The organism is Bradyrhizobium sp. FW305-F6 (assembly GCF_058782905.1).
The window spans coordinates 111,908-168,016 of record NZ_JBYSYD010000004.1; the positions used below are offsets into that span (position 1 = coordinate 111,908).

The 56,109-nt window shown below is 64.6% G+C and carries 56 protein-coding genes (1 of these 56 running past the window's edge); 38 read left to right on the forward strand and 18 right to left on the reverse strand.

Annotation, left to right across the window (positions count from 1 at the left end; translation table 11 throughout):
• The first annotated feature begins 8 nt into the window (after positions 1–8).
• Positions 9–749 carry a di-trans,poly-cis-decaprenylcistransferase gene (locus tag AC3WLX_RS25060; RefSeq protein WP_492338002.1) on the forward strand — a complete coding sequence of 247 codons (741 nt, stop codon included), beginning with the start codon at positions 9–11 and terminating at the stop codon, positions 747–749.
• A gap of 98 nt (positions 750–847) precedes the next feature.
• Entirely contained in the window at positions 848–1,333 is a 486-nt protein-coding gene (locus AC3WLX_RS25065) for a Crp/Fnr family transcriptional regulator (protein ID WP_291618715.1), read from the forward strand.
• Here AC3WLX_RS25065 and AC3WLX_RS25070 read toward each other — a convergent pair.
• Complete coding sequence (locus AC3WLX_RS25070; RefSeq protein ID WP_492338003.1) at positions 1,272–2,099, reverse strand: metallophosphoesterase family protein; 828 nt, start codon at positions 2,097–2,099, stop codon at positions 1,272–1,274. The two genes, AC3WLX_RS25065 and AC3WLX_RS25070, sit on opposite strands and share 62 nt — an antisense overlap.
• A gap of 282 nt (positions 2,100–2,381) precedes the next feature.
• On the opposite strand from AC3WLX_RS25070, the gene AC3WLX_RS25075 reads away from it, so the two are divergent.
• From AC3WLX_RS25075 to AC3WLX_RS25085, 3 genes are all read left to right on the forward strand, one after another.
• Complete coding sequence (locus tag AC3WLX_RS25075; RefSeq protein ID WP_492338004.1) at positions 2,382–3,068, forward strand: DNA-3-methyladenine glycosylase I; 687 nt, start codon at positions 2,382–2,384, stop codon at positions 3,066–3,068.
• Between the two features lie 24 nt (positions 3,069–3,092).
• The gene (locus AC3WLX_RS25080) at positions 3,093–3,386 is read left to right on the forward strand and encodes a DUF1330 domain-containing protein (RefSeq protein WP_291618721.1); all 294 of its coding nucleotides are present in this window, start codon (positions 3,093–3,095) and stop codon (positions 3,384–3,386) included.
• A gap of 194 nt (positions 3,387–3,580) precedes the next feature.
• Positions 3,581–3,874, forward strand: a complete 294-nt coding sequence (locus AC3WLX_RS25085) for a hypothetical protein (protein ID WP_492338005.1) — start codon at positions 3,581–3,583, stop codon at positions 3,872–3,874.
• Between the two features lie 101 nt (positions 3,875–3,975).
• Here the strand turns inward: AC3WLX_RS25085 and dinB are convergent, their stop codons facing one another.
• Positions 3,976–5,076: a DNA polymerase IV gene (gene dinB / locus AC3WLX_RS25090; RefSeq protein WP_492338006.1), complete on the reverse strand. Its 1,101-nt coding sequence runs from the start codon at positions 5,074–5,076 to the stop codon at positions 3,976–3,978.
• Between the two features lie 42 nt (positions 5,077–5,118).
• Here dinB and AC3WLX_RS25095 point away from each other — a divergent pair, with 42 nt between their 5' ends.
• Together AC3WLX_RS25095 and AC3WLX_RS25100 are read left to right on the forward strand one after the other, a co-directional pair.
• Positions 5,119–5,562 carry a TspO/MBR family protein gene (locus tag AC3WLX_RS25095; RefSeq protein ID WP_492338407.1) on the forward strand — a complete coding sequence of 148 codons (444 nt, stop codon included), beginning with the start codon at positions 5,119–5,121 and terminating at the stop codon, positions 5,560–5,562.
• A gap of 94 nt (positions 5,563–5,656) precedes the next feature.
• The gene (locus tag AC3WLX_RS25100; RefSeq protein WP_291618727.1) at positions 5,657–5,866 is read left to right on the forward strand and encodes a hypothetical protein; all 210 of its coding nucleotides are present in this window, start codon (positions 5,657–5,659) and stop codon (positions 5,864–5,866) included.
• A 199-nt stretch (positions 5,867–6,065) separates the two neighbouring features.
• Here AC3WLX_RS25100 and AC3WLX_RS25105 read toward each other — a convergent pair whose 3' ends face one another.
• The 3 genes from AC3WLX_RS25105 to AC3WLX_RS25115 are packed head-to-tail and all read right to left on the reverse strand — an operon-like array spanning position 6,066 to position 7,908.
• Complete coding sequence (locus AC3WLX_RS25105) at positions 6,066–6,713, reverse strand: hydrolase (protein ID WP_291618729.1); 648 nt, start codon at positions 6,711–6,713, stop codon at positions 6,066–6,068.
• An 11-nt stretch (positions 6,714–6,724) separates the two neighbouring features.
• Positions 6,725–7,534 (reverse strand): nuclear transport factor 2 family protein, encoded by an 810-nt coding sequence (locus AC3WLX_RS25110; RefSeq protein ID WP_366863939.1) that lies wholly within the window; start codon positions 7,532–7,534, stop codon positions 6,725–6,727.
• Positions 7,534–7,908 carry a MoaF-related domain-containing protein gene (locus AC3WLX_RS25115; RefSeq protein ID WP_291618732.1) on the reverse strand — a complete coding sequence of 125 codons (375 nt, stop codon included), beginning with the start codon at positions 7,906–7,908 and terminating at the stop codon, positions 7,534–7,536. The genes AC3WLX_RS25110 and AC3WLX_RS25115 overlap by 1 nt, the downstream gene beginning before the upstream one ends.
• Before the next feature lie 388 nt (positions 7,909–8,296).
• Between AC3WLX_RS25115 and AC3WLX_RS25120 the strand changes: the two genes are divergently transcribed.
• Both AC3WLX_RS25120 and AC3WLX_RS25125 read left to right on the forward strand, forming a co-directional pair.
• Positions 8,297–9,238, forward strand: coding sequence for a helix-turn-helix domain-containing protein (locus tag AC3WLX_RS25120; protein WP_492338007.1), 942 nt, complete (start codon positions 8,297–8,299; stop codon positions 9,236–9,238).
• On the forward strand, positions 9,235–10,146 hold the full coding sequence (locus tag AC3WLX_RS25125; protein WP_492338008.1) for a helix-turn-helix domain-containing protein: 912 nt from the start codon (positions 9,235–9,237) through the stop codon (positions 10,144–10,146). The genes AC3WLX_RS25120 and AC3WLX_RS25125 overlap by 4 nt, the downstream gene beginning before the upstream one ends.
• Before the next feature lie 26 nt (positions 10,147–10,172).
• On the opposite strand, the gene AC3WLX_RS25130 is transcribed toward AC3WLX_RS25125, so the two are convergent.
• Together AC3WLX_RS25130 and AC3WLX_RS25135 are read right to left on the reverse strand one after the other, a co-directional pair.
• Positions 10,173–11,177 (reverse strand): zinc-dependent alcohol dehydrogenase family protein, encoded by a 1,005-nt coding sequence (locus tag AC3WLX_RS25130; RefSeq protein ID WP_492338009.1) that lies wholly within the window; start codon positions 11,175–11,177, stop codon positions 10,173–10,175.
• A 31-nt stretch (positions 11,178–11,208) separates the two neighbouring features.
• Positions 11,209–12,039, reverse strand: coding sequence for an alpha/beta fold hydrolase (locus tag AC3WLX_RS25135; protein ID WP_492338010.1), 831 nt, complete (start codon positions 12,037–12,039; stop codon positions 11,209–11,211).
• A 674-nt stretch (positions 12,040–12,713) separates the two neighbouring features.
• On the opposite strand from AC3WLX_RS25135, the gene AC3WLX_RS25140 reads away from it, so the two are divergent.
• The 3 genes from AC3WLX_RS25140 to AC3WLX_RS25150 all read left to right on the forward strand — a co-directional run bounded on the left by AC3WLX_RS25140 (position 12,714) and on the right by AC3WLX_RS25150 (position 16,827).
• Positions 12,714–13,649, forward strand: a complete 936-nt coding sequence (locus AC3WLX_RS25140; RefSeq protein WP_492338408.1) for a pirin family protein — start codon at positions 12,714–12,716, stop codon at positions 13,647–13,649.
• Between the two features lie 90 nt (positions 13,650–13,739).
• Complete coding sequence (locus tag AC3WLX_RS25145) at positions 13,740–14,999, forward strand: DUF5996 family protein (RefSeq protein ID WP_492338011.1); 1,260 nt, start codon at positions 13,740–13,742, stop codon at positions 14,997–14,999.
• 466 nt (positions 15,000–15,465) lie between these two features.
• Positions 15,466–16,827 (forward strand): tyrosine-type recombinase/integrase, encoded by a 1,362-nt coding sequence (locus tag AC3WLX_RS25150; protein WP_006023603.1) that lies wholly within the window; start codon positions 15,466–15,468, stop codon positions 16,825–16,827.
• A 306-nt stretch (positions 16,828–17,133) separates the two neighbouring features.
• Here AC3WLX_RS25150 and AC3WLX_RS25155 read toward each other — a convergent pair whose 3' ends face one another.
• The 11 genes from AC3WLX_RS25155 to AC3WLX_RS25205 all read right to left on the reverse strand — a co-directional run bounded on the left by AC3WLX_RS25155 (position 17,134) and on the right by AC3WLX_RS25205 (position 30,619).
• On the reverse strand, positions 17,134–20,238 hold the full coding sequence (locus AC3WLX_RS25155) for a DEAD/DEAH box helicase (protein ID WP_006023604.1): 3,105 nt from the start codon (positions 20,236–20,238) through the stop codon (positions 17,134–17,136).
• Between the two features lie 11 nt (positions 20,239–20,249).
• Positions 20,250–20,486 (reverse strand): DUF2158 domain-containing protein, encoded by a 237-nt coding sequence (locus AC3WLX_RS25160; protein ID WP_006023605.1) that lies wholly within the window; start codon positions 20,484–20,486, stop codon positions 20,250–20,252.
• A gap of 277 nt (positions 20,487–20,763) precedes the next feature.
• Positions 20,764–21,204: a ubiquitination-like system serine protease family protein gene (locus AC3WLX_RS25165; RefSeq protein ID WP_006023606.1), complete on the reverse strand. Its 441-nt coding sequence runs from the start codon at positions 21,202–21,204 to the stop codon at positions 20,764–20,766.
• Positions 21,201–22,373 (reverse strand): ThiF family adenylyltransferase, encoded by a 1,173-nt coding sequence (locus tag AC3WLX_RS25170; RefSeq protein ID WP_006023607.1) that lies wholly within the window; start codon positions 22,371–22,373, stop codon positions 21,201–21,203. Before AC3WLX_RS25170 ends, AC3WLX_RS25165 begins: the two co-directional genes overlap by 4 nt.
• Positions 22,348–23,094, reverse strand: coding sequence for a multiubiquitin domain-containing protein (locus AC3WLX_RS25175; RefSeq protein ID WP_006023608.1), 747 nt, complete (start codon positions 23,092–23,094; stop codon positions 22,348–22,350). The genes AC3WLX_RS25170 and AC3WLX_RS25175 overlap by 26 nt, the downstream gene beginning before the upstream one ends.
• 81 nt (positions 23,095–23,175) lie before the next feature.
• Positions 23,176–26,577 carry a UvrD-helicase domain-containing protein gene (locus AC3WLX_RS25180; RefSeq protein ID WP_006023609.1) on the reverse strand — a complete coding sequence of 1,134 codons (3,402 nt, stop codon included), beginning with the start codon at positions 26,575–26,577 and terminating at the stop codon, positions 23,176–23,178.
• Position 26,578: 1 nt separating this feature from the next.
• Positions 26,579–27,157 carry a hypothetical protein gene (locus tag AC3WLX_RS25185; protein WP_006023610.1) on the reverse strand — a complete coding sequence of 193 codons (579 nt, stop codon included), beginning with the start codon at positions 27,155–27,157 and terminating at the stop codon, positions 26,579–26,581.
• Positions 27,154–28,011, reverse strand: a complete 858-nt coding sequence (locus AC3WLX_RS25190) for a response regulator transcription factor (protein ID WP_006023611.1) — start codon at positions 28,009–28,011, stop codon at positions 27,154–27,156. The genes AC3WLX_RS25185 and AC3WLX_RS25190 overlap by 4 nt, the downstream gene beginning before the upstream one ends.
• Positions 28,008–29,087 (reverse strand): nucleotidyl transferase AbiEii/AbiGii toxin family protein, encoded by a 1,080-nt coding sequence (locus tag AC3WLX_RS25195; protein ID WP_006023612.1) that lies wholly within the window; start codon positions 29,085–29,087, stop codon positions 28,008–28,010. The genes AC3WLX_RS25190 and AC3WLX_RS25195 overlap by 4 nt, the downstream gene beginning before the upstream one ends.
• Positions 29,084–29,914: a DUF6088 family protein gene (locus AC3WLX_RS25200; RefSeq protein WP_006023613.1), complete on the reverse strand. Its 831-nt coding sequence runs from the start codon at positions 29,912–29,914 to the stop codon at positions 29,084–29,086. The genes AC3WLX_RS25195 and AC3WLX_RS25200 overlap by 4 nt, the downstream gene beginning before the upstream one ends.
• Positions 29,915–29,989: 75 nt before the next feature.
• Entirely contained in the window at positions 29,990–30,619 is a 630-nt protein-coding gene (locus tag AC3WLX_RS25205; protein WP_006023614.1) for a DUF6088 family protein, read from the reverse strand.
• A gap of 256 nt (positions 30,620–30,875) precedes the next feature.
• Here AC3WLX_RS25205 and AC3WLX_RS25210 point away from each other — a divergent pair, with 256 nt between their 5' ends.
• The 26 genes from AC3WLX_RS25210 to AC3WLX_RS25335 form a co-directional block, all read left to right on the forward strand.
• Positions 30,876–32,069, forward strand: a complete 1,194-nt coding sequence (locus AC3WLX_RS25210; RefSeq protein ID WP_024338475.1) for a hypothetical protein — start codon at positions 30,876–30,878, stop codon at positions 32,067–32,069.
• 151 nt (positions 32,070–32,220) lie between these two features.
• Entirely contained in the window at positions 32,221–33,339 is a 1,119-nt protein-coding gene (locus tag AC3WLX_RS25215) for a DUF3800 domain-containing protein (protein ID WP_006022621.1), read from the forward strand.
• Between the two features lie 187 nt (positions 33,340–33,526).
• A complete protein-coding gene (locus AC3WLX_RS25220) occupies positions 33,527–35,665 on the forward strand; it encodes a ParB/RepB/Spo0J family partition protein (protein WP_006022620.1) in 2,139 nt (712 codons plus the stop codon).
• A gap of 166 nt (positions 35,666–35,831) precedes the next feature.
• Entirely contained in the window at positions 35,832–36,245 is a 414-nt protein-coding gene (locus tag AC3WLX_RS25225) for a hypothetical protein (RefSeq protein WP_006022619.1), read from the forward strand.
• Between the two features lie 149 nt (positions 36,246–36,394).
• Positions 36,395–40,708 carry a strawberry notch family protein gene (locus AC3WLX_RS25230; protein WP_006022618.1) on the forward strand — a complete coding sequence of 1,438 codons (4,314 nt, stop codon included), beginning with the start codon at positions 36,395–36,397 and terminating at the stop codon, positions 40,706–40,708.
• Positions 40,708–41,745, forward strand: a complete 1,038-nt coding sequence (locus AC3WLX_RS25235; protein WP_006022617.1) for a DUF7146 domain-containing protein — start codon at positions 40,708–40,710, stop codon at positions 41,743–41,745. The genes AC3WLX_RS25230 and AC3WLX_RS25235 overlap by 1 nt, the downstream gene beginning before the upstream one ends.
• A gap of 308 nt (positions 41,746–42,053) precedes the next feature.
• Positions 42,054–42,977 carry a DUF2493 domain-containing protein gene (locus tag AC3WLX_RS25240; protein WP_492338409.1) on the forward strand — a complete coding sequence of 308 codons (924 nt, stop codon included), beginning with the start codon at positions 42,054–42,056 and terminating at the stop codon, positions 42,975–42,977.
• Positions 42,978–43,110: 133 nt separating this feature from the next.
• On the forward strand, positions 43,111–43,515 hold the full coding sequence (locus tag AC3WLX_RS25245) for a hypothetical protein (protein ID WP_137903083.1): 405 nt from the start codon (positions 43,111–43,113) through the stop codon (positions 43,513–43,515).
• 178 nt (positions 43,516–43,693) lie between these two features.
• Positions 43,694–43,861 carry a hypothetical protein gene (locus tag AC3WLX_RS25250; protein ID WP_006022614.1) on the forward strand — a complete coding sequence of 56 codons (168 nt, stop codon included), beginning with the start codon at positions 43,694–43,696 and terminating at the stop codon, positions 43,859–43,861.
• 142 nt (positions 43,862–44,003) lie between these two features.
• Entirely contained in the window at positions 44,004–44,444 is a 441-nt protein-coding gene (locus tag AC3WLX_RS25255; RefSeq protein WP_006022613.1) for a hypothetical protein, read from the forward strand.
• A gap of 581 nt (positions 44,445–45,025) precedes the next feature.
• The gene (locus AC3WLX_RS25260) at positions 45,026–45,349 is read left to right on the forward strand and encodes a DUF736 domain-containing protein (RefSeq protein ID WP_006022612.1); all 324 of its coding nucleotides are present in this window, start codon (positions 45,026–45,028) and stop codon (positions 45,347–45,349) included.
• Positions 45,350–45,533: 184 nt separating this feature from the next.
• Positions 45,534–45,788 carry a helix-turn-helix domain-containing protein gene (locus tag AC3WLX_RS25265; RefSeq protein ID WP_006022611.1) on the forward strand — a complete coding sequence of 85 codons (255 nt, stop codon included), beginning with the start codon at positions 45,534–45,536 and terminating at the stop codon, positions 45,786–45,788.
• 101 nt (positions 45,789–45,889) lie between these two features.
• Positions 45,890–46,156, forward strand: a complete 267-nt coding sequence (locus AC3WLX_RS25270; RefSeq protein WP_024343455.1) for a DNA -binding domain-containing protein — start codon at positions 45,890–45,892, stop codon at positions 46,154–46,156.
• Between the two features lie 111 nt (positions 46,157–46,267).
• Positions 46,268–46,576 (forward strand): transcriptional regulator domain-containing protein, encoded by a 309-nt coding sequence (locus AC3WLX_RS25275; RefSeq protein WP_006022609.1) that lies wholly within the window; start codon positions 46,268–46,270, stop codon positions 46,574–46,576.
• The gene (locus tag AC3WLX_RS25280; protein ID WP_024584489.1) at positions 46,476–47,042 is read left to right on the forward strand and encodes a DUF2285 domain-containing protein; all 567 of its coding nucleotides are present in this window, start codon (positions 46,476–46,478) and stop codon (positions 47,040–47,042) included. The genes AC3WLX_RS25275 and AC3WLX_RS25280 overlap by 101 nt, the downstream gene beginning before the upstream one ends.
• A 139-nt stretch (positions 47,043–47,181) precedes the next feature.
• Positions 47,182–47,463, forward strand: a complete 282-nt coding sequence (locus tag AC3WLX_RS25285) for a helix-turn-helix transcriptional regulator (RefSeq protein WP_006022608.1) — start codon at positions 47,182–47,184, stop codon at positions 47,461–47,463.
• Between the two features lie 18 nt (positions 47,464–47,481).
• A complete protein-coding gene (locus AC3WLX_RS25290; RefSeq protein WP_006022607.1) occupies positions 47,482–48,642 on the forward strand; it encodes a replication initiator protein A in 1,161 nt (386 codons plus the stop codon).
• Positions 48,639–49,277, forward strand: coding sequence for a ParA family partition ATPase (parA, locus tag AC3WLX_RS25295; RefSeq protein WP_006022606.1), 639 nt, complete (start codon positions 48,639–48,641; stop codon positions 49,275–49,277). Before AC3WLX_RS25290 ends, parA begins: the two co-directional genes overlap by 4 nt.
• Positions 49,274–49,528 (forward strand): hypothetical protein, encoded by a 255-nt coding sequence (locus AC3WLX_RS25300; RefSeq protein WP_006022605.1) that lies wholly within the window; start codon positions 49,274–49,276, stop codon positions 49,526–49,528. Before parA ends, AC3WLX_RS25300 begins: the two co-directional genes overlap by 4 nt.
• Entirely contained in the window at positions 49,525–50,046 is a 522-nt protein-coding gene (locus AC3WLX_RS25305) for a DUF2840 domain-containing protein (RefSeq protein ID WP_006022604.1), read from the forward strand. The genes AC3WLX_RS25300 and AC3WLX_RS25305 overlap by 4 nt, the downstream gene beginning before the upstream one ends.
• Complete coding sequence (locus tag AC3WLX_RS25310; RefSeq protein WP_006022603.1) at positions 50,043–50,588, forward strand: S26 family signal peptidase; 546 nt, start codon at positions 50,043–50,045, stop codon at positions 50,586–50,588. Before AC3WLX_RS25305 ends, AC3WLX_RS25310 begins: the two co-directional genes overlap by 4 nt.
• A 70-nt stretch (positions 50,589–50,658) precedes the next feature.
• Positions 50,659–51,006: a DUF736 domain-containing protein gene (locus AC3WLX_RS25315; protein WP_006022602.1), complete on the forward strand. Its 348-nt coding sequence runs from the start codon at positions 50,659–50,661 to the stop codon at positions 51,004–51,006.
• Positions 51,007–51,009: 3 nt separating this feature from the next.
• Positions 51,010–51,783: a lytic transglycosylase domain-containing protein gene (locus AC3WLX_RS25320; protein ID WP_006022601.1), complete on the forward strand. Its 774-nt coding sequence runs from the start codon at positions 51,010–51,012 to the stop codon at positions 51,781–51,783.
• A gap of 244 nt (positions 51,784–52,027) precedes the next feature.
• Complete coding sequence (locus tag AC3WLX_RS25325; RefSeq protein ID WP_033965849.1) at positions 52,028–53,767, forward strand: relaxase/mobilization nuclease domain-containing protein; 1,740 nt, start codon at positions 52,028–52,030, stop codon at positions 53,765–53,767.
• Positions 53,768–53,791: 24 nt separating this feature from the next.
• Positions 53,792–55,780: a conjugal transfer protein TraG gene (locus tag AC3WLX_RS25330; protein WP_006022599.1), complete on the forward strand. Its 1,989-nt coding sequence runs from the start codon at positions 53,792–53,794 to the stop codon at positions 55,778–55,780.
• Positions 55,781–55,787: 7 nt separating this feature from the next.
• Positions 55,788–56,109, forward strand: the 5' portion of a protein-coding gene (locus AC3WLX_RS25335) for a hypothetical protein (protein WP_006022598.1). 107 nt of this gene lie beyond the right edge of the window; only the first 322 of its 429 coding nucleotides appear in the window; it begins with the start codon at positions 55,788–55,790; its stop codon lies off the right edge, out of view.

The window sequence follows — 56,109 nt, forward strand, 5'->3', positions numbered from 1 at the left end:
ACTTTGTCATGCAAAGTAAGCTCGTGTCCCGCGACGACAAGCTTCACGTCGGCATCATCATGGACGGCAACGGCAGGTGGGCGACGCGGCGAGGCCTGTCGCGCATGCGCGGCCACGAGGCTGGGGTCGAGGCCATCCGCCGCATCGTCGAGGCCGCGCCCAAGCAGGGCATCGGCACGCTGACGCTCTATGCCTTTTCCACCGACAATTGGCGCAGGCCGAAGGCGGAGGTTGCCGCGCTGATGACGCTGCTGCGCTTCTACCTGTCCAACGAAGTGCAGAGCCTGGTCGAGAACGGCGTGCGCCTGACCGTGATCGGCCGCCGCGACCGCCTGCCCGACGGCATTGCCAATGCGATCGCGCGCGCCGAAAAAGCTACTGCCGATGGCGGCACGCTGCACCTGCGTATCGCCGTCGACTATTCCGCGCGCGATACCATCCTCAACGCCGCGGCGAAGGCGGCCGCGCTGACCAGCCTCACCCGCGAAGCCTTTTCGCAGCTCGTCACCGGCGAGGCAGGCCTGCGCGACGTCGATCTCATCATCCGCACCTCCGGCGAAAAGCGGCTGTCGGACTTTCTGCTCTGGGAGGGCGCCTATGCCGAGCTACATTTCACCGAGCGGATGTGGCCCGAATTCGAGGCGAGTGATCTCGCCGAGGCGCTGGCCGTCTTCCACGGCCGCGAGCGCCGCTTCGGCGGACTTCGGCCGATCGCGGCTGAGGAGGTGCCTTCGCTGTCCCGCGTGTGATCTTTCGACCGAAGCGACCGCGTTGATTTGCCGCCTGGCACGGATCGTGCTCTAGTCTCCCGCGATGGAGTGTCCGCAGCGATGGGAGCTTTCGCAAGATGCGCGCGGTCCTGGACTATTGCACCGGCGGAACGGAGCGGCAGTTCGCAGCCGGCACGACGATCGTCACGGAGGGGGGCACCACCGGCCATCTCTACGTGCTGATGCAAGGCAAGCTTGAGGTGCTCAAGGGCGAGATGGTCGTCGCCACCGTCACCGAGCCAGGCGCCGTGCTGGGCGAAATGTCCGTGCTGCTGGGCCAGCCGCATACCGCAACCGTGCGCGCCTGCTCCGATTCGGTCGTCACCGAATTCGAGGATGCCGCCGCGTTTCTCGCGAAGGAGCCCAACGTCGCGCTGCTGATTGCAAAGATGCTGGCGCAGCGGCTCAATGTCGCCAACACCTATCTCGCCGATCTGAAGCGGCAATATGCCGGTCACGGCACGCATCTGGCGATGGTCGGCGAGGTGCTTCAGAGCATGATCAACCTGCCGCCGCTTGAGGTCTCGCCAGGCTCGGATCGGCAATCCGATCCAAGAATGTGAGCCAGTCGGGCGGCGCCTCAACCGGGGCGGCGGGCCGTTGCAGCGGCGCATTCAGGTCGATCCACTGCGCTTCGCCGGCCGCCAGCCAGAACGCCTTGTCGGCACCGAGGTCCAGCACGATGTAGGTCGGCGGACGGCCGGGTTGCAGGCCGGTGTTGAAGGCCCAGGTCTGGCCTAGCCGGTCGAACCACGATCCATTGCTGATGAAGGGCGATTGATGCACGTGACCCGAGATCACCATGGACGGCTGGTATTGCGTGATCCACTGCACCAGCTCGACATCGCCGAAAAAGCGCTTGCCGCCCCAGCTCGTCGGTGAATCCGCCGGCGGTGCGTGATGCGCCCAGATCCAGCGCTGCGGCCTGACGGCCGCGGCATCGCGCAACTGCTCGATGAGGCGCTGCTTGACCTGCGGTCCGTCCCACCACGGGCACACCGTGAACATCGTGTCGCCGACCGTGAGGCTGTCGCCGTCGCAGGCGATGCCGAGCTCGCGCACCTCCGAGATCCAGCGCGAAATCTTCTCCCCTTCGGCGTTGCGCTCGTCGAGGTCGTGATTGCCGGAGCAGAGAATCACGCGAGTCGTCGCGGCCAGCAGCCCGAGGTACTTTTTCACCACCACGATCTGGGCGCGGAAATCCACCATCGAGCCGATATCGAGCGCATCGCCCGCGAAGATCACGAGGTCGAATTGCGGTGCCGCGCTGACCAGCCAGTCGAGCTGCGGCAGCGAATAGTGCAGGTCGGCCACGACGAGGCAGCGCATGGGAGGACCGTCGGCGAGAGGTCAAAATGTCTGGGAATTCCAAAACGTCATAAAGCAAGAAGCAGACCAGCCCGGCCGCCCCATCGGATCAATCCGACGAGCGACAGCATGCTGCGGCGCGTCGCAGAGCGCAAGGGCTCCGCAACGCCAAGGCTGGTCGGCCAAGAGCTGGAAGGACAAGAGCTGGAAGGACAAGAGCTGGAAGGACAAGCGCTGGAACGTCAAGGCTGGACCGCATCGCCGAATTCTGCTGTCGTGGCCTCTCTGCAAACGTGGGCCCCCATGACCTCCTTCAAGACCATTCGCGCCCGCGCCGAGAAGCGCAAGGGCGGGCCCAAGGCGCTGGAGAAGCTGATGCCGGCCAAGCCGGACCTCAAGCGGCTGGCGAAGCTCGGCGACGACCGCATCCTCGCCGAGATGACCAAGCGGGTGTTCTGCGCCGGCTTTGCCTGGAGCGTGATAGATTCGAAATGGGACGGCTTCGAGGAGGCCTTCCTGCAATTCCAGCCCGCCAAGCTCAGCTTCCAGCCCGAAGATTATTGGGAAGGTCTGCTGCGCGATGCGCGTATCGTACGCAACGGCGCCAAGATCATGTCGGTGCGCGACAACGCCGGCTTCGTGCAGGAGATCGCGAAGGAGCACGGCAGCTTCGGCAAGTTTCTGGCGAAGTGGCCGCCTTCCGACGAGATCGGCCTGCTCGATCTCCTCAACAAGCGCGGCAGCCGGCTGGGCGGCAACACCGGCCAGATGCTGCTGCGCTTCGTCGGCTGGGACGGCTTCGTCACATCCAAGGACGTGGTGGCCTGCCTGCGCGATGCCGGTCTCGACATCGCCGAGGAGGTGAGGTCGAAGGGCGACCTCGCCAAGGTGCAGGCGCAGTTCAACGCCTGGGCCGAGGAGACCGGCCTGCCCTACACCTATCTGTCGCGCATTTGCGCGCTCTCGGTCGGCGACAACAGCAGCGAATAGCCCTCACAACAACTGGAGAGAACAATGGCGAAAGCCTATTGGGTTGCGACCTATCGTGCGATCAAGAATCCCGATGCGATGGCCGCCTATGCCAACGTATCGCGCCAGGCGATCGAAGCGGCAGGGGGCCGCGTGATCGCGCGCGGGATGCCTGCGGCCGTCTTCGAGCTCGGCCAGATGGAGCGCGTCGTTCTGATCGAGTTCGACAGCGTCGCGAGCGCCAAGGCGGCGTATGAGAGCCCGGCCTACAAGGCCGCGCACGACCTGCTCGGTGATGGCGCGGATCGCGATATCCGCATCGTCGAGGCTGTCGATTAGCGCGCGATCTTGCCGGATCGTGTGCACCGTGTGGCGAACTTGTGCCGTGAGCGCGGCAGATGCGGCCACGCGATCACGAAATGCATTTTGCAGGAACATTTGTCCGCAGCCCCTGTTCGGGACCTTGAGCCGGGCGGGCAACGCACGCCGCCCGCTTGGACCCAGTGAAACCGGATACAGACACGGAGCAGCTCATGAAGCTCACATCCGAACAGGTGAAGCAGACCGTCAACCAACTCGGCGCTCAGGTGCTGCCCGACGAACATCCCGCGATGCCGCAGCTCAACAGTATGTTTGGCGAGCACACCTTCTTCGTCGACGAGATGGGCCTCAAGGTAGTCGAGCCGACGGCATCGCAGGGCGCCGACCGCCCGAGCGGCGAGGTCGTCAGCCTGGCCGATTGGGGCGATTCCGACCTGACGCGCCTGATGGCACACGAGCCCGAGCCGACCGGCGTGATCGTGGTGTTCGAGCATATGAAGCATTGAGCTGCCCCGAGCGCAATCGACCTCCCAGCGGTGGCGGAGCATCCGCTACCGTTGGCGAGTCAAGGCGGCTTCTGTCGCCGCAGAGCGCGCAAGAGCCTCGTTCAGATACCCAGCGTCAGCTGCGGCTCGGGATCGCCGGCGGCTTGGAGCGACGACAGCGAGACGCCCAGCAGCCTGACGCGCTTGGGGAGCGGCATCTCGGCTTCGAGCAGGCCGCAGGCCAGCCGCTCCAGATCGTCGCGTCCGGCAACGCCCGCCGCGACGGATCTGCTGCGCGTGATGATCTCGAAATCGGCGAACTTGATTTTCAGGGTCACGGTGCGGCCGCGATTGCCGGTGGCTTCGCAATGTCGCCAGACCTTGTCGACGAGCGGCCTGACCTCGGCGGCCAGCGCGTCGAATGCGTCGAGGTCGATCGAGAACGTGTTCTCCGCGCCGATCGACTTGCGGATCCGGTTGGCCCGGACCGGTCGCTCGTCGACGCCGCGTGAGATCCAGTAATAATAGGCCCCCGACTTGCCGAAATTCGCATTCATGAACTCCAGCGACTGGTTGCGGATGTCGAGGCCGGTGAACAGGCCGAGCGCGTTCATCTTCGCAGCCGTTGCCGGGCCTATCCCGTGGAACTTGCCGACCGGCAGCGTCTCGACGAAGGCTGGCCCCATCTCCGGCGAGATCACGAACTGGCCGTTGGGCTTGCGATGGTCGGAGGCGAGCTTGGCCAGGAACTTGTTGTAGGAGATGCCCGCCGATGCGTTGAGGCCGGTTTCGGCCTTGATCTTCGCGCGGATCTTCAACGCGATGTCCCGCGCCAGCGGAATGCCTTGCAGGTTCTCCGTCACGTCGAGATAGGCTTCGTCGAGCGACAACGGCTCGATGACCGGCGTATGCTCGGCAAAGATGTCGCGGATCTGCCGGCTGATCGCCTTGTAGACCTCGAAGCGGGGTTTTACGAAGATCAGATCGGGACATTGCCGCTTCGCGGTCACCGACGGCATGGCGGAGCGAACGCCGAACCTGCGCGCCTCGTAGCTGGCGGCCGCGACGACGCCGCGCTCCGCGGAGCCCCCGACCGCGACCGGCTGGCCGCGCAGCTGCGGATCGTCGCGCTGTTCCACCGAGGCGTAGAAGGCATCCATGTCAATATGAATGATCTTGCGCACCGGCGACGCGTGGCCGGCAACCGTGTCGGAATCGCTCATGGAAAGATGATACAATTTCGCGAAAAGAAGTTCGAGGTGATGATGTTTCAGTTGTTGCTGTTCGTGGTGGGTGTGGTCGGACTTGGCTGGCTGATCGGTACGACGAATCCGCCCGGCGAGTGGTATGCCGGCCTCGCCAAGCCGGGCTTCGTGCCGCCGAACTGGGCGTTCCCGCTGGCGTGGACGATTCTCTACACGCTGATCGCCATCGCGGGATGGCGGACCTTTCGCCGCGAACCCCGGGGCAAAGCGATGCTCGCCTGGGCCGCGCAGATGGTCCTGAACTTTGCATGGTCTCCGGTCATGTTCACGATGCACCAGATCGGCGCCGCGCTCGTCATCCTCATCGCGTTGTTCGCCGCGATCGTGACCTATATCGGCCTCGAGCTGTCACGCGACAGGCTCGCCGCCGCCTTGTTCGTGCCCTACGCGGCGTGGGTCGCATTTGCCGGCGTGCTCAATGCGGCGATCTGGCGGTTGAATTGAGACGATCGGTTTCGACCGATTCAAAAGACAATCTCAGGCATGTGAGTGGCAAGCATGGGCACGCGACCCAATATGAGCCGCGGGAGGACAGCCCATGCAATACAGCTCCGAGCTCATTCATACCATGCGTCAAGCGCTGGAGACCGTGATGGCAAGCGTGCCGGCCCATCAATCGGTGTTTGGCCTCAAAGCGGCGGTGGCCGAGTTCATCCTGCACGCCGCAGCACACGGCCAGACGTCGTACGACGGTTTGGTGACGGCCGCATCCGACCAGCTCCAGGCGATCATTGCGATGCTGACGTGAGGGGGGCGCCCGAATGCCGGCGCCCCCCTCATCATCGCCCCTCTCAGGAAGCGGGCACTTTTAGTTCGAAGCCTCGGTGGTGCTCTCTTGCCAACCAAGACCTCGAGCTCGATCTGACGGGGTTGTCGGCAGGCACAACTCCGATGTCGCAGGGCGAACCTCGACGCCTCGCTGGTCCAGCGACTTCAGTTCGATAACGTCAACCGCCCGCGCGTGGACGGCCAGCCAGCAACTGCATCTCCCAAGCGAACGCGACGCCGGTGGCGCCGGCATGTTCAAGCTGCACCTTCGCAAGCTCGGCAATGGTCTCCTGCCGCGCCCAATCACGCTGCCATTCGGCGGCGACGGCAAGCCAGGTGATGGGGACGGCGCCTGCCGCCGTCATGCGCCGCACCGCCATGTCGTGCGCCTCGACGGACACGCCGCCGGAGGCGTCGGTTACGATGAAGACGTCGTAGCCCTCCGCCAGAGCGTGCAGAGTCGGCATCGCAAGACAGATCTCTGTCCACAGGGCGGCCAGAATGAGCTGCTTGCGGCTGCTCTTCCTCACCTCGTCGACGACGCGCGCGTCCTGCCATGTATTGATGAAAGTGCGGTCGATCGGCTTCTGATCCGGATAGACATCCTGCAATCCCTTGATCAGATAGCCCCCGCGCTCTTCGAGCACCGTCGTCAGGATCGTCGGCACGCCGAAGACCTTCGCCGTCTTGGCGAGGCCGATGACGTTGTTTGCGATCATCGTCGGCTCATGGCTGTGCAAGTTGGCGAACTGGAAAGGCTGGTGGTCGATCAGCACGACAATGCTGTCTTGCGGACGCAGTAGGGCGTCGAGGCCGGTCTTGGGCATTGGAAACTCCTTCAAAATAGTTCGATTGAGGGGGTTGGGGGATCGAGAAATACGTGAAGCGAAACGATGCGTCCGCCCGCGAACCGGGCGACGTCCGTTCCGGTGACGGCATCGGGGTCCGAGTGCGCCGTGGAGCGCCAATTGAGACGCGCGACGCCATTGTGGCCGATGGCCGGACCGTCGGCGGCGAAAATGAGGTCACCTGGAAGATTCGCGAGCAGCCGGCCGACCGCGTCGGAGATCGCAGCATGACCGCGGACAGAAGCGTGCGGTTCGTGCAGCTCCGCGTCTTCGGCATAGAGCTCGCGGATCGCCAGACGGCGCCGTTCCTCGTTACGCTCGCTGAAGACCGTGAACAGGTTAGCCTTCATCAAGCGGTCATAGTCCACAGTTTCGGTCGTTGCTTCCGACTCGCGCGATTTTTGGCGCTCACCCTCGTCCGGCGAGAACATGGCCAAGCCCGATCTGGACGTCTCCGTCGACGCCTCGTCCTGCAAAACGTCCCAGTGCTCGGCGAGACGCCCGTTCTCGATACGGAAGATGTCAACGACGATCTGCGTCGCGGGCGCCCAGCCGCGAATGCGGCCATGAATGGCGACGAAGTCGCCCTCGGCGATCATCAGCCCCGGCTCGTAGAACACCGCGGGGGGAAGCTGCGCCACCAGCTGGGCCAGCGCATCTCGTCCCTGCGGGATGGCAGGGTTGTGCTGAATGTAGCCCGGCGCATAGAGCCGCTCGACGGCGAGCGGATCGTGACTCCTGAACAACGCGGTCATGGCCTCCAGAACCAGCGCCTTGTTGCGCTCTACGGCAGTCGTCATCAGCCTTCTCCCTCCGAGATGAGATGGATCGGTCCCTGCATTCGGAGGAATGAGCCGTCGGGCAGGGTGGCGTACGAGTGGACAACGCCGCGCTCGAAATCCTCGACATGCACGACAGTGGCGCCGCTCGCTTCGACCCAGCTCACGGCGAAAACGCCGGCGCGAATCGGGTCGACGGCGATCGTGACGGTCTCCGTATGGGCATAGGGGCCGTCGGCGATGTGGAAGCGGATGTGGTTGTCCGGCAGCGTCGTCAGTCGAGCGGTGAACGCGTCGAATCTGACATCGAATACGATCCCGACTGGATAGGCGTACGCCAGCTTCAGGGAGTCTGATCGTGATTCGGACATGGTAGACTTCAGCGAAGTGATCATGGGTCAGGTGCTTGGCTGATCAAAAAGGCACAGCAAACCGATGCGGTGCCGATAAACGAGCGTGAGGCGACTGAATCCTAGCGAACGTTCGCGCTAGGAGCGGCGCAGAAGCTGCTGCGCGGTGCAAATATTGCGGTAGAGTGTCGGAGCGGCCGTCACGCGAGCGCTGACCCGCGATTGGTGCTGTCGCTGGACCCCACGCGGCGGAACGCCACAGGTCGTTCCGATGTCGCGAAGTTGCGCACCCGTCTGGTTGCCGTCATATGTTTCGCGGTCTACCACGGGGCCAGATCAGCTGACGCGCTCAGATGGCGGCCCGTCGGGCCGCGCGCGGATCGCGGCGACGATGGCCACTTCAAGATTGTCCACTTCAATAGGAGACACAGCAATGAGCGTGCCTGCCTATTCGTCTTTCACCAAATGGTACTGCGAGGGCCAGCAAGCCCCGTATGTGCGCACAGGGAAATCGCCGGGCAGAATCCTGGATCTGCTCGAAATGGCGCGACCCGCCGGTGACATGCACCGCCCGGCCATGCCGGATCTTGTCCTTTACCAGGACCTGCTCGGTGGTAGTCGCGTTCGAGGCAACGCGGGAGGTGGGTATGTGGAAATAACGGGAGAGAAAGGTGCGCTTCATCTCGCTGCGCCCGACTTCGCCCTCACGTCGATCGTCGACAGCAGACATCAGATTCGCGCCTTGTCCTTTCCCGTGGCGCAGTGGCAGAGAGTGCTCGATGAAGCCACCGACAGCCAATTCTCGTTCGAATGCCTGCGACTCTACAAAGGGCTATTTCACTCGCTGACCATCCGATCGGCGCTTCGTAACCTGTGGGCCCTGTGTGACGAGGAGGGCGCGCCCTCGCGTCTGCTGGCGCGAGCGGCCGGCTGCGAGATCATGGCCGAACTGTGCCGGTTGAGCGGGGCACCATTCGCGTTGGCAAGGGGCGGCCTTGCCCCGTGGGCTGAACGGCGCTGTCTGGAATTGATGCGGGCGCGGCTCTCGCAGGACATCAGCCTCGACGAGCTGGCAGCCGAGGTGCAGCTTTCGACCTTTCATTTTGCACGCATGTTCAAGCAGAGCGTCGGCGTGCCGCCGCGCATCTACCTCACGCGACTGAGGGTGGAGAAAGCCTGCGAACTCCTCGAACAGACGGACCTTCCGATCACGGCGATCGCGCTAAAGGTCGGGTACTCATCAAGCCAGGTCCTCGCCCGGGTTTTCATCCAGCACATGCGCTTAAGCCCGTCGGACTATCGTCGGACTGTTCGCAATCCGGTTTGCCCATCGATCCCGCCTCGCGCGCATTCGGCTCTGGAGGGACTGCAATGAACGTCCATGCCCATTCGTCATTCGCCCAGTGGCACAGCAAAGGCCGACATGCGTCCTACTTGCGCACGATGAAATCCCCGGGCGGAATTCTAGACCTTCTCGAGGTCCAGCGACCAGCCGGGGACATGTCCCGCCCGGCCGTGTCGGACATCGTGCTGATGGAGGACATCCTTGGCTGCAGTCGTGTCAGGGGAGACCTGGGAGGAGGTCGCTTTGATATGGCGACCGCGAAAGGCAGCCTCGCCGTCGCTGCGCCGAACTTCGCGACCACGGTGATCAATGACGAAAGCCATCGGCTTCGCAGCCTGGCGTTTCCCTTGGCCCGGTGGCAGAGCGTGCTCGACGAGGCGGCCGACGGTCGCTTCTCGTTCGACACCGCCTGCATCTACGGCCGAGTGTTCGAATCGTCGGCAATCCGATCGGCGGTCCGCAACCTGTGGACTCTCTGTGAGGACGAGGGGGCGCCGTCGCAGCTGTTGGCGCGGGCGGCGGGCTGCGAGCTCCTCGCCGAGCTTTGCCGCTTGGGTGGAACGCCGTTTGCGCCGCCCAAGGGCGGCCTCGCGCTTTGGGCGGAACGGCGTTGCCTGGAACTGATGCGAGCGCGGCTTTCGGAAGATGTCAGCCTCGACGATCTGGCAGCCGAGGCACGGCTTTCACCGTTTCATTTCGCTCGCATGTTCAAGCAGAGCCTCGGCGTGCCGCCGCGGGTCTACCTCACGCGACTGAGGATGGAGAAAGCCTGCGAACTCCTCGAACATACGGACCTTCCGGTCACCCAGATCGCCCTGGAAGTCGGGTACTCGTCGAACCAGGTCCTCGCCCGTGTCTTTCTCAAGCATCACCGTATGAGTCCGACCGATTATCGTCGGGCGGTTCGCGATCCCGTCCGCCGGATCGCAATGCAGTAACTTGTGCCGTCGCCCTGCCAGTGCATCTATTGCGGCGAGGGAAGCGCCACAGTCTGCCCCACGACATCGATCGCCACCTTGCCGCGAAGTCCGCGCGATCCGCCGTTTTCGAGCAGTTCATGCGCTTCGCCGACCCGGGCCAGAGGTAGCACCGCGCCGATCACCGGCTTGATCAGGCCGCGTTCGACAAGGTTCGTCACCGCGTCGAGCTTGCCGCGGTTCTGCCGGGTGAACACGAAATGGTAGGCGGCATTCTTGCCCCACGCCTCGATCAGGTTTTGCGGCTGTGCGATGTCGACGATGCTGACCACCCGTCCAGCATCCGCGAGGGCGAGCGGGCTCCTCGTCAGGGTGTCGCCGCCGATGGTATCGAACACGACGTTCACCCCTTGCCCATGCGTCAGGTCTGCCACGGCTGAAACATAGTCGTCGGAGGTGTAGTCGATCACATCGTCCGCTCCGAGCGAACGTACGAATTCGTGGTTGCTGGAGCGCGTCGTCGTGATGACCCGCGCACCCATCGCCTTGGCAAGCTGGATCGCCACCGTGCCCACACCGCCGGCGCCACCGTGGATCAAGATCGTTTCATGAACGGCAAGCTGGGCGCGGGTCACCAAAGCTTCCCAGACCGTGCCTCCCACCAGCGTCAGGCTGGCGGCCTCCAGGTGAGTGATGTTGCGCGGCTTGCGACCGACCAGGTCGACATCGGCAATATGCTGCTCCGCATAGGAGCCGGGGCCGCCGAAGATTTTGGGCGTGTAGTAAACCTCGTCGCCGATCCCGAACTCGCTCACGTCCACTCCCTTCTCTTCCACGACGCCGGAAACGTCGTGACCGATGATGGCGGGAAGCGGCACGTAGTCGACATAGTCGCCACGGCGGATCTGATAGTCCAGGGGATTGATGGCGGTGGCGTGGACACGCACCCGGACCTGTCGCGGTCCGAGAGTCGGCACCGAAACGTCGCGCAGCTTGAACGCGTCGTAGCCGCCGAATTTTTCGAGCACGACGGCCTTCATGGTATCGGTCATGATCTTCCCTCCTCTCCAGGGGCTTAGCCGGTCAGGCGCGGGCGAAGGCCAGCAGGTCAGGGTTGATCACGTCAGGATGCGTCGCGAACAGGCCGTGCGAAAGACCCGGATAGGTCTTCAGCGTTCCGTCGCGCACCAGCCTGACTGCCTTATGCGCCGAGTTTTCGATCGGTACGATCTGGTCGTCCTCGCCGTGCAGAAACAGGATTGGAACGTTGATCGCTTCGAGATCCTCGGTAAAGTCGGTCTCGGAAAACGCTTTGATGCAGTCGTGATGTGCCTTCGCGCCGCCGGCCATGCCCTGGCGCCACCAATTGTCTATCAAGCCCTGACTTATTGTGGCGCCCGCGCGATTGAAGCCATAGAACGGGCCGCTTGGGATGCCCTTATAGAACTCCGCGCGGTTCCGGGACAGCGACTCGCGGAAGCCGTCGAACACTTCCATTGGAATCCCGTCCGGGTTCTTGTCGGACTTGACCATCACGGGGGGCACCGCACCGATCAGCACGGCCTTGGCAACGCGGCCGCGCTCGGCCTGGGCGACGTAGCGAGCGACCTCGCCGCCGCCGGTCGAATGGCCGATATGGATGACATCATGAAGGTCCAGCGCCTTCACGATTGCCGCGACATCTGCGGCATAGGTGTCCATGTCGTTGCCCGTGTCGGTTTGGTCCGATCGGCCATGGCCGCGCCTGTCAGGTGCGACCACGCGATAGCCTCGAGACAGGAAGAACAGCATCTGGCTGTCCCAATCGTCGGCGCTCAGCGGCCAGCCGTGGTGGAACATCACGGGCTGCGCGTCTTTCAGGCCCCAGTCTTTGTAAAAGAGGTTGGTGCCGTCGGCTGTGGTGATTATAGCCATGACAGGTCTCCTTCCGGTTGAGCTTGAGCAAATTCCGGAAAACGGCTGGCTCAGGATTGCGCCATGGCCCTATCGCGGACAATGTCGACGGCTGGCCGTGCAGTCCTCTTTCATATCAAATCCATTCCGACGAAAGTGCTTGGGGGGCCAGCCCGACGACCCTAGCAAGCGTTTGACAAAGTGCGGCGCGGAAGGTGCGGCCTGTTGCCGATCTTGCGGGCAAAGCGCTGCGCGACACTCTTTTCAGAGCATTCCTGACCTGCCGCTCGCCACCGCGTTGGGTAACGTCCTGCGTTCTCACCGGGGCGCACTGCCTCGAGTTTCACGGGAGGTGGAACTCTCGTTCGGACCGCAGCGAGTGGGCGGCCCAGTTTGGCCATAGCCGGAAAGAAGCGCAATATTGGCACCTGCGCAGCAGCCCCCGCACCGCATTGCCACGGCGTTCGGCTAAGATCGATTCAACCCGCGATCAAACCGTTCTGCATCGCTTGCCGGGCGCCTTGGCATCGTCACGCCGCGCTAAACGCGTGGCAGTCTCGGTCGCGCCACGCCACGACTGGTTGCGAGCAGGCGGAGGAAAGATGGACGTGTGAACAGATGGACGAGGTCGAGCCGCGGCCTGATCGGCCGGGCGTGCGAGGTTGCCGGGCTTTCCCAGCAGAGGAACATGCGCAATGAGTTGGAACCCAACACTCGAGCCGGGCTGTCCCGACGAGGTCGGAATCGACGCGATCGAAACTCTCATCGTCCCGCGTTCCCGCGACCTCGGCGGTTTCGAGGTCCGGCGCGCCTTGCCGGCGCCGAAGCGGCAGATGGTCGGGCCGTTCATCTTCTTCGACCAGGCCGGGCCGGCCGAATTGCTGACCGGGCAGGGCGTCGACGTTCGGCCGCACCCGCATATCGGCCTCGGCACCGTCACCTATCTCTTTCGCGGCGATTTCCATCACCGTGACAGCACCGGGGCCGATCAGATCATCCGTCCTGGTGCGCTGAACTGGATGGTCGCCGGGCGCGGCGTTACCCACTCGGAGCGCACCTCCGCGGCCGCCCGCAGCGGTCCGAACAGTCTGTTCGGGATTCAGACGTGGCTGGCTCTTCCCGACACCCACGAGGATGTGGCGCCCACCTTTGAACATCACGGCAAGGAAACGCTGCCCGTGATCGAGGACCGCGGCGTCTCGGTTCGGCTCATTCTTGGAAACGCCTACGGCAAGGTCGCGCCCGCGGCCATGTTTTCGGAGACGTTCTACGCCGATGTGAAGCTCGAACCAGGAAGCCGGCTGCCGATGCCGGGCGAGCACGAGGACAGAGGCATCTATATTGTCGAAGGTTCTGTGTCGGTCGCCGGCCAGTCTTTCGGGGCATCCCAGATGATGGTGTTCCGCCCCGGCGACGGGATCACGGTCGCGGCCGGCGACCAAGGCGCGCGGTTGATGATCCTCGGCGGCGCCACGCTCGGCGGGCCGCGTTACATCTGGTGGAATTTTGTCGCATCGTCCCAGGAACGCATCGAAGAAGCCAAGGCCGAATGGCGCGCCGGGAATTGGGGCAAGGGGCGCTTCGATCTCCCGATCGACGACCGGGATGAACACATCCCCCTTCCGGATTGACCGGCGCTGCTAAGGTGATTGCCTGGAGGCAACGCGAGCGCCCAAGACTGAATGACCGACAGAGCAGATGCTGGATGGAGAACAAGCGAAATGAACAACAAATGGCCCCACCTCGACTACCTCGGCTGGCGTGAGACTTGTTCAGCTCTGCATCTCAACCTGCAGGTCGCAGGCAAGTACCGGCTGGCACATACACCGTGGCTGAACCATTCGTGGCACGCGACCTTCTATGTCACGCCGAACGGTCTGGCATCCTCGCCGATACCCGACGGCCCCGGAATCGAGATCCTGTTTGATTTTCGGGAGCACAGGGTCGTTGGCACCAGCGGCGAAGGCCGCCGGGCATCGTTCGAGCTCGGGCCGTCCACGGTCGCGGCGTTCCACGCCAGCTTCGTGCAGTTGATTTTGGACCTCGGCGGCACGCCGACATTCAACGGACAACCGAACGAGGTCCCCAACCCGGTCCCCTTCGCCGACGATCATCGCGACCGGCCTTATGACCGCGATGCCGTTCATCGCTTTCACCAGGCGCTCGTGGCGATCGACAGGGTGTTCAATCGGTTCCGCACCTCCTTCCTCGGCAAATCCAGTCCCGTTCATCTGTTCTGGGGCAGCTTCGACCTCGCGGTGACCCGCTTTTCGGGACGGCGCGCGCCGCTCCACCCGGGCGGAATTCCTGCCCTGCCGGACGACGTGGCGCAGGAGGCTTATGACCGCGAGGTCTCGTCAGCGGGCTTCTGGCCGGGCGGCGGCGGTATCGACTATCCTGCCTTCTACGCCTACGCCTATCCGGCGCCGAACGGCTACCGAGCCGCGACGGTCCGGCCCGATGCCGCGTTCTGGCACGACGGCCTGTCTGAATTCATGCTTCCCTACGATGCCGTGCAGTCGGCCGCCGATCCCGACGAAGCCCTGATGGCTTTCCTCGTCTCGACCTACGAGGCTGCGGCCGATCTGGCAGGATGGGACCGCGATCTCTTGGAATGCGCACGCGGACAGCCACGTCAGGTCCGCCCCCCGGATGCGGCGCAGGCTCAGCAAACGCATTCAGCCGGCGACAATAATGTCGAGCGGACAGATGGCGCATCGAAGGGACGCTACTGGCTCGTCGTCGACGGCGTCGAAGCCGAGATGACCTACAGCCGGGCCAATGACAAGTTGATCATCATCGACCATACGGAAGTTCCTGCCGCCTTGCGCGGCCGCAAGATCGGAGAGCGGCTGGTGCGACAAGCGATCGAGGACGCGCGGCGCGAAGCGTTCGCGATCATTCCGCTCTGCCCGTTCGCAAAGGCGCAGATAGAGCGACATCCGGAGTGGCAGGACGTGGTGCGTAGGGCCAAGACCTGACGGCGATGAAATCGGATCTGTGCTCAAAGCAGCGCCACGACCGCCGGCCAAATGGGTCAAATACGCCGTGCAGGCAAGGAAGGCTTAAACGGCAAAACCATGCGGCAAGGCGATGCAAATTCTCCCGAGAACCGCTGCGCTGACACGAACGCCGAATGTCGCAGAACACGGCCGCGCGTAAGCTAGCGATGCTTGCCCGGTGTAGCGCATCGCAGCACATCGTGGATTTGGCGGAGCTGGCGCACCCGACACGATTCGAACGTGTGACCTTTGCCTTCGGAGCAATTTAGCCTGCCTATCCTAAATGCACGACAGGGCACGCTACAATGCGATATGTAACTGAAGATACTAGACAATTCGTATTTCCGCGCCGAACTGTCTATCCAGAATTTCGCTCCGATATCCATCCGGTTGCTTCCGTGGTGCTTCCGCGGAAGCAGCCCCTCACTAGCGAGGGGAACACCTCATGGCAAAGCTGACCAAGCGGATCGTGGACGCTGCCGATGTTCGCGAGAAGGACTATTTTATCTGGGACGACGAACTGCCCGGTTTCGGCCTCCGCGTGTTCGCCTCCGGCAAGCGCAGCTACCTCATCCAATATCGCGCTGTTGGACGCACGCGACGCTACACCATCGGCCTGCATGGCGTGTGGACGCCGGAGACAGCCCGGCAAGAAGCGAAGGTCCAACTCGGGCGCGTCGCGCGCGGCGACAACCCTTCCGAAGAACGTCAGCTCGATCACAAGGCCATCACGGTCAAGGAGCTTTGCGCCCTCTATACCGCTGATCTGAACGCGGGCCTCATTCTGGGTAAGGGCGGGCGACCGAAAAAGCCCACCACCATCGTCACCGACACTGGCCGTATCGAGCGGCACATCATCCCGCTGATCGGCGCGCGCCGGGTCAAGGATCTCACCAAGGCCGACATCAACAAGGTCTTGAAGGACATCATGGCCGGCAAGACGCGCGTCGCCGTCAAGACGAAAAAGCTGCGAGGAAAGGCCATTGTTCGTGGTGGCGCGGGCACCGCCACGCGCACCGTCGGCCTATTGGGCGGAATCCTCACCTACGCTGTCGATGCTGGGATTATAGAGGTCAATCCGGCGCACGGCATCAAGAAGCCCAAGGACAATGTTCGGAATCGTAGGCTGACCGAGGCGGAGTATCGCACCCTCGGGCAAATGCTTCGCGATGCCGCGGCGAACGAAAAATACGCCATGACCGTGGACATCATCCGGCAGATCGCGCTCACCGGCTGCCGCCGCTCGGAAATGATCTCGCTAATGTGGATCGAAGCTGACACCGACGCGAGCTGCATGCGCCTGGTGGACAGCAAGGAAGGTGAGTCCATTCGTCCAATCGGATTGCCCGTCGTCGAGTATCTGGAGGAACGGCGCAAGACCGCAGCGGGCACCTATGTCTTCCCAGGTCAGGGCGAGGACCATGCGTTCGGCAGCTTCCCGAACCATTGGGAACAGATTTTCAGCGACAGTCCGCTCGCCGGCGTCACCCCGCATGTCCTGCGTCACAGCTTTGCCAGCATCGCCAACGATCTCGGTTTCACCGAGGTGACCATCGCGGCGCTCGTCGGCCACTCCAAGGGCTCGGTGACGAGCAAATACATTCACACGCTCGACACTGCGCTCATCATGGCCGCCGACACGATCTCCGGTTACATCCAAGGGCTACTCGAGGGGATCGAATTCAAACAGACGGCCTACGCATTGGATCGTGATTCTCGTCGAGCTGCGCTTGACCTCTTCCTGACCAAAGCGGTTGGAGAGCCGGGGAACGAAGCCGAGGACGAGGAGCGTCGCTTGGCAGCTTGAGGCTTGCGATCAGCCACTGGTCGGCGAGCAATTCATCGCCGCCCACGATGCAGTCGAAAAAGCTTTTTGAAGAAATCGACGATCTTCGGTTTGGCGCCATCGGCGACCAGGTCATTTGCTCCGAACCGGCAGACCATCCTGACACTCCTGCACACCGAGCGCAGCCGTAGCGGCGCGTTGTCTCGTTCGACCGCTTGATCGCCCGCTGCCGCATTGGCTCCGCCAGCATTGGAGACTTTCTGAGGCAGGAACGTCTCGCAGAGGGGGCATCTGACGCAATCGCCTCACGCCCCCGTTGCGCGCAATTTAGGGCACATATACTTCAAGGATCGGGGCGGAAGGCGCCACCGCTTCGGCCCGACGCTTGGCAACGCGCTTCGCCGCATCGCGGACAAGTGCAAGCTTGCGCCTGTCCTTGTCCACGCATGCCAGAATTTGGTCATCAGTTGCGGCGTCGATCTGTTCGGGCTCACAGAGCTGCGCGGCGGCCAAGCGGCAATAGTCGCCCCGCAGCAAATCGGCTCCAGCGAATTGGGCGAGGTCGACGGCGGCGCTGGGCACGCCATATGTCAACCGGATCGCCAGACGTCTCACACGGTCACCGAGATCGAGCGTGGGGTGCAGGATCTCGGCGACGCGAGCCGCGACCGGCATCAGATCGCAAGTCCGCGCTGCGACCGCGCGTATGGGGCCGGCGGCGCCGCCAAACGCACCACCGAACTGCGTCAGCACGCGCTCGATCTCGCTCATGGCACGACCGGACACGAACAAAAGACAAGCGACCGCCTTCTTCGCACGCAGGGTCGCCTGATGATCTTCTGTTGTCCCGCGCTGAAGCGCGTTCAGGACGTGCCACGGCACATTCTGCCTCTGCAGCTCGTTGGGCCATAGCTGAGGCTCTTTCTGCGTGCTTTTTCGGTTGATCGGAAAAAGGAGTTGATCGACCTCGACCGTCGTTTGAGCTGCGGCAATCAGGACGGGATCGCTGATTTCTTGGGGCTGAAGCGAGCCGAGGCAATCTACGAGCGCGACGATGGACCCGACCTCTGCCGCGCTTTCGCCAGCGAGACGGCCCAGCTTGGTCAATTCATACGCGCCTGTAGCGTTCTTCTGCACCAGGCCGTGGCGTTCCAAATCCGCTAGGGCCGAAAGCAGATCCGGCCGGCTCCACTGCCACGCGCTATGGGCGCGCCGGGCTTGGAACGCGCCGAAGCTCGATTCCAGAAATTCGACAATCTCCTCGCTCGGCACGCCTTCGCCGGCCGCTCGTTGTGCCGCGACTAGGACGCGGATAATCAGGGAGCGTGGGTCGGTTGTACCGTCGAGGAAGCGGGACACCAAGTCTTCCGGCTCCGCGGTCACGTATCGCGACCACAGATCATGCTCGGCGCGCGGATCGAGCGCCAGCAGATACGAAGCTCCCTTCTCGGCGAAGCCAAGCCTTCCCGCGCGACCGACTAGGTTCTTGTATTCGGCTACCGAATAGGGCTCGTCGCCGGGATGATTCAAGCCGGCGATGATGACCGATGACGCGGGCGTGTTCACGCCCATCGCCAGCGTCGTCGTGGCTGCGATGACGCGCAGGCCCGAGCCGCTACGGCGAAATTCTTCCTCGATGACGCGCCGCTCTTCGCGGTCGAGATCCGAGTTGTGGAAAGCGACGCCGCGCCCCAGCGCGCTCCGCAAGTCGGCGCTGGCCTGCGAGGGATCGCCGCCGGGCATCTGCGTCAGCGCCTCGGCAGCCGGAGGCAATCCGAGCGACTCTGCGAGATAGTTGGCGCAGCCGCGGGCTTCGCCCTTGGTTTCGCGAAACACGATCACCTGCTGGCCTTCGGCGACAAGCTTGCGCACCAGCGGGATGATCCAATCCTGGCTGGATCCTTTGCCGCCGACAAGACGCCGAACGAGCGGCCCCTCAACCTGCTCATTGCCATTCTCCGGGTCAAGAAAGCGGAAATGCCCGGTGCCGAGCAACAAGCCCTCCTCAAGCGGAACGGGCCGCTCCGTGCGCCGCAAGAGCCGCGCGCCGAGCCATTGCTCAAGGCCGTTCGTGTCCCCGATCACAGCCGAAAGCGCGATCAGTTGGGGCTCGATCCCCTCACGCCGGCGCATCCGGATGAGCGTCAAAATGAACTCCAGATTCGCGCCGCGGCCACGGTCGGCGATCATCTGCGCTTCGTCGATCACGATCGCGCCGACCTGCGCCAGCACATGAGGGAATGTCAGCGCGATCGCGGCGAACTTCTCATAGGTCAGGAGACCGACATCGTATTGGCCCCGCAGCAGAGGCGCGATGTCGTCCGTCTCGCCCGTCGCTTCCACCGTGCGGACCCCGAAACCGCCATAGACGCTCTCGAAGTGCCGCCGCTTGTCTGCCACAAGGGCCTTAAGCGGCAGCAGAAACAAAGCCCGTTTGCGATCCAGCACGTTCCGGAGCGCCGCGAGCTCGCCCACCATCGTCTTGCCCGAGGATGTCGGGGCCGACACCACCAGGTTCTCGCCGTCCAGCACGCCGAAGTCGGTGATGGCGGAGATCTGAAGCGCATTCAAGGACGGGATCGCTCCAGCCCAGGCGGTGACAAGCGCGTCGGGGAAACCGGCCGACGAGAGGCTGGCAAGATCGGACGTCACCTTGGCAGGCAGACGCGCCGGGAAGGCCGCCCGATACTTAGCGCCCGGCACGAACACGGGCCACGCGACATCGCCGTCGATGCTCCCGCGCATGGTCGGGTTCTGCTCTTTGCCGCCCTGCAGCGCGGCCGCCCGGACGCGGCTCGTGACATGCTCGAGGAGGCGGTAGAGCGAGAGCTTGCCGCCGCTCACGACTTCCTCGGCGCCACATAGCGCCTCAAGCAGAAAGTGGGTCAGAAAGCCGTGCCCGAACCGGCGGTGCTCATAGGCGGGCTCGGTCGCCGCGGAGGCGGTGAAGATGATCCGACCAGCGCCGCCAAGCTGAGCCAGGCGCGCTTCGGCGGACAAAAGGCTGCGCGGCTTCGCATCGACGTGCAGAACCTTCGCCCCAATGCCGCCGGAAAAACAACAGTCGAGGAACAGGATCAGGCGCTTTGCCGGTATCCGCGAGAACCATTCCTGCAACAGCTCGAGCGGGATCGCGGAGCCGGCGAGATCATCTGGATTCGCGTCGTGGGTGACGAGCTCATGTGTCTCCGACCCATGGCCGGAGAACGCGATCACCACCGTATCCTCGGGGCCGCAGCCGGCCAGGTCGGCAAATGCGTCCTCAATCCGCTGCCGCGTGGCCTCCGCATCTGCCAGCAAGACTGTGCTGCCGCCCAGCGTGTCGAAGAACAGTGCCTCCAGCGCCGTCGCGTCGCGACGCGCGCAGGTCAGCTCATCAATGCCGGTCGAGCTATAACGGTCGATGCCGATGAACAGGCCGCGAAACGGCATGAGGCACCACGCTACGCCCGAACGACGCCGACGGAGAACGCGGCTCGTGGCTTCTCAGCCTTCTCCAGCACGACCGGCGCGAACGTGTCTTTCCGCGCGACCTGCTTGTTGCCCACCTTCTCGAACCAGACACACCAGACGGCATCCTCCTCCAGCATGGCCGTCTTCCCGACCTGCTCGACCGTCATGATCGGCCCGCCTGACTTCACCCGCACAAGATCGCCGGGCTTGAATTCGGTAGCATCCATTCTCCACGCTCCTTCTCGATGCCTATCTGTCCTCGCCAGGCACCGGAGGAGGTCGCAAGAAGCTCGCCCACGTCCCCACCACCATGAGTGGAGACGCGCACGTGCTAGGAGATCGCCCCATGCCTAACATCAATATATGGTGTGTCGGTCATTCCTTGCACAAGGATTTCGGCGAAGACCGTGTAAGCTCCTGATAGATGTTCTTGATTTGTCTCTTAGGGCTGCGCTGCGTTCCGAAGCGGGATAGCCCGACGGCAACCTGCCGTCGGGCCTATCGTCACGATCTGCCAGATAGCCAACGCCAGGCGCGGCGCCAGAAGCCGGGAGCCGCCTTGACGGGAGCGGGCTGAACGGCAAGTTCGATCGCTGGCGTCTGCCCGTAGAAGCGCGCTTTGGCAGCGCGGTCACGACGACGCTCGGCTTCGACCTGCTCGTCACTCCAGGGGCCGGCCTCGATCACCTTGCTGCGGTCGATCACATAGTGTGACCGGCATTTCAGCGTCCAATTGCCGATCGACGGCCGAAGGGAGACGGTCTCGCCATCGAACGTCATCTTCCAGTCCGTCGGCGTGAAGGGGGCGACGACCTCCTCGCCGCAACCGCAGCAGCAGCTGTGGGCTGATGTGGCATATTCCATCGAAACATAGAGAATGCCTGCCTCAAGGCGCTCAGGGATGTGTTCGACGAAACGATGTTCGAGTCGCTTGTGCCGTATCACGCGAGATCCCCGTTGATCAGCATGTTGCCGTCGGTGGTGTAGGTGCAGTGATGCTCGCGCTCGAGGTCGCGGTAGAAGCCGCGAATCTTCTTCCACTTGACGACCGCGAGGACAGCATTCAGGGCGTTGAGATCCGCGACCTGGATGTTGGAGGCGTAGATGTCCTTGGCGCCGCCGCCGACGAAGGAAATGCGCTGCCGCGCGTGATCGCGCTTCTCCGGCGTACTGGCGGTGACGCGCAGGATGCCGCCCAGCGACCCCTCGTCGAGCTCGAGCCCCATGCCAACATCGACGAACGCGGCGCCGATCGCCTCGAGCTTCTCTACGATCAGCCGCTTAGCGTCACCCGCATCGAGGGACAGGAACGCGAAGGTGACGCCGTCGAGAAGGTGAATGTTGTCGACGCCGAGCGCGACATCGTGCGCCACGATGTTCCGGTGCATCCGGCTGTAGATGCGCTTCAGGTATTCGACCTTCTTGGGCGCTTCCCGCAATTCCTCCAGGCTCGGAGCGCCCGGCGCGCGAAACGCGTTATGGGTCAGGAACTCGTCGCTGTCGAACAGCCGGATTTCCCGGACAGGCGTCTTGGCGACGAAATCCAGGATGTAGCCGCCGGTCCCCCCGACGCCGATGATGGCGACCCGCTCGTTGACGAGTCGCTCGGTCAGGACGCCGATCCCGACACGGTCGGAGGCGGTCTCGACATAGTTGAAGACGCTGTCCTCCTCCTCTTCCGGTTCGCGGAAGGTGCGAGGCGTCGCGCCGGACTTCAGCACTGCGGCCGGGCCCGCGAGGATATTCGCGTAGCTCGTCATCTTGTGGTGGTAGTCCGAGTAGCCGCCGTCTGGCTTGCTGGAGAAGCTGTGCGTCGCCTTCAGGCCGTGGCCGAGATCGAAGGCGCCGGCCGCATGCGAGATGCCCTGGATGGGCCTGCCGTCGGCGTGGCACGGGAAATCGCCGTCCCAGTGGATGACATGGGTGTCGGGCGGGCGCGTCTGATCTCCGGCCAGCGTGAGGCTGGAGATGAGGGTGCCGATGCGCACCTCCCGGCGCGCATCGACATACGGCACCTCGCGCATAACGAGATACCCGCCCTGCTGCTGGACGAAGTAGCCTTCGTCCCGCAGCCGCTTGAGGTCCGGATTACGACTGAACAGTGCGCGTGACATTGAACACCGTGCCCTTCTTCTTGACGTCGACGGAGCCGCCAACCCCGAGCTCACCGGCGGGCGGCGTCGACGCCGCGTGCCGATAGGTCATCGAGAAGACGACGTTGGGTTCGTGCTGGCCCGGGAAGGCGAGCTGGACGATCTGTTCGAACGTCACCGTGCGGGCGTTCACCGTGCGCGGCCGCGAATTGACGATGATCTCGAACGTCAGCCGCGCGGTGATGAACCGCTCGATGCCGGGCTGGACCAGATCGATCAGCTCGCCATGCTCGATCAGGCGATCTTCACCGCCGGGAACCTCGAGGAAGACGGCCTCCCCCTCGCCGGGCTTGGCGAGGCCGTAGAGCACCGTGCCGCTGATGACCGGCTTGCCCCAGAGCAGCTCGTGGTCGTTGAGGGTCAGCTTGAAGTCGCGGTCGGTCTGGAAGGCGATGAACCGCTCGGCGCCGCGCTCACGCAGGTCGAACGGCTCGTTGAGCCTCACATCCTCGAAATCGCCCGAGGGCAGGATCGCGATGAGGCTGTAACCGTCCCGCGGGTCGAGTGCCGCGGCTTCCAGCAACTGGCGGCCGAGCGGCACGGGATCGCTCACCACACGGGACTGGAAGTTGAGATCGCCCTGCGCGAGGAGAAAGCGATACCCCCGCGCCGGACGCAACGCCCGGCCTTCGCGCAGGGCGTTGCCGAGATCGTCGTAATCAAGAAGTTCTTCGGTGTTCATAAGATTGGGTCCTTAGGTTCGGCCGAGGCAGCGCCGCGGCTCTAAGGGTCCAATCGGAGCGAGGGAGGCCGACCGGTAAGGTCAGACGAACTTTTTTTGCAAGGGGCCGTCGGGGGTCTGCCCGCAGATGAAGAAGGCCGGGCAGTTCGGGCAGGTGCGCGACGAAACCTCGGCCGGAAACCGTCCGGCGCGGATGTCGCCGAGAAACTTTGCGAGCTTGTCCTTGCGCCCCTTCAGCTCCCGATCGGACAAGGCAAGCGCATGTGCCTCGCCGTCGGAAAGATGGACGAGCTCTGCGACCGCGCCGGGAAAGGACTGCCTGACCGCCAGCATCAGCGCCGCCGCGCCGACATCCTTGCCCTCGGCCGACCGCATGTGACCCGTGCGAATGCGGCGCACGGCGCGGATGCCGTCCGGCCGCACCAGCACCTCGTCCGGCCGAACGATGATCTCCTCGCCGCCGAAACTGAGGCTGAGCGCGACCGGCGCTTCGGGGACTGCTTCGGCGCGGTTCGCCAGGAAGAAGCGCAGCATTGCCAGCGCCAGATCGCGGAATTCCGCGCGATAGCCGTGCTCGCCGAGCCCCTCGCCGGCGAGCGCCGCATCGATGCGATCTTGCAGCGCCTGCTCGGACACGGGTCCATCCGACGCGATCACCGCCTCGACCACCACGCGAACCGCCTCATGCAGATGCATGAAGGCGGTCGCGGTTCGCCGGCCGCCGACCTGCAGGACATGCGTGTAGAAGAAGCGACGCGGGCAGGATTCATAAAGAGCGATCTGCGGGGCGCCTAACCGCAGCCGTCCGTCGACCACCAAATCGATATCCCGAGCTTCCGCGGCCACGGGAAGCGGCCGTGCCGGCACGAGCGAACGGCGTGTTAAGGTCGCCCCGAGACGGTCGAGGAATGGCGAAAGCGGTCGGTTGTGGCCGTTACTCTTCTCGGTCGGCGCATAAAGGATCAGGCGATCGCGGGCGCGCGACTGCGCCACGTAAAATAGGCACTCCTGCTCCTCGGCCTGACCTGCGCGGAACGCCTCCAGCGCACTGCCCTCCGCCCCCGCGATCATCCCGTCGGGCGCCGGACAGGGCGGCGCCGGCGGCGTGCGTGGGATCGTGTCGCTGTTAAGCCCAGGAATATGGACGCCACCGAACTCTAGGCCCTTGGCGCCATGGATGGTCATCAGCCGCACGGCGTCGAGATGCTGGGCGGCCGCCGGCAATTGGCGCAGGTCGCGGTCGTCGCCGAGCCGCACGAGCCTGCGCACACGATCGAGCAGGCGCGTGATGGGCAGCCCGCGTCCGGCCGGTTGTACCCGCACAAAGTTGAGGAATTGCCAGATCGCGATGCCCCGTGTGCGGTCGGCGAGATCCTCCGACGCGCCCAGGCGCGCGGCGATGCGTGTGCGATCGAGCAACAGCGTCGCGAGCACGGTCCAGGGCGAGGCCGTCTGATCGAAACCATCGAGCGCAGTCGCGAGCTTGGCAACGGTCTGCCGCCCCCTGTCGCTCAAACCGGGGATCGCCTCGCCATGCCGCAGCCAGCCCGCCGGCGCGTGCTCGGCCGCCCGCAGATGGTCGAAGACCGCGACCACATCGGCAAAGGAGGTGGCGAAGTCTCGCCAGCAGGCAATGCGCACCAGGCCCATGGCGCGCCGATCGACCAGGATCGAGAGGAGAGCCAGGAGATCCTTGACCTCACCCCGCTCGAACAGACTTCCCAGGAAGAGGACCGGCACGCCGAGCCGTTCCAGGTCCTGCCCGATCGTCGACAGCTTTTCGTTGCCGGTGCACAGGACCGCCTGGTCACGATAGGCGTAGCCGTCACGCCGCAGCTCCTCGATAGCGTCGGCCAGGGCGACCTGCTGCTGCTCGGCGCGCTGGACCGTGCGCAACTCGGGCCTATGTCCATTGGCGTCGCGGTCCGCGTCGAGGCCACTATCCGCATCGCCGGCGCGCATCGTGATCGCGAAACTGGAGAAGCTGGCGACAATCTCCGGCACCGAACGATAATTACGCTTCAATCGACCGCGATTGCCACCGGCGAAGTCCTCCTTGCCGAACCGGGTTATGTTGAAGGATGAGGCACCGCGAAACCGGTAGATCGACTGCTTGGCGTCGCCGACCATCCAGAGATTGCGGCCGTCGGGCCGCAGTGCGCTCAGCAGCCGCACGCTGCTGCGGTTCACGTCCTGATACTCATCCACCAGGACATGATCATATTGCGCCTGCAGCGCCGCGCAGATGGCCGCCTCCTTTTCGAGCAGTTGCACCGGCAAGGCGACAAGATCGCCGAAGTCGATGCAATGCGCGTTGCGCTTGAGCTGTTCGTAGGCCGCGTAGACGCGGGCAACCTCGCCGGCGCGTTCCGCCGCCTCGCGCGCATCCGAGTCCTGGGCTTTCGCCTGCATGGCGTCGGCGAGCGCGGCGTAGGTTTCGGCGTCGACCACCTCATCCTTCGCCCGCGATACGGCGGCCAACATGTCGGCAATGATCTGGGTCGGATCGTAAAGATTGCGGTAGTACGCGAGCCTAAGCCGCGGGAACTCCCCCTCGAGGAGTTCGACCGCTTCGGTCCGGTCCATCATCCGCGGGTCCTTCGGCAGGCCGAGCTCCGCATGGAAACGACGGATGATATCGAGGCCGAAGGCATGGAACGTGCCGATCCACATCGCGGCCGCAGCCTCGGGCCGCTTGCGCGCGATCCGCTCGGCCATCTCGCCCGCTGCCTTGTTCGAAAAGGTCAACAGCAGTATGCGCCGTGGATCGACGCCCTCGCCTAGAAGGCCCTCGACGCGCGCGATCAGCGTCTGCGTCTTGCCGGTGCCAGGCCCCGCCTCAAGCAGATAGGCTTCGCCGCGATGCGCCGCAGCGGCCGCTTGCAGCGGATTGAGCGGCCGTTCGACATGCGCCGCAGTCGCGGCGGGAGGCACGGGCGGCAGCAGCAAAGCATCGAACAACTGCTGCGCGACGACCTCGAACGGCGCGCCGAGCTTCGCGGCGATGGCGGACGCGGCGAGCCCTTGGTCGACATGGAGCGCCCGCGCGACGGTGCGCGGAAGCAGCAGTTCGCGCGCGAACAGGTCCATCTGGACTTCGCGGCGTTGCCGGCGTCCATAATCGACAACCCGATCCATTCCGACTGGTGAGGGCTCGGCCGGGCGTGCCGGATCAATCATCGGCGCCGCTTCGCCACCAGGATCGTCGCCCAGCTCGACATGGCCGATCTCATGCGCCACGAGGAAAGCTTGCTCGAACGGAGAGCCCATATTCTCGTGAAGAATCAGATCGTCGGCGGCGACGAAAGTCGCGCGGCCGCCATTGAGGACGGCTGCGCCGGCGGCAGTCCGTTCGACATCAATCCCCCGCCGCTTGGCCTCGGCGACAGCAAAGTCATAGGGCGACCAGGGATCGGCGCCGGATGCAACGAGGCGAGCGTGAAGCTCGGCGGCGACTTGCCTGGCGAGCTCCACACTGTCCATGTCAGTCCGCCTCCGCCAACAGCCGGGCGCGCTTCTCGGCCGGGACGCCGGCATCGATCAGCACTTGCTCGAAGGTGACCTGCTCGCCGGCCACCGGTTTGCTGTCGGCCTTATAGCTGCGCGCGACAATCAGGTGCGCTGGCCCCCAGGACGACTCCAACTGTGCGACAGAGCTGCGCATCGCATCCGCCAATATCGCCAGGAAGCGTCGCGGGATACTGACGAGAGAGACCCGCCGTTCGCGCAGTGCGGTCACGACCTGCCGGGGCACGTCCAGACGCTGCGCGACGGCGCGCCAGTCATCGACCGTCAGCGCCGCGAAAGGGTCGGCTGCTGCCGCCGGCATAACCTTCGCGTGTTGCGACCAGGCAGCGTCGATCAGCGCCCGATCGGTAGCAGAGAGGGGTGCGGCATCTTCATAAGCCTCGCGGCTGAGTTCGCGCGAGAGGTCGATGAGCTCCCCGGCATATTCCGGGTATAGCCGCAGATAGCGTTCCAAGGTCGACCGGCCAGGCTCGCTCTCGACCGCGAACGCGTCGAGCACGGCCTCGCGGGATGGACGTCCGCCGCCGGGGCTCACCGCTCGTCTCCGTCGGCCATGGCAGCTCGCAGGGCGGCGAAGGCCTTGTCGCGGTAGGTTCGGACGGTCTTTTCGGAGCGGCCCAAAGCCTTGGCGATGGTCATGACGTCCGGCTCCTTGGAGTCGATGGGGAAGCCCTGTCTCAACATGTGAATGATCCTGCTTTGTTCTGTCGGTAGAGCTTCAATCGCTGCATCCAGGCGCGACCGGTAAGACGGGTCGTCGAAATCCGACACGGCGAAGGGATCGTGGGTCCCTGCGGCCGCCTCGACCTCCGGTGACAGTTCTCCGCTCTCCTCGTCATATTCGAGGGGCTGGGAACGGTTTTCGTCGCGCCAGGCCTTTTCCTGCGCATCGCGCCGCAGGCTCGCTAGCGCGCCATCGAAGCGCACCTCGAAGTAGTCGACCTTTTCGTCGTAGGCGGCGCGGTCCGCCGAAAAGAGCTCGACGAACCGGCCGAACACCTTGTCGCGCACGACCCCGCGCGTCAGCGATTCCGTCTTTCCATCGGAGCTTTCCGCCCTGGGCAAACTGCGCAGCACCCGTTCGGTCAAGATCCGATAGAGGCGCTCGAACCACACCTCGTTGTTGTCGCGACGGCTCGCGCGAATGAAGTAAACGAGACATTCGCTCGGGACGTAGCCCGGGTCCGAGCGCTTGGTGATTTCCGCCCTGGCGATCAAGCCATCACGCGGCAGGACTGCCAATTCGGCGATGAGGGCTTCTATCTTCGGGTCGCGCTCGTAGAGTTCGCCGCTGAGGCGGCGTTTGCGCAGCGGGGTTACGATCGCTTCGCCCGCGCCACGCGCGTCTGCCTTTTGCCCGGTGTCGAAAGCTCCCTCCAACTGGTTCATCGCGCGGCCCCGCCTCCCGTATCGCCCTTCTTGTTGAGACGCGTCTCGAGCGAGCCGATGCTGTCGAGCACCGCCTCGAAATCCGGTGGATCGCCAAAGATCATGCCCTGCATGGCCCTGTAGTCGACGCGCAGTTGCTCGATCATCGCGTCATGCGGGGCGAGTGCAAACGAGCCAGGCGCAGCGCTCGCGAGATCGAAGTCCGGTCGATTGAAGAACATCCGGGCGTGCGCGACGCAATCCGCACCGAGCGCCGGATCAGCGATGGCGGCGGCGCCGACGCGGGCCGCGGCGAGCTGGTGCAGGTCATAATAGTGACGGGAAACGCGTTGGCCGCCCCCGCGCAGCTCGCCGCGCTTGTCGAACCAGCGCCGCAGCCCATGGAGGATGACAACCTTGTCCCAGAAGGTACGTTCCGGATCGACCGTGCGGACGGCCGGCACGGTCAGGTCGAGCGCCGGCAGATCATCATCGACATAGGGTTTGATCGGCACTTCGCTGTTCGGATCGAGCGCGGATTTCGCGCCCGACTCGATCTTGATCGCTGCCCGCACATAATCCGATCGCGGCGTCGCCGCGGGATACCAGATCAGAAGCGTCTGCCCGTCGGGATCAGCGTCATCGGCTTCCACTCGGGCCGCGCCGGCATCGAGGCCGGCAGCCTGAAGCCGGTCCTGCAGGATCTGCGTCAACTCAGCCCGCAGCGGGCCGTTGATGTAGGCTTGGCAGGCGTCCTTGATCGCATCGAGGCGCGCCCGGCGCTTTTTGCTACTCAGCGCTTCGAGCTCCTCGATGGTCGCCGGCTCGCCGATGTCGTCCCGAAACACCGTGACATCAATGTCTTCGGAGAAGCGATTGATCAAACCAAACCCTTTGGACAGGGAGGTTCCACCTTTGAAGAGGAGGCGGGGTCCGCCCTCTTTCAAGCCATTGAACAAGGCATCCAGCGTCCAGCAGACCCAGAAGTCCTTCTCGATATTCTGAGACGCCGTGCCGAGGCGTAGCGCCGTCGTATCGAAGGCGCTCAACATCGCGTCCGACCCGGCCGCGAGAACCTCGTCGAAAGCCGGATTCATGTCTTCACCGCCCGGGCTGCACCGCGCTTGGCAGTTTGTGCCTTCTGCGGGGAGAGCGGCTTTCGCTTGGGCCGGGCGACGGCAGCATGACGCTGATCATCGGCATCGTCCGCCGTTCTTTGTTGATGACGATCATGATCAGCATCATCACGATCATCATCGACGTGCCGACGACGAACGCCGGCGTCGCTTTCAACGAGCGGCTTGAGAAACACCCACATCCATGTCGGAAGAGCTGTCATACCGGCAGTGAGATCCGCTTTGAGGGGCGGTCCCACCGTGGGATCTTCGAAAAGATTGGCGAGCTTGCGCCTAACCTGATCACTTTCTCCTTCACGAACCAGGAGATCGCGCAGCCAGTGAAGCGCTTGGACGACGCGCATCGCTGGTCGTCCGGCCCAGAATAGCTTGCTGGCCGCGGTTGGACGGAAGGTGATCGTTACGTTGCCGAGCTTGATCGCGCGGCGCCGAGCGTCGGTGTGCACCACGATTTTGGCGGGGACGGCGTCAGTTAGGCCCAGATCGTTCGCCGCGGTCATGCCGTCGACAAGCATCCGGGTTTGGTCACGTCGCCCGACGGCGTCGATGACTGAGCGCGGATCAGGCGGATTGGGTTTCTGGGTGAGTTTGTTGAAGCCAGGCTGATCGTAGAGCCCACGATCAATCCGCCTAAGGATTTCGACCTTCGTCAGCCGCTGCAACGCCTTATCGACCGCGTCCCGCGAGGCGAGATCGACGAAGTCACTGGGCGTCCAGACCTTGCGTGGCGCATCCGCACGGATGCGCTCGAGCATGGCTTTCTTCAGATCGGGCGAGTCGGTGTTCATGTCCGAAAATTGTAGTCCTTTTTCGGACGCGAACCAAGTGGATTGTCCGAAATAAATATACAAATTTCGGACAATCTAAATAGGTAGGCCGCCCACCTGAGAATGGCTCCTTCGGCCGTATGCAACTTTGCCGACCGTCCTGGCGAGCCAGCTCGGTAGCTGGGGCGCGACCGCGACGAGTTCGCCGAACGTGGAAGACGGCAACTTGCGCTTCAACGTCATCAAGGCGGCTTCTGCCTTTTCCGGCCCCAGCCAGGCGAGCGCTCGCACCGCCTGTCCGGCGGGCCGATCGGCCAGCGCCAACTGCCAGCGCGGCGCATGCCGCAGCTCGACGACCTGCTGGCCCAGATTCATCGTCCGGCTACGGCCCGATGTCAGATAGACCGACCGGACCGGCACCTGTGTCGTGAGGCCGAGCGCGTTAGCGGCCGCGGCACCGTTCGACACGATGGTTTCGCCGCGCTGGAGCGCGAGGGCTTCGACGGCCTTCTCGACGGAGGGCGCGCGGACGCCGAACCGACTCGAAACCGGGCGCAGATAGACGCCGCGCCCGGCACGCATCAGCCGGCCACGTTCAGCCAGTCGCGACAAGGCTTGATCCACCGCGGCGCGATTGCCGAGATGGAGCAGGCTCTTCGCCGCGATCGGAGCGCCCTCGGGCAAGCCCTCGGTGTGCGCCAGAATCTGTTCGGTCAGTCGTTGCACGGCACTTCTCCTGTCAGAAATATATGCGGTTTTCTGACAGTTTTCAATCTCCCCCAAACCGACTGGAAGGGCCAGCGATTGAGAGGGGGCCTGGAGGGGAAAGCCTTCCCCTGCGGCCGAGCCCAGGGTCTCGGCCGACCCCTTCTGCGGGGAGACCCCGCAACGCCCTCATTAGAGTGAGAGTGTGGACCGGATTTCCGTGACGGGTTGAGGGTCGGGAGAGAGTCTTCCGGCGCCCGTCATGGAGTTTGATCCCATGAACATGCAGGTTCTCGATGCCCGGCGCGACGTGAGTGGCGGCTGGAAGGTGGACATCAACCGCGGCGAGCGCATCGGTCGGGTTTCCTCGGAGTGGTTCTCGCGACCCGACGACGAGCGCTATCTCTCGCTCGCCGAACTCGGCCGGACCGTCCGCGAGCGCACCGAGCGCAGCCGAACGCGCGTTGTCGAATCCGCGCTTATCCATGTCGAAGCCAGCCGCACCGATCCCGAACGGCTTGCCCTGATCCTACCAGGCGCCGACAAGCCCATCGCTCCGACGCACTGGAGTTTCGGTCAGCTCGCGAGCCAGGTCGGCGCGCCGGCCGCCTATCTGCGGCAGCTCCCCGCCGCGCTCGCCGGCATCAACCTGCAATATGGGCTGACCGCCCACCGCGCCGAGCAGATCAAGACCCTCGAGACCGACGACGGCCGCGTCGAGCTGCGCGCCGTGACCGGCCCCGACTACGGCCGGATCTACGACCACGAGCTGGTCGAAGCCGTGCAGCGCATCGCCGGCAACGGCACCGGCGACACCCGTTGGAAAGTGCCCGGTGTCCTCGACTGGTCGACCGGCGTCTATAATCCGCGCGTCGACATCACCAAGGACACCACGACGCTCTACGCTTCCGATCGCGACGTCTTCCTTTTCCTCGTCGACGATCTGAATCCGATCGAAGCCGGCAAGCTCGCGGATGGATCGCCCGATCTCTATTTCAGGGGCTTCTATGCCTGGAACAGCGAAGTGGGCGCCAAGACCCTTGGTATCGCGTCCTTCTATCTCAGGGCCGTGTGCCAGAATCGCAATTTGTGGGGCGTCGAAGATTTCGAGGAGATCTCCATCCGCCATTCCAAATACGCCGCTTCGCGCTTCGCCCATGAGGCGGCGCCGGCCTTGCTCAGCTTCGCGGACTCCTCACCGCAGCCGTTCATCACCGGCATCAAGGCGGCGCGCGAACGCATCGTCGCGCACAAGGACGAAGAGCGCACCGAATTCCTGCGCCGCCGCGGCTTCTCGAAAGCCGAGACGGGCAAAATCATCGACGCGGTGCTGGCCGAGGAAGGCCGCCCGCCGGAAAGCATCTTCGATTTCGTCCAGGGCATCACCGCCGTCGCGCGCGACAAGCCCCACCAGGACGCGCGGCTCGAGCTCGAAGGCAAGGCCAAGAAGCTGCTCGATCGCGCCGCCTGATCCCCGCAATGCCGGAGATGCGGTTGTCCGTGTCTCCGGCTTTGCGTCCCCTAGCCATACTGTTTCCGGGCTGTCTTGTGGCCCAGATCCAGGTCACCTATTCAGTGGTGCGGCATGGAGCACAATCGCCAAACGAGCGACTGGATACAGAATGCTAGAGCAGGCGCCTGCGGAATATTACATCGATGAAAGCGGCAATACCGGCGACCTGAGCACGGTCAAAATCGACTCCTACTTCGTCGAACAGCGCATGTTCGCCTTGGCTGCATTCGGCTGCACGCTCGACCAGGACTTCACCGATAAATTGGGCGCACTAAAAAAGGCGCACCGCATCCAGTCGTCGGAGCTCAAATCAAAACAGGCTTATGACAAGCCGCGCTTCATCTTTGATCTTCTGGACCTCCTTGAGACGCGCCGCGCCCCAATCTTTATCGAGCTTGTCGACAAGCACTTCTTCGTTGTCGTGAACATCATCGAGCGAATGGTGGTGCCCTATGTGGGGGAATGCGACACTCAACCTGGCGCCCTTTGGATGAAGGGCGTTATGGCGAACTACATGGCGCTATATGCACCTCCCGAGCTGGCTCACGCCTTTGCCGCATGTTGCCAAAGCAGAGACCACGCGGAAATACGCGAACTTTACAAGCAAATAATTCGGTGGGCGCAGGGAAGCGGAGTTCCGCCTACTGACGTGGCGGCGGGGATCATCCGTTTTGCGCGCGACAGCTTGAAGGACTTCCGCAAGCTGCCGAAAGCCAAGGCCGTCGAGCGGGCATTACCGATTCCCGACAAGAATCCCGCCGGGAAGCTGCTCTGGGTTCTGCCGAACCTGACATCGTTCACCAACATCTACGCCCGGATCAATCGCTTCGCGCGAAAGCAGGTTTCCGGCGTGACGCTGTTCCACGACGAGCAATTGCAGTTCGGAGACATTCTTCTGCACAACAAGAAGCTCGCAGAGGACCTGGCGCAGCTTGGCGTGAAATTGCCCCTGCAGACGGCCGACTTCGAATTCTCGCAGGCGGCCGACCTGCAATTCCAGCGATCGCACGATTCTATCGGCATTCAGGTCGCCGACGTCCTCGCCGGTTTCATCGCGCGATATGTACAGGACGCTGTGTGGGGCGGCGCCCCCATGCATCCTGACAAGGTAGCGATTTTCCGCCGCCTCGTCGCAACAGGCGACCGCAGCTTGGGTTCGGGTGTCAACTTCGTCGCGCCCGACAACATGATCCGCTTCCTCGGCATCGAACCGCGCTCGAATTTCTAGGGCGGCATCAAGCCGTCATGGGCGAATACGAAGGACTGGCGCGGGATCATCGCCGGTTCTGGCAGTGACCTTACCGATGGCGTTTGATGGTGTCGCTGCCCTCCTAGAGTGAGAGGGCGGTGCTTCGCTTCGTGACGGGTTTAGGGTCGAGAGAGAGGCTTTCGGCGCCCGTCGCGGAGTAAGTCTCATGGCAACTGCCATTCAGAAGATCACCCTGTCGTCGGCGCAGGACATCCCCTTCAACAAGCTGGTGCTGAGCCAGTCGAACGTCCGCCGCGTCAAGGCTGGCGTCTCGATCGACGAGCTGGCCGAGTCGATCACCCGGCGCGGTCTCATCCAGTCCCTCCACGTCCGGCCGGTGCTCGATGCCGACGGCCAGGAAACCGGCATGTACGAAGTGCCGGCGGGCGGGCGTCGCTTCCGCGCGCTGCAGCTCCTCGTCAAGCAGAAGCGCCTCACCAAGACCTCCAAGGTGCCGTGCGTGGTGTCGGACGCCAATGCCGACATCCTCGTCGACGAGGTGTCGCTGGCCGAGAATATCGAACGCGCCCCGCTGCATCCTCTCGACCAGTTCCGCGCGTTCCAGGCGATGCGCGAGAAGGGCATGACCGAGGAGGCGATTGCGGCTGCATTCTTCGCGTCCGTCCAGGTCGTGAAGCAGCGGCTTCGCCTCGCGGCCGTCTCGCCGTCATTGCTCGATATCTATGCCGAGGACGGCATCACGCTCGAACAGCTCATGGCCTTCACCGTCACCAACGATCATGCGCGTCAGGAGCAGGTCTGGGAGTCGGTTCGCAATAGCTGGCAGAGGGAACCCTACCAGATCCGGCGCATGCTGACCGAGACCGCCGTCCGCGCATCCGACAAGCGGGCCGTATTCGTCGGCATCGATGCCTATGAAACCAACGGCGGCTGCGTGCTGCGCGATCTCTTCCAGGATGACGACGGCGGCTGGCTGCAGGATCCTGCGCTGCTCGATCGCCTGGTCGCCGACAAGCTGAAAGCCTCCGCCGAAGCGATCGCCGGCGAAGGCTGGAAATGGATCGAGGTGGCGATGAGCTTCCCCTATGGCGCCACCCACGGCCTGCGCGAGATCGTGGGCACGCCGCTCGACCTGACGGCTGACGAACAGGCGACCATCGAGGCGCTCAACGCCGAGTGCGCCAAGCTGGAGGCCGAATATGAGAACGCCGACGAGTTGCCGGACGAGATCGATCAGCGCCTTGGCGAAATCGAAACCGCGCTCGCCAGCTTCGACGAGCGGCCGGTCCACTACGAACCCGCCGACATCGCGATCGCCGGGGTCTTCGTCAGCCTGGACGCCGACGGCACGCTGTCGATCGACCGCGGCTATGTCCGACCCGAGGACGAGATCGCCAACCAGGCGGGCGATGGCGAGGGTGAAGAGCAGGATGGCGGCGACGATGACGCTGACTATCCGGCGTCGCCTTCGGTCCAGCGCGCGGTCATCACCATCTGCGGCAAACCTGCCGAGCCCGAGGAGGAGGACGAGGACGACACGATCAAGCCGCTCCCCGATCGACTGATCACGGAGCTGACCGCCGATCGCACCCTCGCGCTCCGCGACAAGCTCGCCACCGATCCCTCGGTCGCCTTCGTCGCCGTCCTGCACAAGTTCTGCCAGGACGTGTTCTACGGCGGCAGCCAGTACGGCTTCGCGATGGAGGTCAGCGTGCGGGGCACGACCTTCCATTCGCAGCCCGAAGGGCTTCGTGACAGCGTCTATGCCAAGGCGATCGAGGCCCGGCACGATAGCTGGCGCAAACGGCTCCCGGCCAAAGTCGCTGATCTCTGGGATGGGCTGGCCGCACTGACTGGCCCCGAACAGGCCGAACTCTTCGCCCATTGCGCTTCGTTCGGCGTCAATGCGCTTTATGAGCGGGCCGATCGCTACGGTGGCCGTGTCTCGGCGCATAGTGTCGAACAGCGCATCGCCGAAGCCGATCGCCTGTCGCTGGCGGTCGGGCTCGACATGGCCGAAGCCGGGTGGCGGCCGACCGTCGCCAACTATCTCGGCCGCGTCACCAAGCCCCGCATCCTCGAAGCGGTGCGTGAAGGCGCCGGCGAGCGCGCCGCCCAACTCATCGCACATCTGAAGAAGGGCGACATGGCGACCGAAGCCGAACGTCTCCTCGCCGAGACGGGCTGGCTGCCCGAACCGCTGCGCAATTCCGGCGCCGATGCCGAAAGCACCGAGGCGGACTCTGGCGAGGGCGACGAGGCGTTGCCGGACTTCCTCGACGGCGATGACGAGGAGACCAACACCGATGATGAGGAGGAACGGCACCTCGCCGCCGCGGAGTGACGGCGGTCCTCATCTGACTTGACGAGCCCGGCGTCCCTTCGGGGGCGTCGGGCTTTTTTCATGCGCGCCGATCGAGAGGGAGAGTTTGGCCCGGACGTGGCGAGCCGGACATGGAGGAGAGAGCGCCTGCCGGCTCTCCCGTTCCCTGCTCTCCGGGAGTGGCCTCATGGCCGACTATTTCACCCATTTCTCATGCCTGCTCGATGTCGGCACGCCCGAGACCGCAGCCCGCGCGCTCGATCTCTACAACCAACTGTCCGAGGACGGAGCATCCGAGGAACCGCCGTCCGATGGCTTCCTCCTGTCCATCCAGCCCGAGCATGGCGGCTCCAAACTCTGGATGCGCGACGATGTCACCGGCGATCCCGAACGGCTGATCCAGTTCGTCATACGCTGCGCCGCCGAATTCCACCTCACCGGCCGATGGGGCTTTCAGTACGCCAACACCTGCTCCCGGCCGCGTCTCGATGGCTTCGGTGGCGGCGCGCATGTCCTCGATCTCGCGACCGGCGAAACTGTGGCGTGGATCTATACCAACGGTTGGCTCGCCGAGGTGATCGATGGCGGCGATGGTGCCTGACATCATCGAGACCATTGTCTGTCGCTTGATGGCGCGGCCGGGCCGCGCCCCTTGAGAGCGAGAGGAAGGCCGGGACGGGTTTGAGCCCGTCCGGTCCGAGAGAGAGCGCCGGCGGGCTTTCCCGCTCCGCTCTCCCGAGGACGTCTCCCATGAATGCTCACACCCTTGCGGCGGCGCTGCCGACCGCCGCCGATCAGCCGACCGACGCTGCCGCCATCCATGCCGCGGCACTTCTCCTCCTTCCTCACATCGAGCGCGGCGAGCGCATCGACGCCGCGGTCTTGCGCACCGCCATGGAGACCGCCTTCGGCGCGTCCGATACTGCCGGCGCCTGGGACTGGAAGGACGCCTATGACGCCTGCGAAGCCGCAACCGTCCTCATGCTCCGCAAATACGGAAAGGCGCTTTTGCGCAAAGCCGGGTCTCCGGCTGCGGCGGTTCCTCTGTTCGGCAAGATCGCGGGACTTCTGCCCACCCACACGCGCCGCTCCGAGGAGGCGCAGGCCTTCCAGCAATTCTCGACGCCGATCCCGCTCGGCCTGGCCGCGATCACTGCGGCCGCCATCACACCCGCCGATCGCGTGCTCGAACCATCGGCCGGCACCGGCCTGCTCGCCATCCTCGCCGAGATCGCCGGCGGCACGCTTGTCCTCAACGAACTCGCCGAAACCCGGGCCGCACTCATCTCCTCCCTCTTTCCGGCCATTCCCGTGACCCGCTTCGACGCAGCCCAGATCGACGATCATCTCGACCCGGCGACCGTCCCAACAATCGTGGTGATGAACCCGCCATTCTCGGTCCTCGCCAATGTCGAGGGGCGTGTCGCCGACGCAGCCTATCGCCATCTCGCATCCGCGCTCGCGCGGCTCGCCGATGGCGGGCGCCTGGTCGCGATCACCGGCGCGAATTTCGGCCCCGACATACCGGCCTGGCGCGACGCCTTCGTCCGCCTGCAGGAGAGGGGCCGCGTCGTGTTCACCGCCGCCGTCCATGGCTCAGTCTATGCCAAGCACGGCACGACCGTCGAAACCCGGCTGACCGTGATCGACAAGATCCCGGCCGACGAGCCATCCGCATTTCCGGCGTCCCCCGGCACCGCTCCCGACATCGCCACGCTGATGACGTGGATCGCCGAGCATGTGCCGCCGCGCCTGGCTGTCGCGCCTGCTGTTCAGGTCATGCCGACCGGCGCCACGCCGCGCACCGTTCGCGGCTATCTCGCGCGCACCGCGGCGACATCGGCGACCCGCGTGGGCCTCGCCGATCCCGAGGGCGTGCCGCTCGCCTATGAGACCGTCGACTGGACCCCGGCCGAGGGCGCCCGCCTCAGCGACGCGATCTACGAGCAATACGGATTGCAGACGATCCGTATTCCCGGCTCTCAGGCCCATCCCACCAAGCTCGTGCAATCCGCCGCCATGGCCTCGGTCGCCCCGCCCAAGCCGAGCTATCGGCCGACGCTGCCAGCGACCATCATGGACTCGCTCTCAGACTCCCAGCTCGAAACCCTGATCTTCGCGGGCGAAGCCCATTCCGATTTTCTCGCAGGTTCCTGGACCATCGACGACACTTTCGATGTCGTGGCGGCCGCCGCCGATGATGCAAACGGCGTCGTCCGCTTCCGCCGCGGCTTCTTCATCGGCGACGGCACCGGCGTCGGAAAGGGGCGCGAGTCGGCCAGCATCGTGCTCGACAACTGGATGCAGGGCCGGCGCAAGGCGGTCTGGATCTCCAAATCCGACAAGCTGATTGAGGATGCGCAGCGCGACTGGTCCGCACTCGGCATGGAGCGCCTGCTGGTCACGCCGCTCTCGCGCTTCCCGCGGGGCAAGCCGATCGCTCTGCCGGAAGGCGTCCTATTTACAACCTATGCCACGCTGCGTTCCGACGACCGCGGCGAGAAGGTTTCGCGGGTCAAGCAGATCGTCGAATGGTTGGGCTCCGATTTCGACGGAGTGATCATTTTCGACGAGGCGCACGCGATGCAGAACGCTGGCGGCGGCAAGGGAGAACGGGGCGATGTCACGCCCTCGCAGCAAGGGCGCGCGGGGCTTCGCCTGCAGCACGCCTTGCCCAATGCCCGCGTCGTCTATGTCTCCGCCACCGGCGCCACCACGGTCCAGAACCTTGCCTACGCGCAGCGCCTCGGTCTGTGGGGTGGCGACGATTTTCCCTTCTCGACCCGCGCCGAGTTTGTCGAGGCGATCGAGGCCGGCGGCGTCGCGGCGATGGAGGTGCTTGCCCGCGACCTTCGCGCGCTCGGCCTCTACACCGCCCGATCGCTGTCGTTCGACGGCGTCGAATATGAGCTGGTCGAGCACGAGCTGACCGCCGAGCAGCGGCGCATCTACGATGCTTATGCCGGCGCCTTCGCCATCATCCACAACCATCTCGATGCGGCCATGCAGGCGGCCAACATCACCGGCTCGACCGGGACGTTGAACCGCCAGGCCAAATCCGCCGCGCGCTCCGCCTTCGAAAGCGCCAAGCAGCGTTTCTTCGGTCATCTGCTAACATCGATGAAGACGCCGACGTTGATCCGCTCGATCGCGGCGGACCTGGAGGCCGGGCATTCCGCGGTCATCCAGATCGTCTCGACCGGCGAGGCGCTGATGGAACGGCGCTTGGCCGAAGTTCCGACCGAGGAGTGGAATGACATTCGCGTCGACATCACGCCCCGCGAATATGTCCTCGATTATCTCGCCCATTCCTTCCCGGTGCAGCTCTACGAGCCCTTCAGCGACGGCGAGGGCAATATGTCCTCGCGTCCGGTCTTTCGCGACGGCCAGCCGGTCGAGAGCCGCGAGGCGGTCGCCCGCCGCACCGAGCTGATCGAGAAACTCGCGAGCCTTCCGCCGGTGCCGGGCGCGCTCGACCAGATCGTCCAGCATTTCGGCGCGGACGTGGTGGCCGAAGTCACCGGCCGCTCGCGTCGTATCGTGCGCAAGGGACAGCGCCTTGTGGTCGAGACCCGCGCGGCGTCCGCCAATCTCGCCGAGACCCAGGCCTTCATGGACGACATGAAGCGCGTGCTCGTGTTCAGCGATGCCGGCGGTACGGGCCGCAGCTACCATGCGGAGCTGTCGGCACGGAACACGCGGCTTCGCGTCCACTATCTGCTTGAGCCGGGCTGGAAAGCCGACGCCGCGATCCAAGGCCTCGGCCGCACCCACCGCACCAACCAGGCGCAGCCGCCGCTCTTCCGTCCGATCGCGACCAATGTGAAGGCGGAGAAGCGCTTCCTATCGACCATCGCGCGCCGGCTCGACACGCTGGGCGCGATCACGCGCGGACAGCGCCAGACCGGCGGCCAGGGCCTGTTCCGACCCGAGGACAATCTGGAGAGCCACTATGCGCGCGATGCGCTTCGCCAGCTCTACATCCTGATCGTCCGCGGCAAGATCGAAGGGTGCTCGCTCCAGCGGTTCGAGGACACGACCGGCCTGAAGCTGATGGACGACAACGGCATCAAGGACGAGCTCCCGCCGATCACAACCTTTCTCAACCGCCTGCTCGCGCTCACCATCGACCTGCAGGACGTCCTGTTCGCCGCCTTCGAGCAGCTTCTGACCGCCAAGGTCGAGGGCGCGATCGCCGCCGGCATCTACGACATCGGACTGGAGACGCTGCGCGCGGAGAGCTTCGTCGTCACCGATCGCCAGACCATCTACACCCATCCCGGCACCGGCGCGGAAACCAGCCTGCTGACCATCCAACAGCGCGAGCGCAACCGGCCGATGACCGCCGAGGAGGCGATGGCTTGGCTCGACGATCCGGTCGCCAAGTTGCTGGTCAACGAGCGCTCCCACCGCGCCGCGGTTCAGCTTCCAGCGCCTTCGCTGATGCTCGACGACGGGGAGATCGAACGCCGCGTGCGGCTGATCCGGCCGATGGAGCAGCATCACGCCTCCATCCGCATGATGGACGAAAGCCATTGGATCGCCGCCAGTCGCGCCGAGTTCACCGCCGCCTGGAACGCCGAGATCGCGGAGGTGCCAGCCTATTCCGATTCCACGATCCACATCGTCGCTGGCCTGCTGCTGCCGATCTGGAAGCGGCTGCCCAACGAGTCGAGCCGTGTCTATCGGCTCCAGACCGATGACGGGGAACGGATCATCGGCCGCCGCGTGTCGCCCGCATGGGTCGCCAACGCCACGACAGTCGGAACGACGAACCTGTCCGCCGACCATGCCTATGCCGCGCTCATCGAGGGCAAGACAATCCTCGATCTCGCCGAAGGCCTCCAACTCCGTCGCGTGCGCGTCATGGGCGCCGATCGCATCGAACTCTCCGGCTTCACCGACGCGATGCGCGAGCGCCTGCGCGCCTTTGGCCTCTTCAGCGAGATCATCTCGTGGAAGCTCCGCTTCTTCGTGCCCGTCGGCGCGGACGGCGCGACCATCATCGGCAAGCTGATCGGCACCTACCCGATCCAGCGCGTCGGCGAGCGGGAGGCAGCGTGATGGCCCGTCTCGACGCATCCGATCTCGCGCAACGTCTCGGCCGACAGGCCGAGGCGGTGTGCCGCCATTATCTCAGCAATGGCCACCGTCAGGGCAACTACTGGCAGGTGGGCGACGCCCGTAACACTAAGGGCCGCTCGATGTACGTCCGGCTCAAGGACTCGCCCAAAGGCCCCGCCGGGAAATGGACTGACGCCGCTACCGGCGAGCATGGAGACCTCCTCGACGTCATCCGCGAGAGCTGCGGCCTCATCGACTTCAAGGATGTCGCCGACGAGGCTCGGCTCTTCCTCAGCATGCCACCACCAGCGCCGGAACCCTCCGCCTTCCAGCCGCTGGCGCCCGCACCACATGGATCGCCCGAAGCCGCACGGCGCCTCATCCGCATGTCGCAGCCGATTGCGGGCACAATCGTCGCGGCGTATCTCCGGCAACGCGGCATTACGGATCTCCGTGGAGCCGGAAATCTGTATTTCCACCCGCACTGCTATTATCGCCCGGACGAGCATGCGCCGACCGAGACTTGGCCGGCCATGATCGCCGCTGTCACTGACCTCGACGGCATGATCACCGGGGCGCATCGCACCTGGCTCGACTCACGACGCCACGACAAGGCGCCATTCGAAACCCCGCGCCGGGCGATGGGCGATCTCCTCGGCAACGCGGTCCGCTTTGGCGCTGGTGGCGAAGTGATGGCAGCCGGCGAAGGCATCGAGACGGTCCTTTCAATCCGCCAGGTCGTGCCCAACATGCCGATGGTGGCGGCGCTCTCCGCGGCACATCTCGCCGCCATCCTGTTCCCGGACACGCTGCGGCGGCTCTACATCCTGCGCGATGACGATCCGGCAGGCGATGGTGCGCGTGACAGCCTGATCGAACGGGCGAACGCGGCCGGGATCGAGGCGATCGTGATCTCTCCACAGCTCGGGGACTTCAACGAGGATCTCCGCACCCTCGGCATCGCGACATTGCGCAGTCAGACTCGGGTACAGCTCGGGCCGCAGGACGTCGCACGCTTCATGGCGCTGGCGGCATAGCCGGTAAGGAAGCGGCAGCGGCCCCGCCGCCGTACTCGCTCAGACGCAGCGGATCGGAGAGGACCGCGCCTCGGCCTTCGAGAGGGCGATCGGCCCACAGGCAGGCCGGCCCGGCAATGGCTGCGGCCGACTATTTTCCGGCGCGGCCCCAAGGGGCCGCTTTCCATCGCGAAACAAAATAGCCGGCCTCCGCCATCCTCCGCTGACGCTCCGGCCCTCGCTCGCGCTCCGGGTGCAGGGCCGCCCCGCCGGTGTGCTTCGTCGCCATGAAGGCCGCGACGGTCGCGGTCCATCCGACGGAGCATCCGATGCGCGATCTCGACGACTACGAACCGCACCACGAATCCTCACCGACTGACCACGTCCTCAACGAATTGCAGCTCCACGGCTACCGGCCTTTCGCCGACGAACCCGATCAGCGGCTTCTGCCGGACGGCAACGCGGTCGCGGGCGCGGTCGCCGACATCTTCGACGCCCTGATCGTGACCCTGGAGGACACGCGCCTCGAACCCGACCTCGACGATCTCCTCTGGTCGACCGTGAACGTCTTTCATCGCGCCGCCGAACGGATCAACCGCGAGCTCGACGACAACGAGCAGGCCCAAAAGCGCTCCCAACGCGAACAGGACGGCAGCGAGGTGAAGTCGGTCGATCTCGAGCGCCTGATCGCCGAGGGCAAGACACAGGTCGAACGCCAGACCGCCTTCGAACTGATGCGCGACCAGGCCGCCGAGCACTACGAACGCCAGGTCGGCAAAGCCTGGCTCCCGCGGTCAGGATCGAAGGTCAATCATCGCAACCTCACCTCGGCGATGATCGACAGCCGCGACTTCATCATGGCGAAGAAGCGTGCCGAGCAGGAAGTGCTCCTGCCGCCTGGACCGAAGATCGCCGTCACCGGCGGGCTCGATTTCGACAACCATCACCTCATCTGGGCCAAGCTCGACCAGGTTCACGAGAAGCACCCCGACATGGTGCTGATCCACGGCAAGTCGCCGAAGGGTGCCGAGAAGATCGCTTCTCTCTGGGCCAGGAATCGCAATGTCCCACAGATCGGCTTTGCACCCGACTGGACGAAGCACGGCCGGGCAGCACCCTTCAAACGCAATGACGAGATGCTGCAATTCCTGCCGAAGGGCGTGCTGCACTTCCCCGGCACCGGCATCAATGACAACCTCGCCGACAAAGCCAAGAAGCTCGGCATCCCGGTGTGGAAATTCGGCGGCGCGTAAGCGCCGCCGCATCGGGCACCTGCTAAACGGCCAAGCCTATGGCATAACGCAACGAATGCAGCGACTGAAGCCACTCCCGAAACCGGCACGTTCGGACGCCGTTCTCGCTGCGGTTTTCCTGGAGAATGCCACCGTGAAGGCTGCAGCCGCCGAATGGGCGGCGGATCAAGGATTCGACAATCAAGCCCTTCATGCGATTGCAATTGCCATCGAACTCCTCCTCAAATCCTATCTGCTTAACGTCGCGACCGATGATGTTTGGAACCGCGCGAACATCGGGCACGATCTCGCCAAGGCACTCCATTATTCGGCTCAAGCCGGCTTGGTGCCTCCTTCACGCATCGAGTGGATTATCAGCCACCTCCATCCGCATTTTCAGCGTGGCGGGTTTCAGCGCGAGCCGTCGAGGAAATGGCCACCAGGCTTTGCGGATGACGCAGGTGAGGTCGCACGGCAGCTCGCGCAGACAGTACGGCTTCACCAACGTCACGGCCACATCGACTCGGCTTCCAGCCCGGAGAAGACCACTCCCCGCTGAATGGCGCTGGTCCTTGGTCCAGCCGATGGCCTGACGCCATCAACCCGTAAAGGGTCGGACTACGCATAGCGTGCCGCCGCGCCGGCGTTGCCTGCGCGGTGATTGCGGCCATCGGCCGAACACATCGGGCGCCTGTCAGCGGGGGGATGGTCCTCCGCTCGAAACAGGAGCCGGATCGATGTCCTTCCCCGACGCACACGCCTTCGCCTTCAGCCTCGCCACCACGCTGATGGCCGTCATCGTCATCTTCCGCGCGGGCGACGGCACTCTCTCGGTGACACCCGCAAACGAATACGACGGCGACGTCTCGGAGATCGTCCACGAGGTCGATCCCTTCGCGCCATGACGGCGCGCCACCCTTCCAGGCGACGCGGAGACCCCTGCGGTTTCCGCTCCCGACGGAGCACAGCTTTTGCTATGCTCCCGAATGCGCCGTGGTGGTGGTGGAAGGCGCGACCGTCAGAATTTGCTCTTTCGGAGACACCACCATGATTATCCTCGGCATTGTCCTATCCTTCGCAGCCATCGGCATCTTGTGCTGGTTGCTGTTCACGCTCGCGGTGTTCGCACTGCCATTCTTCGCGGGCGTGACCGCCGGCACCTGGGCCTATGACACTGGCGCGGGCTGGCTCGGCGCCATCCTTATCGGCATGCTCGGCGCCGGCCTGACGTTGGGCGTGGGGCAGCTCTTGCTTGGAATTGTCCGCCCGCTCTGGGCACGCCTGCTGATCGCGCTGGCATTTGTCGCACCCGCGGCGATCGCCGGCTTCCACGCCACGCATGGCATCGTGAAACACACCATGCCGTCGGAGACCTGGCAGCTCGTGTTCTCCGTCATCGGTGCGGTCGCGGTCGGCGTCACCGCGTTCGCGCGCGTCGCTGGGATGGCAAGCACCGGCCCGTCCAGCCAGGGCATTGCACCAGCCTGACACCACGACGGAACCGTCGCCGGGACGACCAGTCGGGGGTTTCAGCCCTCAGCGTTGTGCAGTTGGAGAGGGAGCCGCGTCACCGGAACCTGACTGAAGCCCATCGTGCGGCCGCCTCAACAGCGCCCGGATTTCTGCTCGGCGCCTCTGTGCGCGGGAACGGTGCAACACGAAGTCGAGGGCGTCATCTCCACTGGCCGACTTCGAAACGAAAGCTCGACCCTCGCCTGTACAAGGGGAGGACGGGTCGCAGATGATCTTCAGCTTGCGCCGTCTGCTGGTTGCGACCGGGTCGCCATGATCTTCCGTTCCTGATTGTCTCCAGACCGCTCCGAACGGCCTCTCCAATGGCCTGATCTGACCGAAGGACGGCTGCGCCTCGACCGCCTATGCCGCAACGGCGCGTCCCGACTTTCTTCCCCTGCCGGCCAAGGCCGTCATTCCTCGCGAAACAACAAAGTCGTTCCTGCCATCCTCCGCGTTGCTCCGGTCGCAAGCGATGCGGCGTCGGTCGCCTCCGGCCTGTCGATCGCCATCGAGGCCGCAATGGAGCGGTCCCGAAAACGAAACGGAGACTTACAATGGCGACCATCGGCACCTTCAAGAAGACCGGCTCGAACGAGTTCACCGGCGAAATCGTAACCCTCAGCGTCCAAGCCAAGGGCGTGCGCATCGTCCCCGACACCCGCGCCACCGGCGAGAACGCCCCCAGCCACCGGGTTCTGGTCGGCCGCGCGGAAATCGGCGCCGCCTGGTCCAAGCGCTCCAACGAGGGCCGCGACTATCTGGGCCTCAAGCTCGACGATCCGAGCTTCAACGCCCCCATCTACGCCAACCTCTTCGACGACGAGGACGGCGACACCCACTCGCTGATCTGGTCCCGCCCGACCCGCCGCGGCGACTGAGCCCCGAGCAAGGCCCCGGCCGAACAGGCCGGGGCCTTTCCACTGCTAGCGCGAATCACTTCGGCCGCCCGGCGAGGGCACCGCCAGCCCTGAGACGCCGATTACCCTCGCAATGGGCGCAAAGAACGACTATTATAGTCGTAGTTCTGGCAAGCGTGTGTCCGTCGGTGGGAGGTGATCATGCATGATCACCGCCCGACAATCGCGGGCCGCACGCGCGTTGCTGGGGTGGACACAGGAGACGCTCGCTGACAAGGCCCGGACATCGCTAACCGCGCTCAAGCGCCTTGAGTCCGAAAGTGGATTAGAGGTGTACGAGTCGACGCGCGATCAGGTGCGAAGGGCGCTTGAAACAGCCGGTATCGTCCTGCTTTCCACCGACAAGGGCGAAGGAGTGCTGCTGCTCCATGAGCGGGACGACCGGCCGACGAGGCGTTAGCAGCGCCGTGATCGCGTGGCGCACACCATCCATCGCACGTTGTCACAGTAATGCCGGGCACGAGTGTTAACGAATGCTTTCCGCGCGAATATAGTCGCCTGATGGAATCCGCGATGCCGCCGTTTCTCGATGCGCCTCCGATCAGCCAGACCCTCACGGCCTATGACCGCGAGCATATGGTTCTCTATCTGCGCCTGCTCGATTCCTCGCGCGACGGAGCTGATTGGCGCGAAGCCGTCCAGATTCTCTTTGGCCTCGATACGGCACGTGAGCCGCAGCGGTGCCGCCAGGTCCATGACACGCATCTCGCCCGCGCGCAGTGGATGACCGAGCACGGCTATCGAGACTTGGTCCGCTCCGCACAGTGATCGCCGCGATGCCGTTTCGGCACCACCCTTTGCCGGCCCTCTGACTTCCACTGAACAACCCAGCCGGGAATCCTGACTCTCCCACAAATTCAAAGACTAGGGAGGATCGCGATGACACCAGATGCTTCCGGCTGGCGTTCATCGGAACGCTATGCGCACGTCGCCGACATGACCGCGTCCGACGTCGCGTGGGAATGGCTGCGCCGCAACGAAACCTACGACAGGGATTTTCAAGCGCTCGGCGACAGCGAAAGTGATCTGCGCACGCTGACCGACGGGATCGGGCAGCGGTGGGGGTTGCGATTTCCCCGTAGACCCGATGCAGGCACCTCCCGAAGCGCAGGTGATCTGGCTTCCCCAGGAAGACACAAGCGCCATCGTTCTTGGCCCACCTCCGGATATTCCGTCCGCAAGCGCTGATCCCCAACCGACGATCGACGCCGCCGTAAGCGTCGATGTCGGCAGCGAGACCCATCTGGTTCTCGATCTCGGAAACGGTCAGCGCGTAGCGCTTGTTCATCCGTCCGAGACACGACCCGCCAAATCTCTTGGCGCCTTCATCCCGCTCGGCCTGGAAGGCTTCGACCGGCTCCAATCGGTCGCCCGCTTGCTCTCCGCCCTCCATGGCCGCGCCATACCGCCCGACACCCGACTGACACGGCAGCAACGTGCTCGGCTGTGCCGGATGCTGCAGGCCTTCGACGGTCATCGCGCGGGCGCGACCCAGCAAGAAATTGCGCAGGTCATATTTCGGATCGGCGCTCTCGGTCGCGACGACTGGCAGGCATCTTCCGCCCGCCACGCCACCAAAGCCCTGCTTCGAGATGCCCGCGCGATGATGGTGGGTGGGTATCGCACGTTGCTTCGTCATCGGCGGCAACTTTAGCCGATCTCCATCCGACTCTTGGTGGGCGAATTTAGGCCCCCCTGAATTCGCCCTGCATCTCGCCGGCCCTGCTTCGCCAACGTGGCCTTCGTTACCCGCCGCTTCCCGGCGGCCCCAACGAACCCACGGAGGCCCTCCCATGCGACCTGATCTCGCCGTTCTCCCGCCGCGCTACCTGCGCACCAAGGAAGCCGCCGAATTCCTCAGCCTATCGGCCCGCACCCTCGAAAAGCATCGGACTTACGGAACGGGTCCGGCCTATCGCAAGCTCGGCGGTCGCGTCGTTTATGCGGTCGACGATCTTGAGGCCTGGGCCGAGCGCGGCGCCGTCACCTCCACCTCCGATCCGCGCGGCAGCGTGCTTCCGGCCAAGCGCCATACGCCTGCGCCGCCGGCACATGCCGGACGATACGCGCGCTGATCGCCCCCGGATTCCCGAATGGCGGCGCGACACCAGTCCCTCTCGGAGCGCGGGCAGCTCGATCTGTTCCGTGCGCTCCCCGGCGAGTTCGCAGCACGAGACGCACAGGATCTCATGGCCTATCCGTTTTTCTCCCTCTCCAAATCGCACCGCGTCGCGCCGATCGACTTCGCCGCCGGCAATGTGTCGATCCGCGTCGAGGCCGTGCCCGATCACGGCATGGCGACCATTTGGGACGCCGACATCCTGATCTGGGCGGCGAGCCAGATCGTCGAGGCGCGTGACGCCGGCCTGCGCACGTCGCGCCTGATGGTCGCCACGCCCTATGAAATTCTCAAATTCATCGGCCGCGGCACGTCCTTACGCGACTATCAGCGCTTGAAGGCCGCGCTCGATCGTCTGCAATCCACGACGGTCTGCACCTCGATCCGCCAATCCGCCGAGGGCCGGCGTCATCGCTTCTCGTGGATCAACGAGTGGAAGGAGCGCACCAACCGCAACGGCAAGCCGGACGGGATCGAGATGATCGTCCCGGACTGGTTTTATCAGGCCGTTCTCGACGATGCGCTCGTGCTGACGATCGACCGGGCCTATTTCGATCTCACAGGCGGGCTCGATCGCTGGCTCTATCGCCTGGTGCGCAAGCACGGCGGGCGCCAGCGCAATGGCTGGCGATTCGACTTTCGCCACCTCCACCAGAAATCCGGCGCGTTGTCACCGTACAAACGCTTCGCCTTCGAGCTGCGCGACATCATCCGTCGCCAGCCGCTTCCCGGCTACACGCTGTTCCTCGAGATCGAGGCCGGCGGCCGAACGTTGCTCGCTTTCGAGCGGACGCCGCCCTGTGGAAAAGCTGTGAAAGGCTTCGTGCCATCGGGAACCCGAAAGCGCGTGCCATCAGGAACCGGCCCCTCGTGCCAACGGGAACCGAAACACGGCCTAACCCACGACAGCAGAACCGAAAATCGCCTCGCTAACTTAGAATCTAACAGAGAATCTAACTTTGAAGAGCGCGCGCGAGAGGTGGAAAACCTCGTCCGGCAGGCCGCGAACGCGCTAAGCGCCGCTGGCAAGCGGCGCACCAGCAGCGCCGCTCTTACCAACGCTGGCGCGGCGAGAAACGGGACCTCCGGCCCTCCGCAGCTTCCCTTCGGTCCACGCCCGGGAGGCCGCCGATGATCGTGGCCTTCCTCAACCAGAAGGGCGGCGTCGGCAAGACGACGCTGGCGCTGCACCTAGCCGGCGAATGGGCCGGTAGGGGAAAGCGGGTCACGCTCGTCGATGCGGACCCCCAGGGTTCGGCGCTCGACTGGTCGCAGCAACGCGCCCGCGAGCACGCGCCGCGCCTGTTCGGCGTCGTCGGCCTGGCGCGCGACACGCTCCACCGTGAGGCGCCCGAGCTGGCGCGCGATGTCGATCATGTGGTGATCGACGGGCCGCCGCGCGTCGCCGGGCTGATGCGATCCGCGCTGCTCGCCGCCGACCTCGTGCTGATCCCCGTGCAGCCGTCGCCGCTCGATGGTTGGGCCTCGGCCGAGATGCTGGCGCTCCTGTCGGAGGCGCGCATCTATCGGCCGGAGCTTCGCGCTCGCTTCGTCCTCAATCGCTGCGGCGCGCGCACCGTGATCGCCCGCGAGACGGCCGAGACGCTCGCCGACCACGATCCGCCAGTGCTGCGCACGGCGATCGGACAGCGCGTCATCTACGCCGACGCCGCGCAATCGGGCCGGCTCGCTTTCGAGATCGACGACGACGGACCCGCCGCGCGCGAGATCGCGGCGCTCGTCACCGAGCTCGAAAGGATCTCACCATGAGCGAGCGATCCGAACGGCGCGGCTTTGCGGCACGTCCGACCAATCAAGAGGCCTGGATCAAGGCCGCAGATGCCACCGCGCCGCGCGCGCCGGACGATGAAGCCTTCACCGCCCGCATGACGATCGACGTCACGCCCGCCTTACGTGGACGGATCAAGATCGCTGCCTTCCGGCGCGGCGTTACCGTTGCCGACATGCTGCGCGAGATGCTCGCGCGCGAATTCCCACACATCGAAGGAGACCCCTCATGACCGGCGCCGCGGCCCCCCGCGCGCGCGGCGGCCCGACGCCGACCGCACGCCACCAAGACAATCTCACCCATGTCGAACTGACCTGGGTTGAGAAGAAGATCGAGAACTGGATCCGCTTCGGCACGCACGCCCACGAACAGATTCTCGATCGCCGTCGGCGTGTCCTGTCTTTTCGCCCCGGCGCGGTCTTCGCCTTCGTGCGCTGGGCCTCGAATGACTTCGGAACGATCATCTCGCGCATCGACGTCGTGCGCTCGGTTGCGCGCGGCGAGACGTACCAGACGCTGCCTTTCGTTCGTCCTGGCGGCGAAATCCTGCTGAAGGTCGAGAGCTGGCCCAGGGTCGAGCGCGTGCTGCAGGCGATCGACGCCATCGAGCGCATCGGCATCGATCCCGAAGCGGTTTCGCCCGATCATTGGCGTCACGTCCACAACCGGCTCGCTGCTGGACACGAGCCGCGCACCTACACGCTCGACCATCATCGCGCATTCCTGCTGCGCCGAAAGGCCGAGTCGTGAGCCGCGCCGGACTTCTCCTGGCGACGACGCTCGCCGCGCTCAGCGTCGGCTATCCCGGCCTCACGCCGATGCCCATCAAGCTGATCTGGAACGCATCGGCGAGCGCGCCCATCGGGTTCTATTCGATCGACTTCGACGGGCCGCTCGACGTTACCGATCTCGTTGCGGTCGATGCGCCCGAGCCGCTCGCGACATTCCTCGCCGAGCGCGGCTACCTGCCCAAGGGCGTGCCGCTGATGAAGCGCATCCTCGCCGTCTCCGGGCAGACCGTTTGCCGTTCGAACCTCACTATCACCGTCGATGGTGTGGAGGTCGGTGCGGCACTGGAGCGCGATCGCGCAGGCCGCGATCTTCCCGTCTGGCAAGGCTGCCGCCGGGTCCAGACTGGCGAAGTCTTCCTCATGAACTGGCAGGTCCGCGACAGCCTCGACGGCCGCTACTTCGGCCTGATCTCGACCGACCAGATCATCGGCCGTGCCGTCCCACTGTGGACCGATGAAGACGGCACCGGCCGCTTCGAATGGCGTGCGCCGACACGCTGACCGCCTTCCCATTCGGCGGGAGCGGTGCTCGCCGATGGCTGTCCCAATCCCCACCGCGAAGGAGACTGACATGCCCCAGATTGGCGAATTCACGCGCGACGAGACCGGCTTCGTCGGGCATCTGACGACGCTGGTTTTGAACCAGGACGTCATAATCATCGCAGCCGAACCGACCGAGGTTGAGAACGCACCGCAGTATCGCGTGCATGTCTTCGACGGCATGAACAATGAGCCGGGCGCGGAGATCGGCGCCGGATGGAAACGCTCCGGAGAGAAGGCCGGCGAATACGTCGCGCTGCTGATCGACGATCCGACATTCCCGCACCCGATCCGCGCCAACATGTTCCGCGACGACGATGGCGGCTCGGCCTGGTCGCTGCATTGGTCGCGTCCGCGCGATCGCGGCGAGAAGGACTGAGCGATGCTTGGCTCTCGTCAACCGAGGAGCCGTTCGATTGCGTCCGGGCCGCGCTGCGCTGCCCGGCGCATGGCTCTCCTCCTCCTTTCCGGCCTTAGCCTCGCGAGCATCATGCCGGCGATCACGATGGCGCAGGACTTGGGCGCCGATCGACCGTCGCCACGCGATCCCTATGGCGATCATATCGCCGAGGCTTCGCGGCGCTTCGGCGTTCCGATCGCATGGATCAGGGCGGTGATGCGTGCCGAAAGTGCAGGCGATCCACGCGCCCTTTCGCCGAAGGGCGCGATGGGCCTGATGCAGATCATGCCGCCCACTTGGGCAGGCTTGCGCCTTCGCCACCGTCTCGGCGCTGATCCTTATGATCCGCATGACAACATCATCGCCGGCGCCGGCTACATCCGCGAGCTGTTCGATCGCTACGGATCGCCCGGCTGGATCGCGGCCTACAATGCCGGTCCTGGTCGTTACGAGGACTCGCTGAAGGGCCGGGCGCTGCCCGCGGAAACGCGCGCCTATGTCGCCATCGTCGCGCCGTCGGTGACCAGCGGCGATGCGACTTGGCCGATCGTGGCCGCCGCGGCCGATGCACTCGCCTGGACACGCGCGCCGCTGTTCATCGCGCAAGCTGAGCGCATATCGATACCCGTTCCCGTACCGGCCGAGCGCGCTTCCGATGCCGCGATGACGACATCGTCCGTGCGCGATGTTTCCGCCATCGAGCCGCAGTCGGGCGGGCTGTTTGTCCCGCGTTCGGGCCAAAGGAATGCGCCATGAGCAGCCCGGTTCCTGATCGCACGATAGCGTGCTCAAGCGCGTCATGGTGTGCGTTGAGGGTAGAGGCAGGCAACACGACCGGACGATGGCAGGATAAAAGGCCGCGAGGTGCGGCTTGGGTCGGTTGTGGTTTTTCAATAGGTTATGAGGCGATTTCGCGATGTGCGGGATTTCCCCGCACCTCACGACTACGCCGATTTTCCTGCGATTTCCTGTGCTTGGCGCGATGTGCGAGGCATCAGCCATGACCGGCGACAGTGATTTCCGCATCCGGCCGGGCCGCATCCGCTCGACCCGTGCGCAGCAGGCTCGTCCCTTCATCGCGCAGGCTCTCGCCGCGGCGAAGAAGGCCGGGGCCGGCGTCTCACGCTCCGGCCGGATCGTGTCCGGCAACCGCTCGCGCTTCGGGCGGGGCCAGCGTGCGAGCATCCAGGCGAACCGGCTGCTCACCGCGCGAACGCGCGGCGCTGTCATCAAGGCGCGCGTCGTGCGCCAGACATCGCGCTCGGCGCCGCTCGCGACCCACCTCAATTATCTGCGCCGCGAAGGCGTGACCCGCGATGGGGAGAAGGCCCATCTCTTCGGTCCCGGGGGCGACGACGCCGATCCGAAGGCCTTTGCGGAACGGTGCCAGGACGACCGCCACCATTTCCGGTTCATCGTCTCGCCCGACGATGCGCCCGACATGGCCGACCTGCGGTCCTTCACCCGCGATCTCGTCACGCAGATGGAAAAGGATCTCGACACCCGCCTCGATTGGGTGGCGGTCGACCACTGGAACACCGAGCATCCCCATGTCCACCTGATCGTGCGCGGGGTCCGTGACGACGGGCAGGACCTCGTCATCTCACGCGACTACATCAAGGAAGGAATGCGCGACCGCGCGCGTGACCTCATCACGCAGGAATTAGGGCCGCGCACCGACCTCGACATCCAGCGCAGCCTGAAACGCCAGGTCGATGCCGAGCGCTTCACGCAGCTTGACCGCCAGCTTATCCGCGATGGCCATGCCACGGGCGTCATCGAGACGGCGATCGATCCGAACGTCCGGCTCGACGAATTTCATGCGCTGAAGGTCGGACGGCTCCGCAAGCTGGAAACACTCGGCCTCGCCGAGCAGGTCGGCCCCGGTCAATGGGCGATCGACACGAAGGCCGAGGCGACTCTGCGTGAACTCGGCGAGCGCGGCGACATCATCAAACGCATGCACCGGGCTTTGACGGATCGCGGCATCGAACGCGGCTCGGCGGGCTATGTGCTCGCGGCCGAAAGCCTCGATGCGCCCGTGATCGGCCGATTGGTCGATCGCGGTCTTGATGACGAGCTGAAGGGCTCCGCCTACGCCGTGGTCGACGGCGTCGACGGCCGCACCCATCACATCAAGCTGCCCGATCTCGAAGCCGCCGGTGACAGCGCGGCGGGTTCGATCGTCGAGTTGCGTGCGTTCGATGATGCACAGGGACAGCGCCGGGTCGCAATCGCCGTCCGCTCCGATCTCGATATCGATCGTCAGGTCACGGCAACCGGCGCGACTTGGCTCGATCGGCAGAACATCGCGCGCGAACCTGCCGCCCTGTCCGAGGCCGGCTTCGGCGCCGAGGTACGGCAGGCGCTGGATCGACGCGCGGATCATCTGGTCGGACAGGGCTTCGGCGAGCGACACGGCCAGCGTGTCACCTTCAATCGCGGGCTGATCGACACGCTGCGCCGTCGCGAGCTGGAAGCGGCCGGCGAAAAACTCTCCGCCGAAACAGGCCAGCCGTTCAATCGCGCGGGAAGCGGCGAGTATGTTGCCGGCACCTACCGCCAGCGTTTGGCACTCGCCTCCGGCCGCTTTGCCATGCTGGACGACGGCCTCGGCTTCCAACTCGTGCCCTGGTCACCCTCTCTGGAAAAGCACCTCGGCAAGCATGTTTCCGGCGTCGCCCGCGATGATGGCGGCATCGACTGGAGCTTTGGCCGCAAACGAGGGCTCGGCCTCTAACCTCTCTCCGAAAGGACCGTTCCAATGTCCGCCACGAAGATCCTATGGGGCCAGATCCTCACCGTTTTCCTGATCGTCCTCGCCACCACTTGGGGCGCAACGGAATGGGTGGCTTGGCGATTGGCGTTCCAGCCGGAGTTGGGCGCGCCGTGGTTCACGCTGTTCGGCTTTCCTTTCTATCTGCCACCCTCCTTCTTCTGGTGGTGGTACGGCTTCGACGCCTACGCACCCGCGATCTTCGTCGAAGGCGCTTTCATCGCGGCGTCCGGTGGCTTCATCTCGATCGCCGTCGCCATCGGCATGTCGGTCTGGCGTGCACGCGAGGCCAAGAAGGTCGAGACCTATGGCTCGGCGCGTTGGGCCGAGAAGAAGGAGGTGGAGACGGCCGGCCTTCTCGGTCCCGATGGTGTCGTGCTGGGACGCTACGAGCACGCTTATCTGCGCCATGATGGGCCTGAACATGTTCTGTGCTTCGCGCCCACCCGAAGCGGCAAGGGTGTTGGCCTCGTTGTGCCCTCGCTGTTGACCTGGCCGGGCTCGGCGATTGTTCACGACATCAAGGGCGAGAACTGGCAGCTCACCGCCGGCTTCCGCGCCAGGCACGGCCGCGTGCTGCTCTTTGACCCGACCAACACAAAATCCGCTGCCTACAATCCTCTGCTCGAGGTGCGCCGCGGCGAATGGGAGGTTCGCGACGTCCAGAACATCGCCGACATCCTGGTCGACCCAGAAGGGTCGTTGGACAAGCGGAACCATTGGGAAAAGACGAGCCATGCGCTGCTAGTCGGCGCGATCCTCCACGTCCTCTATGCGGAAAAGGACAAGACTCTGGCCGGCGTCGCGGCGTTCCTCTCTGATCCGAAGCGACCAATTGAATCCACCCTCGATGCGATGATGAAGACGGCGCATCTCGGCGACGCCGGACCGCATCCCGTGATCGCCAGCGCCGCACGCGAGCTCCTCAACAAATCCGACAACGAACGCTCAGGCGTGCTCTCTACCGCCATGTCGTTCCTGGGACTCTATCGCGATCCCGTCGTCGCCGAAGTGACGCGGCGCTGTGACTGGCGGATCTCCGATATCGTGGGCGGAAAATACCCGGCAACACTCTATCTCGTCGTGCCACCATCCGACATCAACCGCACCAAACCGCTTATCCGACTGATCCTCAATCAAATCGGCCGACGCCTGACCGAGGATCTGCAAGCAAAGGGCGAACGCCATCGTCTCCTGCTGATGTTGGACGAGTTTCCGGCGCTGGGGAGGCTCGACTTCTTTGAGTCAGCACTGGCCTTCATGGCCGGCTACGGTCTGAAGAGCTTCCTGATCGCGCAATCCCTAAACCAGATCGAAAAGGCCTACGGGGCGAACAATTCGATCCTCGACAATTGCCATGTGCGCGTCAGCTTCGCGACCAACGACGAGCGTACCGCCAAGCGCGTTTCGGACGCCCTCGGCACCGCCACCGAGATGAAGGCCATGAAGAACTATGCCGGCCACCGGCTGTCCCCCTGGCTTGGCCATCTGATGGTTTCGCGCTCGGAAACAGCTCGGCCACTGCTCACACCTGGCGAAATCATGCAGCTCCCTCCCACCGACGAGATCGTCATGGCGGCGGGCACGCCGCCGATTCGTGCGAAGAAGGCGCGCTATTACGAGGATGCTCGGTTCAAGGAACGCCTGCTGCCGCCGCCCGCGCTCACAACGTCGCAGCAAGGACAGCCCGACGATTGGACCACGCACCAGTTGCCAGCCCGACCACAGATTGCCGAGGCCACCTTGCTAGCGCAGCCCGCCGATGAAGATCCAACCGAGTCGGAACGCCGCCAGCAACCGGAACTCAATCGGGTGAACCCCGTCGAGAAGAAAGTGCCAATCGACAACCCGTTCGAGATCGATACCGATCGGGACGAGTCTGACGACGATGCCGTGCGCACCAGCCGTATGAACCGGCTCATGCAGGGCGTCGCGCGCCAGGTCTCGCTCGACCCCGGTGACGGCATGGAGCTGTGAGACGCCCGTGACGAAACCACCCCGCAAGCAACGCCTCTCCGTCTATCTCGACCCCTCTGTCATGAACCGGCTCGCAGATCACGCCGCGCGCCGCGACCATTCGCGATCGTTGGTCGCGGAGGCGGCGATCGAGTCATTCCTCTCACCCGATGCCGCCGAACGCCAGGAGGCCGTCATCACGAAACGCCTCGACCAGCTCGACCGACGCATGTCGCGGATGGAGCGCGATATCGGAATATCGGTCGAGATGCTCGCAGTCTTCGTGCGCTTCTGGGTGACCACCACACCGAGTTTGCCAGAACCTGCTGCGCAGGCCGCGCGCGCCAAAG

Bases quoted from the DNA above. Each gene is read 5' to 3' on its own strand.
- AC3WLX_RS25060 (WP_492338002.1), top strand. From the start codon at position 9: ATGCAAAGTAAGCTCGTGTCCCGCGACGACAAGCTTCACGTCGGCATC.
- AC3WLX_RS25065 (WP_291618715.1), top strand. From the start codon at position 848: ATGCGCGCGGTCCTGGACTATTGCACCGGCGGAACGGAGCGGCAGTTC.
- AC3WLX_RS25070 (WP_492338003.1), bottom strand. From the start codon at position 2,099: ATGCGCTGCCTCGTCGTGGCCGACCTGCACTATTCGCTGCCGCAGCTC.
- AC3WLX_RS25075 (WP_492338004.1), top strand. From the start codon at position 2,382: ATGACCTCCTTCAAGACCATTCGCGCCCGCGCCGAGAAGCGCAAGGGC.
- AC3WLX_RS25080 (WP_291618721.1), top strand. From the start codon at position 3,093: ATGGCGAAAGCCTATTGGGTTGCGACCTATCGTGCGATCAAGAATCCC.
- AC3WLX_RS25085 (WP_492338005.1), top strand. From the start codon at position 3,581: ATGAAGCTCACATCCGAACAGGTGAAGCAGACCGTCAACCAACTCGGC.
- dinB (WP_492338006.1), bottom strand. From the start codon at position 5,076: ATGAGCGATTCCGACACGGTTGCCGGCCACGCGTCGCCGGTGCGCAAG.
- AC3WLX_RS25095 (WP_492338407.1), top strand. From the start codon at position 5,119: ATGTTTCAGTTGTTGCTGTTCGTGGTGGGTGTGGTCGGACTTGGCTGG.
- AC3WLX_RS25100 (WP_291618727.1), top strand. From the start codon at position 5,657: ATGCAATACAGCTCCGAGCTCATTCATACCATGCGTCAAGCGCTGGAG.
- AC3WLX_RS25105 (WP_291618729.1), bottom strand. From the start codon at position 6,713: ATGCCCAAGACCGGCCTCGACGCCCTACTGCGTCCGCAAGACAGCATT.
- AC3WLX_RS25110 (WP_366863939.1), bottom strand. From the start codon at position 7,534: ATGACGACTGCCGTAGAGCGCAACAAGGCGCTGGTTCTGGAGGCCATG.
- AC3WLX_RS25115 (WP_291618732.1), bottom strand. From the start codon at position 7,908: ATGATCACTTCGCTGAAGTCTACCATGTCCGAATCACGATCAGACTCC.
- AC3WLX_RS25120 (WP_492338007.1), top strand. From the start codon at position 8,297: ATGAGCGTGCCTGCCTATTCGTCTTTCACCAAATGGTACTGCGAGGGC.
- AC3WLX_RS25125 (WP_492338008.1), top strand. From the start codon at position 9,235: ATGAACGTCCATGCCCATTCGTCATTCGCCCAGTGGCACAGCAAAGGC.
- AC3WLX_RS25130 (WP_492338009.1), bottom strand. From the start codon at position 11,177: ATGACCGATACCATGAAGGCCGTCGTGCTCGAAAAATTCGGCGGCTAC.
- AC3WLX_RS25135 (WP_492338010.1), bottom strand. From the start codon at position 12,039: ATGGCTATAATCACCACAGCCGACGGCACCAACCTCTTTTACAAAGAC.
- AC3WLX_RS25140 (WP_492338408.1), top strand. From the start codon at position 12,714: ATGAGTTGGAACCCAACACTCGAGCCGGGCTGTCCCGACGAGGTCGGA.
- AC3WLX_RS25145 (WP_492338011.1), top strand. From the start codon at position 13,740: ATGAACAACAAATGGCCCCACCTCGACTACCTCGGCTGGCGTGAGACT.
- AC3WLX_RS25150 (WP_006023603.1), top strand. From the start codon at position 15,466: ATGGCAAAGCTGACCAAGCGGATCGTGGACGCTGCCGATGTTCGCGAG.
- AC3WLX_RS25155 (WP_006023604.1), bottom strand. From the start codon at position 20,238: ATGCCGTTTCGCGGCCTGTTCATCGGCATCGACCGTTATAGCTCGACC.
- AC3WLX_RS25160 (WP_006023605.1), bottom strand. From the start codon at position 20,486: ATGGATGCTACCGAATTCAAGCCCGGCGATCTTGTGCGGGTGAAGTCA.
- AC3WLX_RS25170 (WP_006023607.1), bottom strand. From the start codon at position 22,373: ATGTCACGCGCACTGTTCAGTCGTAATCCGGACCTCAAGCGGCTGCGG.
- AC3WLX_RS25175 (WP_006023608.1), bottom strand. From the start codon at position 23,094: ATGAACACCGAAGAACTTCTTGATTACGACGATCTCGGCAACGCCCTG.
- AC3WLX_RS25180 (WP_006023609.1), bottom strand. From the start codon at position 26,577: ATGGACAGTGTGGAGCTCGCCAGGCAAGTCGCCGCCGAGCTTCACGCT.
- AC3WLX_RS25190 (WP_006023611.1), bottom strand. From the start codon at position 28,011: ATGAACCAGTTGGAGGGAGCTTTCGACACCGGGCAAAAGGCAGACGCG.
- AC3WLX_RS25195 (WP_006023612.1), bottom strand. From the start codon at position 29,087: ATGAATCCGGCTTTCGACGAGGTTCTCGCGGCCGGGTCGGACGCGATG.
- AC3WLX_RS25200 (WP_006023613.1), bottom strand. From the start codon at position 29,914: ATGAACACCGACTCGCCCGATCTGAAGAAAGCCATGCTCGAGCGCATC.
- AC3WLX_RS25210 (WP_024338475.1), top strand. From the start codon at position 30,876: ATGAACATGCAGGTTCTCGATGCCCGGCGCGACGTGAGTGGCGGCTGG.
- AC3WLX_RS25215 (WP_006022621.1), top strand. From the start codon at position 32,221: ATGCTAGAGCAGGCGCCTGCGGAATATTACATCGATGAAAGCGGCAAT.
- AC3WLX_RS25220 (WP_006022620.1), top strand. From the start codon at position 33,527: ATGGCAACTGCCATTCAGAAGATCACCCTGTCGTCGGCGCAGGACATC.
- AC3WLX_RS25225 (WP_006022619.1), top strand. From the start codon at position 35,832: ATGGCCGACTATTTCACCCATTTCTCATGCCTGCTCGATGTCGGCACG.
- AC3WLX_RS25230 (WP_006022618.1), top strand. From the start codon at position 36,395: ATGAATGCTCACACCCTTGCGGCGGCGCTGCCGACCGCCGCCGATCAG.
- AC3WLX_RS25235 (WP_006022617.1), top strand. From the start codon at position 40,708: ATGGCCCGTCTCGACGCATCCGATCTCGCGCAACGTCTCGGCCGACAG.
- AC3WLX_RS25240 (WP_492338409.1), top strand. From the start codon at position 42,054: ATGCGCGATCTCGACGACTACGAACCGCACCACGAATCCTCACCGACT.
- AC3WLX_RS25250 (WP_006022614.1), top strand. From the start codon at position 43,694: ATGTCCTTCCCCGACGCACACGCCTTCGCCTTCAGCCTCGCCACCACG.
- AC3WLX_RS25255 (WP_006022613.1), top strand. From the start codon at position 44,004: ATGATTATCCTCGGCATTGTCCTATCCTTCGCAGCCATCGGCATCTTG.
- AC3WLX_RS25260 (WP_006022612.1), top strand. From the start codon at position 45,026: ATGGCGACCATCGGCACCTTCAAGAAGACCGGCTCGAACGAGTTCACC.
- AC3WLX_RS25265 (WP_006022611.1), top strand. From the start codon at position 45,534: ATGATCACCGCCCGACAATCGCGGGCCGCACGCGCGTTGCTGGGGTGG.
- AC3WLX_RS25270 (WP_024343455.1), top strand. From the start codon at position 45,890: ATGGAATCCGCGATGCCGCCGTTTCTCGATGCGCCTCCGATCAGCCAG.
- AC3WLX_RS25275 (WP_006022609.1), top strand. From the start codon at position 46,268: ATGACACCAGATGCTTCCGGCTGGCGTTCATCGGAACGCTATGCGCAC.
- AC3WLX_RS25280 (WP_024584489.1), top strand. From the start codon at position 46,476: ATGCAGGCACCTCCCGAAGCGCAGGTGATCTGGCTTCCCCAGGAAGAC.
- AC3WLX_RS25285 (WP_006022608.1), top strand. From the start codon at position 47,182: ATGCGACCTGATCTCGCCGTTCTCCCGCCGCGCTACCTGCGCACCAAG.
- AC3WLX_RS25290 (WP_006022607.1), top strand. From the start codon at position 47,482: ATGGCGGCGCGACACCAGTCCCTCTCGGAGCGCGGGCAGCTCGATCTG.
- parA (WP_006022606.1), top strand. From the start codon at position 48,639: ATGATCGTGGCCTTCCTCAACCAGAAGGGCGGCGTCGGCAAGACGACG.
- AC3WLX_RS25300 (WP_006022605.1), top strand. From the start codon at position 49,274: ATGAGCGAGCGATCCGAACGGCGCGGCTTTGCGGCACGTCCGACCAAT.
- AC3WLX_RS25305 (WP_006022604.1), top strand. From the start codon at position 49,525: ATGACCGGCGCCGCGGCCCCCCGCGCGCGCGGCGGCCCGACGCCGACC.
- AC3WLX_RS25315 (WP_006022602.1), top strand. From the start codon at position 50,659: ATGCCCCAGATTGGCGAATTCACGCGCGACGAGACCGGCTTCGTCGGG.
- AC3WLX_RS25320 (WP_006022601.1), top strand. From the start codon at position 51,010: ATGCTTGGCTCTCGTCAACCGAGGAGCCGTTCGATTGCGTCCGGGCCG.
- AC3WLX_RS25325 (WP_033965849.1), top strand. From the start codon at position 52,028: ATGACCGGCGACAGTGATTTCCGCATCCGGCCGGGCCGCATCCGCTCG.
- AC3WLX_RS25330 (WP_006022599.1), top strand. From the start codon at position 53,792: ATGTCCGCCACGAAGATCCTATGGGGCCAGATCCTCACCGTTTTCCTG.